The sequence below is a fragment of the Dactylosporangium aurantiacum genome (assembly GCF_000716715.1).
GTDB lineage: Bacteria > Actinomycetota > Actinomycetes > Mycobacteriales > Micromonosporaceae > Dactylosporangium > Dactylosporangium aurantiacum.
This window is the reverse complement of sequence record NZ_JNYJ01000022.1, coordinates 170,718-227,729: the sequence shown is the minus strand read 5'-3', so window position 1 is coordinate 227,729 and position 57,012 is coordinate 170,718. Positions and strand designations below refer to the sequence as shown.

The 57,012-nt window shown below is 73.9% G+C and carries 50 protein-coding genes and 1 pseudogene (1 of these 51 cut by a window edge); 23 read left to right on the top strand and 28 right to left on the bottom strand.

Translation table 11 applies throughout. The annotated features are described in order from the left end of the window. Positions 1-99: 99 nt before the first annotated feature. The 4 genes from OP18_RS25275 to OP18_RS25260 all read left to right on the top strand — a co-directional run bounded on the left by OP18_RS25275 (position 100) and on the right by OP18_RS25260 (position 4,931). Positions 100-648 (top strand): TetR/AcrR family transcriptional regulator, encoded by a 549-nt coding sequence (locus tag OP18_RS25275; RefSeq protein WP_211273661.1) that lies wholly within the window; start codon positions 100-102, stop codon positions 646-648. 52 nt (positions 649-700) lie between these two features. Continuing rightward, on the top strand, positions 701-2,080 hold the full coding sequence (locus OP18_RS25270; RefSeq protein ID WP_052387274.1) for a condensation domain-containing protein: 1,380 nt from the start codon (positions 701-703) through the stop codon (positions 2,078-2,080). Between the two features lie 200 nt (positions 2,081-2,280). Next, positions 2,281-3,612, top strand: coding sequence for an FAD-binding oxidoreductase (locus OP18_RS25265; protein WP_245635514.1), 1,332 nt, complete (start codon positions 2,281-2,283; stop codon positions 3,610-3,612). After that, the gene (locus OP18_RS25260; RefSeq protein ID WP_033361461.1) at positions 3,609-4,931 is read left to right on the top strand and encodes a class I SAM-dependent methyltransferase; all 1,323 of its coding nucleotides are present in this window, start codon (positions 3,609-3,611) and stop codon (positions 4,929-4,931) included. The genes OP18_RS25265 and OP18_RS25260 overlap by 4 nt, the downstream gene beginning before the upstream one ends. A gap of 86 nt (positions 4,932-5,017) precedes the next feature. On the opposite strand, the gene OP18_RS25255 is transcribed toward OP18_RS25260, so the two are convergent. After that, complete coding sequence (locus tag OP18_RS25255) at positions 5,018-7,594, bottom strand: ATP-dependent Clp protease ATP-binding subunit (RefSeq protein ID WP_033361460.1); 2,577 nt, start codon at positions 7,592-7,594, stop codon at positions 5,018-5,020. 437 nt (positions 7,595-8,031) lie between these two features. Between OP18_RS25255 and OP18_RS25250 the strand changes: the two genes are divergently transcribed. Next, complete coding sequence (locus OP18_RS25250) at positions 8,032-9,729, top strand: S1C family serine protease (RefSeq protein WP_156089751.1); 1,698 nt, start codon at positions 8,032-8,034, stop codon at positions 9,727-9,729. A 61-nt stretch (positions 9,730-9,790) separates the two neighbouring features. On the opposite strand, the gene OP18_RS25245 is transcribed toward OP18_RS25250, so the two are convergent. Further along, the gene (locus OP18_RS25245; protein WP_211273660.1) at positions 9,791-10,738 is read right to left on the bottom strand and encodes a hypothetical protein; all 948 of its coding nucleotides are present in this window, start codon (positions 10,736-10,738) and stop codon (positions 9,791-9,793) included. Positions 10,739-10,800: 62 nt separating this feature from the next. Between OP18_RS25245 and OP18_RS25240 the strand changes: the two genes are divergently transcribed. Further along, a complete protein-coding gene (locus OP18_RS25240) occupies positions 10,801-11,424 on the top strand; it encodes a TetR/AcrR family transcriptional regulator (RefSeq protein ID WP_052387272.1) in 624 nt (207 codons plus the stop codon). Positions 11,425-11,448: 24 nt separating this feature from the next. Here OP18_RS25240 and OP18_RS25235 read toward each other — a convergent pair whose 3' ends face one another. Then, the gene (locus tag OP18_RS25235; protein ID WP_033361459.1) at positions 11,449-12,387 is read right to left on the bottom strand and encodes an RNA polymerase subunit sigma-70; all 939 of its coding nucleotides are present in this window, start codon (positions 12,385-12,387) and stop codon (positions 11,449-11,451) included. Next, positions 12,384-13,166, bottom strand: a complete 783-nt coding sequence (locus OP18_RS25230) for an SAM-dependent methyltransferase (protein WP_033361458.1) — start codon at positions 13,164-13,166, stop codon at positions 12,384-12,386. Before OP18_RS25230 ends, OP18_RS25235 begins: the two co-directional genes overlap by 4 nt. Positions 13,167-13,326: 160 nt before the next feature. Between OP18_RS25230 and OP18_RS55485 the strand changes: the two are divergent. Further along, positions 13,327-15,384, top strand: a pseudogene (locus OP18_RS55485) (PAS domain S-box protein); the annotation flags it as partial. Positions 15,385-15,550: 166 nt separating this feature from the next. On the opposite strand, the gene OP18_RS25205 reads toward OP18_RS55485, so the two are convergent. The 3 genes from OP18_RS25205 to OP18_RS25195 form a co-directional block, all read right to left on the bottom strand. Next, positions 15,551-15,958, bottom strand: a complete 408-nt coding sequence (locus tag OP18_RS25205) for a YjdF family protein (protein ID WP_033361453.1) — start codon at positions 15,956-15,958, stop codon at positions 15,551-15,553. 154 nt (positions 15,959-16,112) lie between these two features. After that, a complete protein-coding gene (locus OP18_RS25200) occupies positions 16,113-16,679 on the bottom strand; it encodes a hypothetical protein (RefSeq protein ID WP_033361452.1) in 567 nt (188 codons plus the stop codon). Positions 16,680-16,743: 64 nt separating this feature from the next. After that, positions 16,744-17,982 carry an MFS transporter gene (locus tag OP18_RS25195; RefSeq protein WP_033361451.1) on the bottom strand — a complete coding sequence of 413 codons (1,239 nt, stop codon included), beginning with the start codon at positions 17,980-17,982 and terminating at the stop codon, positions 16,744-16,746. Between the two features lie 42 nt (positions 17,983-18,024). Between OP18_RS25195 and OP18_RS25190 the strand changes: the two genes are divergently transcribed. From OP18_RS25190 to OP18_RS25180, 3 genes are read left to right on the top strand one after another with little or no spacing between them, the layout of a single operon-like run. Next, complete coding sequence (locus OP18_RS25190; protein ID WP_033361450.1) at positions 18,025-19,101, top strand: ROK family transcriptional regulator; 1,077 nt, start codon at positions 18,025-18,027, stop codon at positions 19,099-19,101. Positions 19,102-19,105: 4 nt separating this feature from the next. Beyond that, on the top strand, positions 19,106-20,062 hold the full coding sequence (locus OP18_RS25185; RefSeq protein WP_052387271.1) for a class I SAM-dependent methyltransferase: 957 nt from the start codon (positions 19,106-19,108) through the stop codon (positions 20,060-20,062). Next, a complete protein-coding gene (locus OP18_RS25180; RefSeq protein ID WP_033361449.1) occupies positions 20,062-20,634 on the top strand; it encodes a TetR/AcrR family transcriptional regulator in 573 nt (190 codons plus the stop codon). Before OP18_RS25185 ends, OP18_RS25180 begins: the two co-directional genes overlap by 1 nt. Before the next feature lie 106 nt (positions 20,635-20,740). On the opposite strand, the gene OP18_RS25175 is transcribed toward OP18_RS25180, so the two are convergent. Continuing rightward, positions 20,741-21,730 (bottom strand): EamA family transporter, encoded by a 990-nt coding sequence (locus OP18_RS25175; RefSeq protein WP_033361448.1) that lies wholly within the window; start codon positions 21,728-21,730, stop codon positions 20,741-20,743. 56 nt (positions 21,731-21,786) lie between these two features. Here OP18_RS25175 and OP18_RS25170 point away from each other — a divergent pair, with 56 nt between their 5' ends. Together OP18_RS25170 and OP18_RS52985 are read left to right on the top strand one after the other, a co-directional pair. Continuing rightward, on the top strand, positions 21,787-22,278 hold the full coding sequence (locus tag OP18_RS25170; protein WP_389250615.1) for a MarR family winged helix-turn-helix transcriptional regulator: 492 nt from the start codon (positions 21,787-21,789) through the stop codon (positions 22,276-22,278). Positions 22,279-22,587: 309 nt separating this feature from the next. Continuing rightward, positions 22,588-24,915, top strand: coding sequence for an ATP-binding protein (locus OP18_RS52985; protein WP_052387270.1), 2,328 nt, complete (start codon positions 22,588-22,590; stop codon positions 24,913-24,915). 93 nt (positions 24,916-25,008) lie between these two features. On the opposite strand, the gene OP18_RS25160 is transcribed toward OP18_RS52985, so the two are convergent. Genes OP18_RS25160 through OP18_RS25150 form a run of 3 tightly spaced genes read right to left on the bottom strand, consistent with a single transcriptional unit; the run spans position 25,009 to position 27,481 of the window. Next, positions 25,009-25,875 (bottom strand): aminoglycoside phosphotransferase family protein, encoded by an 867-nt coding sequence (locus tag OP18_RS25160; RefSeq protein ID WP_033361446.1) that lies wholly within the window; start codon positions 25,873-25,875, stop codon positions 25,009-25,011. Then, a complete protein-coding gene (locus OP18_RS25155) occupies positions 25,860-26,795 on the bottom strand; it encodes an alpha/beta hydrolase (protein WP_033361445.1) in 936 nt (311 codons plus the stop codon). Before OP18_RS25155 ends, OP18_RS25160 begins: the two co-directional genes overlap by 16 nt. A 2-nt stretch (positions 26,796-26,797) precedes the next feature. After that, positions 26,798-27,481 (bottom strand): SGNH/GDSL hydrolase family protein, encoded by a 684-nt coding sequence (locus tag OP18_RS25150; RefSeq protein WP_211273659.1) that lies wholly within the window; start codon positions 27,479-27,481, stop codon positions 26,798-26,800. A gap of 80 nt (positions 27,482-27,561) precedes the next feature. On the opposite strand from OP18_RS25150, the gene OP18_RS25145 reads away from it, so the two are divergent. From OP18_RS25145 to OP18_RS52980, 5 genes are read left to right on the top strand one after another with little or no spacing between them, the layout of a single operon-like run. After that, positions 27,562-28,674 carry an alpha-hydroxy acid oxidase gene (locus tag OP18_RS25145; RefSeq protein ID WP_052387269.1) on the top strand — a complete coding sequence of 371 codons (1,113 nt, stop codon included), beginning with the start codon at positions 27,562-27,564 and terminating at the stop codon, positions 28,672-28,674. Further along, a complete protein-coding gene (locus OP18_RS25140; protein WP_033361443.1) occupies positions 28,674-29,951 on the top strand; it encodes an aminotransferase-like domain-containing protein in 1,278 nt (425 codons plus the stop codon). Before OP18_RS25145 ends, OP18_RS25140 begins: the two co-directional genes overlap by 1 nt. Positions 29,952-29,953: 2 nt before the next feature. After that, positions 29,954-30,610, top strand: coding sequence for a 4'-phosphopantetheinyl transferase family protein (locus tag OP18_RS25135; RefSeq protein WP_033361442.1), 657 nt, complete (start codon positions 29,954-29,956; stop codon positions 30,608-30,610). 48 nt (positions 30,611-30,658) lie between these two features. Beyond that, positions 30,659-31,576: a hypothetical protein gene (locus OP18_RS25130; RefSeq protein WP_033361441.1), complete on the top strand. Its 918-nt coding sequence runs from the start codon at positions 30,659-30,661 to the stop codon at positions 31,574-31,576. An 8-nt stretch (positions 31,577-31,584) separates the two neighbouring features. Further along, positions 31,585-33,357, top strand: a complete 1,773-nt coding sequence (locus tag OP18_RS52980; RefSeq protein WP_033361440.1) for a hypothetical protein — start codon at positions 31,585-31,587, stop codon at positions 33,355-33,357. Between the two features lie 138 nt (positions 33,358-33,495). Here OP18_RS52980 and OP18_RS25120 read toward each other — a convergent pair whose 3' ends face one another. From OP18_RS25120 to OP18_RS25045, 16 genes are all read right to left on the bottom strand, one after another. Beyond that, entirely contained in the window at positions 33,496-34,278 is a 783-nt protein-coding gene (locus OP18_RS25120; protein ID WP_052387268.1) for a hypothetical protein, read from the bottom strand. A gap of 2 nt (positions 34,279-34,280) precedes the next feature. Beyond that, positions 34,281-34,568, bottom strand: coding sequence for an acyl carrier protein (locus tag OP18_RS25115; RefSeq protein ID WP_081971072.1), 288 nt, complete (start codon positions 34,566-34,568; stop codon positions 34,281-34,283). A gap of 21 nt (positions 34,569-34,589) precedes the next feature. Continuing rightward, positions 34,590-35,516, bottom strand: a complete 927-nt coding sequence (locus OP18_RS25110) for a 3-oxoacyl-[acyl-carrier-protein] synthase III C-terminal domain-containing protein (RefSeq protein ID WP_033361439.1) — start codon at positions 35,514-35,516, stop codon at positions 34,590-34,592. Beyond that, entirely contained in the window at positions 35,513-36,901 is a 1,389-nt protein-coding gene (locus OP18_RS25105; RefSeq protein ID WP_033361438.1) for a condensation domain-containing protein, read from the bottom strand. The genes OP18_RS25110 and OP18_RS25105 overlap by 4 nt, the downstream gene beginning before the upstream one ends. Then, positions 36,894-38,519 carry a class I adenylate-forming enzyme family protein gene (locus OP18_RS25100; protein WP_033361437.1) on the bottom strand — a complete coding sequence of 542 codons (1,626 nt, stop codon included), beginning with the start codon at positions 38,517-38,519 and terminating at the stop codon, positions 36,894-36,896. The genes OP18_RS25105 and OP18_RS25100 overlap by 8 nt, the downstream gene beginning before the upstream one ends. A 4-nt stretch (positions 38,520-38,523) precedes the next feature. Continuing rightward, entirely contained in the window at positions 38,524-39,516 is a 993-nt protein-coding gene (locus OP18_RS25095; protein ID WP_033361436.1) for an alpha-ketoacid dehydrogenase subunit beta, read from the bottom strand. Further along, the gene (locus OP18_RS25090; protein ID WP_033361435.1) at positions 39,516-40,481 is read right to left on the bottom strand and encodes a thiamine pyrophosphate-dependent dehydrogenase E1 component subunit alpha; all 966 of its coding nucleotides are present in this window, start codon (positions 40,479-40,481) and stop codon (positions 39,516-39,518) included. Before OP18_RS25090 ends, OP18_RS25095 begins: the two co-directional genes overlap by 1 nt. A 32-nt stretch (positions 40,482-40,513) precedes the next feature. After that, the gene (locus OP18_RS25085) at positions 40,514-41,314 is read right to left on the bottom strand and encodes a DUF3050 domain-containing protein (RefSeq protein ID WP_033361434.1); all 801 of its coding nucleotides are present in this window, start codon (positions 41,312-41,314) and stop codon (positions 40,514-40,516) included. Positions 41,315-41,336: 22 nt separating this feature from the next. Next, on the bottom strand, positions 41,337-42,242 hold the full coding sequence (locus OP18_RS25080; protein ID WP_033361529.1) for a phytanoyl-CoA dioxygenase family protein: 906 nt from the start codon (positions 42,240-42,242) through the stop codon (positions 41,337-41,339). Between the two features lie 47 nt (positions 42,243-42,289). Beyond that, positions 42,290-43,381, bottom strand: coding sequence for a 4-hydroxyphenylpyruvate dioxygenase (hppD, locus tag OP18_RS25075; protein WP_033361433.1), 1,092 nt, complete (start codon positions 43,379-43,381; stop codon positions 42,290-42,292). 56 nt (positions 43,382-43,437) lie between these two features. Then, positions 43,438-44,688: a beta-ketoacyl-[acyl-carrier-protein] synthase family protein gene (locus OP18_RS25070; RefSeq protein ID WP_033361432.1), complete on the bottom strand. Its 1,251-nt coding sequence runs from the start codon at positions 44,686-44,688 to the stop codon at positions 43,438-43,440. Beyond that, entirely contained in the window at positions 44,685-45,284 is a 600-nt protein-coding gene (locus OP18_RS25065; RefSeq protein ID WP_245635512.1) for a hypothetical protein, read from the bottom strand. The genes OP18_RS25070 and OP18_RS25065 overlap by 4 nt, the downstream gene beginning before the upstream one ends. An 85-nt stretch (positions 45,285-45,369) precedes the next feature. Then, the gene (locus OP18_RS25060) at positions 45,370-46,530 is read right to left on the bottom strand and encodes a beta-ketoacyl synthase N-terminal-like domain-containing protein (RefSeq protein ID WP_033361527.1); all 1,161 of its coding nucleotides are present in this window, start codon (positions 46,528-46,530) and stop codon (positions 45,370-45,372) included. 8 nt (positions 46,531-46,538) lie between these two features. Further along, positions 46,539-46,742, bottom strand: a complete 204-nt coding sequence (locus OP18_RS25055) for a phosphopantetheine-binding protein (protein WP_052387290.1) — start codon at positions 46,740-46,742, stop codon at positions 46,539-46,541. 38 nt (positions 46,743-46,780) lie between these two features. Beyond that, positions 46,781-47,059: an acyl carrier protein gene (locus OP18_RS25050; protein WP_033361430.1), complete on the bottom strand. Its 279-nt coding sequence runs from the start codon at positions 47,057-47,059 to the stop codon at positions 46,781-46,783. Next, on the bottom strand, positions 47,056-48,582 hold the full coding sequence (locus OP18_RS25045; RefSeq protein ID WP_063745579.1) for a class I adenylate-forming enzyme family protein: 1,527 nt from the start codon (positions 48,580-48,582) through the stop codon (positions 47,056-47,058). The genes OP18_RS25050 and OP18_RS25045 overlap by 4 nt, the downstream gene beginning before the upstream one ends. 686 nt (positions 48,583-49,268) lie before the next feature. Here OP18_RS25045 and OP18_RS25040 point away from each other — a divergent pair. The 5 genes from OP18_RS25040 to OP18_RS25020 all read left to right on the top strand — a co-directional run bounded on the left by OP18_RS25040 (position 49,269) and on the right by OP18_RS25020 (position 53,490). Further along, positions 49,269-50,177, top strand: a complete 909-nt coding sequence (locus tag OP18_RS25040; protein WP_052387267.1) for a methyltransferase domain-containing protein — start codon at positions 49,269-49,271, stop codon at positions 50,175-50,177. A 5-nt stretch (positions 50,178-50,182) separates the two neighbouring features. Beyond that, on the top strand, positions 50,183-50,446 hold the full coding sequence (locus tag OP18_RS25035; protein WP_033361429.1) for a phosphopantetheine-binding protein: 264 nt from the start codon (positions 50,183-50,185) through the stop codon (positions 50,444-50,446). A 118-nt stretch (positions 50,447-50,564) separates the two neighbouring features. Continuing rightward, positions 50,565-51,776 (top strand): glycosyltransferase, encoded by a 1,212-nt coding sequence (locus OP18_RS25030; RefSeq protein WP_052387266.1) that lies wholly within the window; start codon positions 50,565-50,567, stop codon positions 51,774-51,776. Beyond that, the gene (locus OP18_RS25025; protein ID WP_033361428.1) at positions 51,760-52,524 is read left to right on the top strand and encodes an ABC transporter permease; all 765 of its coding nucleotides are present in this window, start codon (positions 51,760-51,762) and stop codon (positions 52,522-52,524) included. Before OP18_RS25030 ends, OP18_RS25025 begins: the two co-directional genes overlap by 17 nt. A gap of 12 nt (positions 52,525-52,536) precedes the next feature. Continuing rightward, a complete protein-coding gene (locus OP18_RS25020) occupies positions 52,537-53,490 on the top strand; it encodes a daunorubicin resistance protein DrrA family ABC transporter ATP-binding protein (RefSeq protein WP_033361427.1) in 954 nt (317 codons plus the stop codon). A gap of 62 nt (positions 53,491-53,552) precedes the next feature. Here the strand turns inward: OP18_RS25020 and OP18_RS25015 are convergent, their stop codons facing one another. Further along, positions 53,553-54,809: a condensation domain-containing protein gene (locus OP18_RS25015; RefSeq protein WP_033361426.1), complete on the bottom strand. Its 1,257-nt coding sequence runs from the start codon at positions 54,807-54,809 to the stop codon at positions 53,553-53,555. Between the two features lie 897 nt (positions 54,810-55,706). Between OP18_RS25015 and OP18_RS25010 the strand changes: the two genes are divergently transcribed. Further along, positions 55,707-57,012, top strand: the 5' portion of a protein-coding gene (locus tag OP18_RS25010) for a condensation domain-containing protein (protein ID WP_033361425.1). Its footprint extends 41 nt past the window's final position; the window shows 1,306 of its 1,347 coding nt (coding positions 1-1,306); the start codon lies at positions 55,707-55,709; its stop codon lies beyond the right edge, outside the window.

Genomic DNA, 57,012 nt, shown 5'->3' with positions numbered 1-57,012 from the left:
TCGGTCCCCCGTATGATCGCAGCGATACGGAACACGTGTTCCGCATGATGGCCGACGATACGGAACAGGTGTTCCGCTTGTCAACGACGGGTGGTGTGCGTGCGAGCCGACGCCGAACGCAACAGGCAGCGGGTCCTCGAGGCGGCCGAGGAGGTGCTGGCCCGCGACGGCGCCGCTGTGTCGATGCGGGCGGTCGCCGAGCGGGCCGGTGTCGGCCTCGGCACCATCTACCGGCACTTCCCGACCCGTGAGGCCCTGCTGCAGGCGATCGTGGTGGACCGGGTGCGCCGCCTGGCCGAGTCCGCCGGGCCGCTGCTGGCCGCCGACGACCCGGCGGCGGCGTTCTTCACGTTCTTCACCCGGGTCGTGGACGTCTCGGCCCGCAAGAAGGCCCTCGCCGACGAGGTGTCCGGCGCCGGGCTGGACCCGAAGGCCGGCCTGGGCGCGGTCGGCGGGCAGCTGCGCGCCGCGATCGAGGCGCTGCTGCGGCGGGCCCAGGCGGCCGGCGGGGTCCGCGCGGACCTCGCGATGCCCGAGCTGCTCGCCCTGCTCGGCGCGGCGTGCCTGGGCGCGGAGCGCAACCAGTGGGACGACGCGCTGCGCGACCGTGCCCTCGGGCTGCTCTTCGACGGGCTGCGCGGCCCATAGTCGGGACGGCCATATATTGACTGTTGTTGATTACGCCGCTTGGATTCCAACGATGACGGAGCGGACGCTGGTCGAGTTCAGCGGCAGCCGGGGCGGGACCTGCGCGCTGAGCTGGGGACAGGTCGCGATCTGGCGGGCCATCCAGCGGATGGTGCCCGACGACGCGGCGCTCAACATGAGCTGGGTGACCGACCTGGAGGGCGAGGGCATCTCCTCCGGCACGCCGCTGTCGCGCATCACCGATACCGTGCGCACCGTCGTGGAGCGCCACGAGTCGCTGCGCACCCGGGTCCGGGCCGACGCCGGCGGCGTGCCGCAGCAGGTGCTCGCCGCCACCGGCACGATCGAGGTGCACGTCGTCGAGGCGACCGCCGCGACCGCCGCCGCCGAGGCGACGGCGTTGCAGGCGCGCCTCACGCAGCCCGCGTACGACTACCCGCACGAGTGGCCGCTGCGCGCCGGTGCGGTGCTGGTCGGCGACGTCGTCACGCACGCCGTGTTCGGCATCTGCCACCTGGTCACCGACCGCGGCGGGCTGACCGCGCTCGTGCGCGACGTCGTGCTGTGCCTGCGCGGCGAGCCGCTCGCCGAGGCCGACGACCGGCAGCCGTACGACCAGGCCCTGCACCAGCGGTCCGAGGCGGGCCGCCGGCAGAGCGGCAAGGCGCTGCGGTACTGGTCGCGGCACCTGCACCGGGTGCCGCTGCGGCGGTTCCCGGACGGCGGGGTGCGCGCCGAGGGTGAGCCGCCGTTCTGGGCCGCCACGCTCAGCTCACCCGCGGGGGACCTCGCCGTCACCCGGCTCGCCGGCCGGGAGCAGGTGAGCACCTCGGCGGTGATCCTCGCCGCGGCCGCCGTGCAGCTGGCCCGGCAGACCGGCGCCCGCGAGGCGGTGCTGCAGGTGATCGTGAGCAACCGGTTCCGCCCCGGGCTCGCCGGATCGGTCGGGCCGGCGTCCCAGGACGGGCTGTGCGTGGTGGACGTGGGCGGGGCGGAACCCTTCCCGGTGGTCGTCCAGCGGGCGATGCGGGCGTCGCTGCAGGCGTACCTGCACGCCCAGTACGACCCGGCGGCCCTCGACGACCTCGTCGCGGCGGTCGGCGCGGCCCGCGGCGGCGAGGTCGACCTCTCCGCGTCGTTCAACGACCGCCGCTTCGACGCGCAGACCCCGGTCGCGGCGGGGGAGGCGGTGACGGCCGCCGCGATCGAGGCGCTGCTGCCCGCGACCCGGCTGCGCTGGGAGCGCGTCGAGCACTACGGCGCGCGCTACTTCCTGCACGTCAACGCGGTCCCCGGCAGCCTGGACCTCACCCTGTTCGCCGACACGTCGGTGCTGCCGGCCGCCGCGGTGGAGGCGCACCTGCGCGGCATCGAGGCCCTGCTGGTCGAGTCGGCCGCCACGGCCGGGACGGCGGCGCCGGTCGCGGTCTGAACGCGCACGCGCCGGACGCTAAGTCAAGTTACCGCCGCGTGCCGTGAGGTTGATCACCAGCTGTTGGTTGATCTTGCCGAATGTGCAAGTTTCAACTCTTGAGCACCTGGAATGTGCAAGGTCACGGGGACCTTCACAGGAAAGGAGGTGATCGAGTGAGACGGATCAACCCTAAGGGGAGACCGGAGCACGAGCGGGCGGTGGCCGCGCTGCGTGCCTCGTACGACGCGGTGCCGGACGGCAGCCCGGTCCGCCTGGCGAAGAAGACATCCAACCTGTTCCGCCCGAGATCCGCGGCCGGACCCGCCGGCCTGGACGTGAGCGGCCTCGACGGCGTCGTCGAGGTCGACCCGCTCGGCCGCACCGCCGACGTGCAGGGCATGTGCACGTACGAGGACCTCGTCGACGCGACCCTGCCGCACGGGCTGATGCCGCTGGTGGTGCCGCAGCTGCGCACCATCACGCTCGGCGGTGCGGTCACCGGCCTCGGCATCGAGGCCACGTCGTGGCGGCACGGGCTGCCGCACGAGTCGGTGATCGAGCTGGACATCCTCACCGGCGCCGGTGAGATCGTGACCGCCCGCCCGGACAACGAGCACGCCGAGCTGTTCGCCGCGTTCCCCAACTCGCTGGGCAGCCTGGGGTACGCCACCCGCCTGCGCATCGAGCTGCAGCCGATCGCCGCCCAGGTCGCGCTGCGCAACATCCGATTCGACGACGTCGAGGACCTCCTGGAGGCCGTCGGTGAGGTGATGCGCACCGGGCGGTGGGAGGGCGAGGACGTCGACGTCATGGACGGCGTCATGTTCCGGCCGCAGGAGTCCTACCTGGTGCTGGGCCGGTTCGGTGGCGCGGGCCCGACCAGTGACTACACCGGCCAGGCGATCTACTACCAGTCGCTGCGGTCCAAGGCGACCGACCGGCTCACCGCCTACGACTACCTGTGGCGGTGGGACACCGACTGGTTCTGGTGCTCGGCCGCGTTCGGCGCGCAGCAGCCCGTCGTGCGCCGGCTGTGGCCGACCCGGCTGCGCCGCAGCGACGTCTACCACCGCATCGTGCGGCTGGAGAACCGGTACGGCTTCGCCGCGCGGGTCGACCGCTGGCGGGGCAACCCGGACCGGGAGCGGGTGGTGCAGGACGTCGAACTGCCCCTGGCGCTGACCGGCAAGTTCCTGCACTGGTTCGCCGAGCACGTGCCGATGGCGCCGATCTGGCTGTGCCCGCTGCGGCTGCGCTCCGGCACGACCTGGCCGCTGTATCCGATGCACGCCGGCGAGCCGTACGTGAACGTCGGCTTCTGGGGCACCGTCCCGATCGTGCCCGGCGCCGCCGACGGTGACGTCAACCGGGCGATCGAAGCCAAGGTGTCCGAGCTCGGCGGCCACAAGTCGCTGTACTCCGACGCGTACTACGACCGGGAGACCTTCGACCGGCTCTACGGTGCCGCCGCGTACCGCGCCGCGAAGGACCGTTACGACCCGCAGCACCGACTGACCGACCTCTACGACAAGGTTGTGGGGCGACGATGACCATCACCAACAAACGTTCCTCGGCGCCGCGGCAGCGGCCGCCGATGCCCACCGTCGCGGACATCGTCCGTGCCGTCACCAACGGCGAGCCCGCCGTGCGCATCACCGCGTACGACGGCAGCGCGGTCGGCCCCGAGACGGCGGCGATCGGCCTGCACGTCGCCTCCGAGCGCGGGCTGTCCTACCTGCTCACCGCCCCCGGCGACCTCGGCATGGCCCGCGCGTACGTGACCGGTGACCTCGAGCTGCGCGGCGTGCACCCGGGCGACCCGTACGAGGCGCTCAAGGTCCTCGGCGACGGCGGCCTGCAGCTGCGGATGCCGTCGCCGGCCGACGCGCTGCGGCTGGTCCGCGGCCTCGGCTGGGAGCGGCTGCGCCCGCCGCCGCCCCCGCCGCAGGAGCACGTGCCCAACTGGAAGCGGACCCTGCAGGGGCTGCGGCACGGCCGCGGCCGCGACGCCGAGGCGATCCACCACCACTACGACGTCTCCAACGCCTTCTACGAGAAGGTCCTCGGGCCGTCGATGACCTACACCTGCGCGGTGTTCCGTTCCCCGAGCGACACCCTCGAGCAGGCCCAGGCCAACAAGTACGACCTGGTCGCCGGCAAGCTCGCGCTCAAGCCCGGCATGCGGCTGCTGGACGTCGGCTGCGGCTGGGGCGGCATGGTCCGGCACGCGGCCCGCGAGTACGGCGTCAAGGCCCTCGGCGTGACCCTGTCCCGCGAGCAGGCCGCGTGGGCGCAGGCGGCGATCGAGCGCGAGGGCCTGTCCCACCTCGCCGAGGTCCGTCACCTGGACTACCGCGACGCGCCGCTGGAGCACTTCGACGCGATCAGCTCCATCGGCCTCACCGAGCACATCGGCCTGCGCAACTACCCGGTGTACTTCAAGACCCTGCGCGACCGGCTCAAGCCCGGCGGGCGGCTGCTCAACCACTGCATCACCCGCTCGGACAACCGCACGTCGCACCGGCCCGGCGCGTTCATCGACCGGTACGTCTTCCCCGACGGCGAGCTGGCCAGCCCGGGCAAGCTCGTCTCCGCCGTGCACGACGCGGCCTTCGAGGTGCAGCACGAGGAGAACCTGCGCGTGCACTACGCGCACACCCTCGCCGGCTGGAACCGTAACCTCGTCGAGCACTGGGACGCCTGCGTCGACGAGGTCGGCATCGGCACCGCCCGCGTGTGGGGGCTCTACATGGCCGGCTCCCGGTACGCCTTCGAGCGCAACCAGATCCAGCTGCACCAGATCCTCGCCACGAAGACCACGCGCCTCGGCGAGTCCTCGTTCCCCCTCCGCCCGGACTGGACCCCGTAACCCCCTGGGACGACACCGGACGCCCCGCCGGCCACCCCCGGCGGGGCGTCCCGCTTTCCGGCCGCGGTGCGGGGCGCGCCCGCGTGTCACCGGATGCCGGCCGCCGCCTTGTCCGCCCCCGCCTCGGTCACGTCGAAGTCCAGCGCGTCGCCCGCGACGTCGACCCGCACCCGCTGCCCGCGTTCGAGCCGCCCGTCCAGCAGCATCTCCGACAGCCGGTTGTCGACCTCCCGCTGGATCGTGCGCCGCATCGGCCGGGCGCCGAACTCAGGCTCGAACCCGTGCTCGGCGATCCAGCGCACCGCGGCGTCGGTGAACTCGACCGTCACGTCCTGCGCGTGCAGGCGGCGCCGGGTCTGCTCCAGCAGCAGCCCGGTGATCTCGGCGAGCTGGTCGGTGGTGAGCTGGGAGAAGATGACGATCTCGTCGATGCGGTTGACGAACTCGGGGCGCAGGTCCTGCCGGAGCCGGCGCAGGATGCGCTCGCGGACCTCACGGTCGTCCGCCTCGGCGGAGGCGTCGGCGGAGGCGTCCGCGGTGAAGCCCAGCGCCTGCCCACCGGCGGTGATCAGCTCCGAACCCAGGTTGCTGGTCATGATCACCACGGTGTTGCGGAAGCTGACGGTGCGGCCCTGGCTGTCGGTGAGCCGCCCGTCGTCCAGCACCTGCAGCAGCAGGTTGAACACGTCCGGGTGGGCCTTCTCGATCTCGTCGAGCAGCACGACGCTGTACGGGCGCCGCCGCACCGCCTCGGTCAGCTGCCCCGCCTCGTCATAGCCGACGTACCCGGGCGGCGCGCCGACCAGCCGGCTGACGGTGTGCCGCTCCTGGAACTCGCTCATGTCCAGCCGGACCATGCGGCTGTCGTCGCCGAACAGGGCCTCGGCGAGCGCCCGGGCCAGTTCCGTCTTGCCCACGCCGGTCGGGCCGAGGAACAGGAAGCTGCCGATCGGCCGGCCGGGGTCGCCCAGCCCGGCCCGGGACCGGCGCACGGCCTGCGCCACCGCCTGCACCGCGTGCTGCTGCCCGATCAGCCGCTCGTGCAGCCGCCCCTCCAGGTTGCTGAGCCGGATCCGCTCCTCCTCGGTCAGCTGGGCGGCCGGGATGCCGGTGGCGCGGGACACCACCTCGGCGATGTCCCCCGGCGTCACCTGGGCCACCGGGGCGGGTCCGGTCACCGCCCGCTCGATCTCGCCGCGCACCTCGGTGATCTGGTCGCGCAGCGCGGTCGCACGCTCGTACTGCTCCTGCGCGACCGCCTGGTCCTTGTCCCGGACCAGCTGCTCCAGCCGCTGCTCGAGGTCGCGGGTGTCGGTGGCCGGGGCGTGCATGCGCAGCTGCACCCGAGCGCCGGCCTGGTCGATGAGGTCGATCGCCTTGTCCGGCAGGAACCGGTCGGTGAGGTACCGGTCGGCCAGCTCCGCCGCCGCCACCAGGCTCTCGTCGGTGAACCGTACGCCGTGATGCGCCTCGTACCGGTCCCGCAGCCCGCGCAGGATCTCCACGGTGTCCGGCACCGACGGCTCGGGGACCAGGATGGGTTGGAAGCGCCGCTCCAGCGCGGCGTCCTTCTCGATGTAGCGGCGGTACTCGTCCAGCGTGGTCGCGCCCATGATGTGCAGCTCGCCGCGGGCGAGCGCGGGCTTGAGCATGTTCGCCGCATCGGCGCCCCCGCCCTCCCCGCCGCCGGTGCCGACCACCGTGTGGATCTCGTCGATGAACAGGACCAGCTCGTCGGAGTGCTCGCGCACCTCGTCGATGACCGCCTTCACCCGCTCCTCGAAGTCGCCCCGGTACCGGGTGCCGGCCACCAGCCCCGTCAGGTCCAGCTGCACCAGGCGCTTGCCGGCCAGCGTGCGCGGCACGTCGCCGTCCACGATGCGCTGGGCGAGCCCCTCCGCGATCGCGGTCTTGCCGACACCGGCCTCACCGATCAGCACCGGGTTGTTCTTGGTACGCCGGGCGAGCACCTCGACGCACTGGTCGATCTCGGTCGCCCGGCCGATGACGGGGTCGACCCGCCCTTCCCGCGCGGACGCGGTGAGGTCACTGCCGTACCGGTCCAGCGTGGGCGTGCTGCCCCGCTGCCCGCCGCCCCGGCTCCCGCCACTCATGCCGGTGCCCGTGCCCGCCGCCGGCTGGTTGACGGCGTCGCGCAGCCCTTCCGGCGTCACCCGCTGCCCGGCCAGCAGCTCACCGCCCGTCGTCTGCGGGTTCAGCGCGAGCGCCACCAGGATGTGCTCCGGCCCGATGTACGACGCGCCGCCCGCCCGGGACAGCTGGTGCGCCTGCAGCAGCACCCGTTTCGTCGCCGGCGTCAGGGTCTGGGTGCCGGTCAGCTGCCGGGACGGCCCGCGCGGCGGCCTCGCCTGCAGCGCCTGCACCAGCGCACCCGGGTCGGCCCCGGCCCTGGCGAGCACCTGGCGCAACGGCTCGCGCTGCAGGATCGCCCAGAGCAGGTGCACCGTGTCCAGGTCCTCCTCCCCGGCGCCGGCCGCGTACCGAGCGGCCTCCACCACCAGGTCGCGCGCCTCCTGGCTCATCAGGCGGCTGAGGTCGATCCGGCCCGCCGACCGCTGGGCCGGCCCGCCGAAGAACCGGGCGATCAGGTCGTCGAACGGGCTCTCCGGCTCCGGCTCACCCGGCCAGTATCCGTACGTCACGCTGGCTCCTCCTCGCAGCGGCCCTCGGCCGCTACCGACCGGTGGGGCGCGCTTCGCAGTGGCCGCCCGGCTCACCCCGGCGGCTGACGCCCGTCGAGGGACGCGGTGCCCCGACAAGGACGTGCACGCTCAGGCGGCAGTTCCCCACCACTCCGCGACGAAACGGCAACTTCCCGCGGCACCCGTCGATGCGCACGCACCCGGGCTCACCCGGCCGCCGCCTCCGCCGTCACGAGCCAGTGCACGTACCACTGCCACCGCCGGGGTCAGGGCCGGCTCCAGCGGCGCGGACCTGGGGCCAGTCGATCAGCACTGGCACAGCGTAGGGTCGGGCACACTGTGTGACGGGCTACGGACCGGGGTGTGGTCTGTGGCTCACGGGGAGTTCCCAGGATAAGTCCAGTTTCGGCGGAGGTGCGCTGTGCAAGGTGGACATCATGAGTGACGAGGACCGCCAGTGGAGCGCACCGCCCACCGCCGCACGACCTGCGACGCCTGGCCAGCCGCCGGGTGGCGAGGGTTCGCCGGGGGCGCAGGGCGCGCCGGGGACCTCTGAGCTTCCGGTGTCGGCGCCCGCCGGGGCGCAGGGCGAGGCCGGTGGGCCGGCGCCGATCTGGGCGCGGCCGGCGGGGGAGCCGCGGCCGGGTGAGAGCTCGACCGCACGGGTGCCGGCCGGGCCGTTCCCGCCCGCGCCGGGTGTACCGGCCTGGCCCGCCGCGCAGCGGACCGGGAGCTTCCCGGCGACGCCCGCGCCCGGCGCCGCCCCGACCGTCGGCATGCCCGGCACCGGCCCGACGACCGCGAACCTGCACGGCCCCACGAACGGCCCCACGAACGGCCCCACGACGGGGGCGCACGGCCCGGCGAACGGCGCGCACGGCCCGACGACCGGCCCGACGACCGGGGCGCCCGGGCTCGGGTCGACCACGGCGGCGTTCCCGGCCGTCACCGCGCCCGGCCAGCCGCCGGTGAGCGGGCAGCCCGGGTACACCGCACAGCACGGCGCCAACGGCCACCCGTACAGCGGACAGCACCACTACAACGGCGGTTACTTCGGCCAGCCCGGGCAGCCCGGCTACCCGCAGCCCGGCTACGGGCCGCAGCCGCAGCCGGTGCGGGGCGGCAGGATCGCCGGGCTGATCGTGGCGGGGGTCGTCATCGCGGTCGTGTCCGCGTTCGGGGGTGGCCTGGTCGCGACGAACTTCGCCGAGCCCGGGGGCGGGCCGACGACGGTCATCACCCGCAACGCCGCGCCGAACCTGGAGCGGTCGTCGGTCGGTGCGGTCGCCGAGAAGGTCCTGCCGAGCGTCGTGGACATCGCGACCGGCGAGGGCGAGGGCTCCGGCGTCATCATGACCGCCGACGGCACCATCATCACCAACAACCACGTGGTCGCCGGCGCGACGAAGCTGACCGTGACGTTCAGCAGCGGCAAGACGGCCAGCGCCACGGTCGTCGGCACGGACCCGGCCGGGGACATCGCGGTCATCAAGGCGCAGAACGTGTCGGGGCTGACCGCGGCGAAGTTCGGCGACAGCGACGCGCTGCGCGTGGGTGACACCGTCCTGGCCGTCGGCAGCCCGCTGGGCCTGCAGGGGTCGGTGACGGCCGGCATCGTCAGCGCGCTGCACCGCACGATCAGCTCGGGGGAGCAGGGCGCGAAGTCGATCGCCGACGCGATCCAGACCGACGCGGCGATCAACCCGGGCAACTCCGGCGGCGCGCTGGTGAACCTGGCCGGCGAGGTCGTCGGCATCAACACCGCGATCCTCACCGCCGGGCAGGACAGCAACGGCAACATCGGCGTCGGGTTCGCCATCTCCGCGAACCGGGCCCGGTCCGCCGCCGACCAGCTGGCGAAGGGCGGGAAGGTCAGCCACCCGTACCTCGGCGTGCAGCTGGGCGACGGCGACAACGGCGCCCTGATCGGCGGGGTCGTGGCATCCGGGCCGGCCGACAAGGCGGGCATCAAGACCGGCGACCTGGTGACGAAGATCGGCAACACGCCGATCAACGGCGCGACCGACCTCATCAACGCGATCCAGGCCGCGAAGGTCGGCGATCAGCTCACGATGACCATCAAGCGCAACGGGGCCGAGCAGCAGGTCACCGTGACGCTGGGTGAGTCCCCCTGACAGCAGGTTTCCCTTTCGCCGCGACGGCCCGCGCTCGCCACAGCGCGGGCCGTCGCGTTGCTCAGGCCCGCCCGGCCCCGAGGGAGCCGATGAGTGAGCCGTACCGCTGGAACGCCGGCTTCGGTGTGTAGTCCGAGCGCACCAGGCCGAACTGGAACATGACGTCCGGGTTGGCGGAGTCCGCGTCGCGCAGCGAGAAGTGCTCGTACGTGGTGATGTGCAGCGGCCCGGAGAGCGCGTCGACGGTGCGCACCACGGTCTCCAGCACGTCGGCCTGGCGCTCGTACGACCGGCCGGGGCCCGTCGCCCAGCCGTGCTCGGTGACGTGGATCGGGGTCGTCGCGGGGATGCCCGCCGCGGCCAGGCTCGTCTCGCGGAAATCGCGCAGCACCGCCGTGACCGCGCCGGCGAAGGCGGCCGCCGGCAGCGGGCGGAAGACGTCGGGGAAGCAGTCGAGGCCGACGTAGCCGAGCGCGCCGGTGAACTCGGCGCCGCCGAGCCGGCCGAGGCCGGTCCAGAACTCCTGCGCCGGGTCGAACACCGGGGTGGCGTTGCAGCCGACGAGCACGTCCAGGCCGAGGCGGTCCACCTCGTCGCGGGCGGCCAGGACGCCCTCCACGATCGCGCGCCGCACGTGCGGGAACCCGCCGTCGCCGCCCGGGCCGTCGTGGTTGGCCTCCTCGCCGACCTGCAGCGTTGCCAGCACGTCGCCGCGGGTGCGGACCAGCCCGCGCAGGAACGCCAGCCAGCCGGTCAGGTCCTCGCCGGGCTCTCGGAAGCAGGCGACGAGGTCGAGCCGCCGGCCGCCGGTGGCGTGCCGGGCCGGGTCCGGTGGTGCCTCCTGGTGGCCGCCGAGGTCGTCGCTGTACTGCACGTAGCCGCGCACGAGGTGCGGCCGCAGCTCGTCGAGCCGCTCGTCGATGCGGGCCGCGTCCTCCGGCGGCCCGGGGGTGGGCACACCGTTCATGTCGGCGCCGAGGCCGCCCGGATAGATCCCGAAGTGCAACATGCGGCCACCGTACGACAAAATTGGTGTCACACCAAATTTGTGGTGACGCTATGATCGGTCGTGTGGCGCTACGGGCGGAGAAGAAGGCGGCGACCAGGACCGCGATCGCGGACGCGGCGCTCGGCCTGTTCCTGGCCAGGGGGTTCGACCGGGTCACGGTCGCGGAGGTGGCCGACGCGGCCCGGGTCTCGGTGAACACCGCCTTCAACTACTTCCCGACGAAGGAGGACCTGTTCTTCGACCGGCAGGACGAGGTCGTGCAGCGCCTCGCCGGGGCGGTCCGCGGCCGCGCGCCGGGGGAGTCGCCGGTGGCCGCGGCGCGGCGGCTGTTCCTCGAGGAGCTCGACCGCGGCGAGCCGACCCTCGGGCTGTCCCCGGACGTCGGCGCGTTCTGGAAGGTCATCGAGGAGTCGCCGGCCCTGCAGGCCCGGGCCCGGCTGCTGGCTCAGCGCGCCGAGGAGGCGCTGGCGGCGGCGCTCGACGGCGGGCGGTGGCAGGCGGCGATGCTCGTCGGGGTCGACCGGGCGCTGCACGCGCTGATCCGCGACCGGATGCGGGCCGGCGCCGACCCCGCCGCCGTGCGCGCGGAGGTGCGGGCCGAGGCCGAGGCCGCGTTCGCCGCCCTGTCCCGGGCCCTCGACGCCGACCCGGCCGAAGCGCCGGAAACCGGCCGCCCGCCCACCTGACACCGGTCAGGCCGTGGAGCGCCGTCAGGCCGTGGGGACGAGGCTCGCCGGCAGGTCGAACAGCGGGAACAGGTCGGCCCGGCCCAGGAACGCCACCGACGACGTGACCAGGGGCCCGCCGGTGAGCAGCAGCAGCGCGAAGGGCCGGCCGTCGCGGTACTGCCCGAACGCCGGCCCGCCGTTGGCCCGCACCTGCAGCAGCACGTCGCCGCGGCAGGCGTCGGAGGCGCGCATGGTCGCGGCGATCGCGTCCCGGCCGGACAGCCACCACGAGAACGGCGGCATCGACATCGTCGCGTCCTCGTGCAGCAGCGACACGAGCGTCTCGACGTCGTGGCTGGTGAATGCCTGGACGTACCGGTCCAGCAGCGCCTGGTCGAGCTCCCCGGCGCCGCGCGGCCGCGGGACCAGGGCGCCGGCCGGCAGGGTGGCGCGGGCGCGCTGCAGCGCGCTGTTCACCGACGCGACCGTCGTGTCCAGCAGTGTCGCAACCTCCGCCGCCGACCAGGCCAGGACCTCGCGCAGGATCAGCACCGCACGCTGCCTCGGCGGCAGCACCTGCAGCGCCGCGACGAACGCCAGCCGGATCGTCTCGCGCTGCACGGCCAGCTCCGCCGGGTCGCCGCCGGCGGGCAGGACCAGCGCGTCGGGGACGGGGCCGACGAACGCCGACTCCGGCAGCGGCGCACCGAAGCCGGCACCGGCGGTGGCGGCGGGCGCCAGGTCGACCGCGAGGGCGCGGCGGCCGGCGGCGCGCAGCGCGTCCAGGCACACGTTCGTGGCGATCGAGAACAGCCAGGTGCGCAGGCTCGCCCGGCGTTCGTCGTACCGGCCGGCGGCGCGCCACGCCCGCAGCATCGTCTCCTGCACCGCGTCCTCGGCGTCGGCGGCGGCGCCCAGCATGCGGTAGCAGTACCCGGTGAGCTCCACCCGGTGCGCGTCGAGGTCCGGCCCGGAGATCACGTCAGGACACCGACCGCGGCCAGGGCGGCGTAGGCGTCGGGGTCCTCGACCGGCGGGTCCCCCGGGTCGGGGCGCCACAGCGGCAGCTGGACCAGCCCCGGGTCGAGCAGCTCCCAGCCGTCGAACAGGGCGAGGATCGCCGCCCGGTCGCGCAGCACCAGCGGCGTGCCGGTGCGCACGTACAGGTTCGCGAGGTCCTCCAGCTGCTCGGCGCGGGACCCGGCGGTGCCGTGCGTGATCGCCAGCAGGCTGCCCTGTGCGGCGGCGTCACGGTACCGGCGCAGGGCCTCGTGCAGGTCCGGTGACTCCGGGATGAAGTGCAGCATCGCGACCAACAATAGGCAGACCGGCTGGTCGAAGTCGACCAGCGCGCGCACCGAGGCGTCGCTCAGGACCCGGTCGGCCTGGTGCAGGTCGGCCTGCAGCACGGCGGTGCGCGGGTCGTCGCCGAGGATCTCCCGGGAGTGGATGACCGCGGTCGGGTCGACGTCGACGTACACGACGCGGGCGTCGGGGTCGGCGGCGCGGGCCGCGTCATGGACGTTGCCCTCCGTCGGGATGCCGGAGCCGATGTCGATGAACTGGCGCACCCCGCGGGAGGCGGCCAGCCGCACCACGCGGCGCAGGAACGCCCGGTTGTCGCGGGCCACCTGCGGCAGGTCCGGCACCAGCGCGTACGCCCGCTCGGCGACCTCCCGGTCGATGGCGAAGTTGTGCGTGCCGCCGAGGAAGTAGTCGTAGATCCGGGCGGCACTGGGGCGGTTCGGGTCGACGCTCATCACACCGCTTTCCGGAACTTGGCAACTGTCCGTTTTTGTAACCCTACTCTGAGTGAAGGCGCAGACGTGCGGGGGCGGTCAGGTGCGGTGGACGGAGACGCTCGCGAGCGGGCTGCTCGAGGTGGCGCCGGACGCGATCGTGATCAGCGACGGCGACGGCATGATCGTGTTCGCCAACGCCGCCGCCCGGGCGATGTTCGACAACGAGGACCTCGTCGGCGCCTCCGTCAACGTGCTCGTGCCGCCGTCGACGCCGTCGATGGCGCAGCGGGTCCGCGCGTACCTGGGCGCCACCCACCCCGACCGGCGGCAGGGGCAGCCGCTGCGGGCGGTCCGCCGCGACGGGACCCTGTTCTCCGTCGAGATCACGCTGTCGGTGGTCGACGGGCACATCGTCGCCGTGCTGCACGACCTCAGCGCCAAGACCGGCGTGGACCGGGCCCGGTCGCTGCTCGCCTCGATCGTGCAGTCCTCGCACGACGCGATCGTCTCCACCGACCTCGACGGGCTCGTGCTGTCCTGGAACCCGGGCGCCGAACGGCTCTACGGCTACACGGCCGGGGAGATGCTCGGCCGGTCGAAGGACATCATCATCCCGCCGGCGCGCCGCTGCGACGAGGCGGAGATCCGGGCGATCGTCGCGGCCGGCGGCCGGGTCGACCCGTACCGGACGATCCGGCTGCGCGCCGACGGCACCGTCTTCACCGTGTCGATGCTCGTGTCGCCCCTGACCGCGCCCGACGGCAGCACGATCGGGGTCACCACCACCACCCGCGACATCAGCGAGCGCGAGCGCGCCGAGGCGCAGATGCAGGCCGTCATCGACGCCGCGCCCGACGCGCTCGTCGGCGTCGCCGAGAACGGCCGGGTCGCGCTGGTGAACACCCAGGCGGAGCGGCTGTTCGGCCACCCGCGCTACGACCTGCTGGACATCCCGGTGGGGCGGCTGCTGCCGGACGGCGCGCAGGCCGAGGGCTGGCCCGGCCCGGCGGCCCGGCACCGCGACGGCACCCTCGTCCCGGTCGACATCACCCGCAGCGTCCTGCGCACCGACGAGGGTGTCATCGAGCTGGCGGGCATCCGCGACGTCACCGAGCGCATCGCGGCCCGTGCGGAGCAGGAGCGGCTGCGCGCCGAGGCGCAGCGGCAGATGGATGAGGTCCGCCTGCAGCGCACCCAGCGGCTGGAGAGCCTCGGCCAGCTCGCCGGCGGCGTCGCGCACGACTTCAACAACCTGCTCGCCGTCATCCTCAACTACGCCGAGTTCATCGTCGAGGACGGCGCCGGCACCCCGTTCGAGGAGGACGCCCGGCAGATCCTGCGGGCCGGGCAGCGCGGCAGCGAGCTCACCCACCAGCTGCTGGCCTTCGCCCGGCGGGAGGTGATCCGGCCGGTGCCGCTGGACGTGAACCGGGTCATCACCGAGGTCGAGCAGATGCTGACCCGGTCCATCGGCGAGCACATCGAGCTCAACACGGCCCTCGCCGAGCGCCTGCCGTCCGTGGTCGCCGACCCGGGCCAGCTCGAGCAGGTGCTCGTCAACCTCGCCGTCAACGCCCGCGACGCGATGCCCGAGGGTGGCCGGCTCACCGTCGACACCGGCACCATCTCCGTCGACGAGGAGCACCCCCTGGCCCGGGAGGGGTTCAAGCCCGGCCGGTACGTGCGGCTGCGCGTCTCCGACACCGGCACCGGCATGCCCCGCGACGTGCAGGACAAGGCGTTCGAGCCGTTCTTCACGACCAAGCCCAGCGGCGCCGGCACCGGCCTGGGCCTGGCCACCGTCTACGGCATCGTCGTGCAGGCGGGCGGCACGGTGAAGCTGTACTCCGAGCCGGGCCTCGGCACGACGATCACGATCCTGCTGCCGGCCTCGGACGCCGAGCCGCAGGCCGCGGACGACGACCGGTGCCCGGAACGCTCCGCCGGCCGCGGCCAGACGGTCCTCGTCGCCGAGGACGAGGAGGCGCTGCGCGAGGTGACGACCCGCATCCTCGGCCGCGGCGGGTACACCGTGCTCGCCGCCTCCGACGGCGCCGACGCGCTGGAGGTCGCGGCCGCCCACGACGGCCCGATCGACCTGCTGCTCAGCGACGTCGTCATGCCCGGGATGCTCGGCCGGGTGCTGGCCGAGCGGCTCCGGCAGGCCCGCCCGGAGACCCGGGTCCTGTTCATGTCCGGCTACGCGCAGCCGGTCCTGACCAGCAACGGCATCCTCGACCCGGGCGTCCATCTGGTGGAGAAGCCGTTCACCGGCGCCGACCTGCTCGCGGCGGTGGCGGAGCAGCTGACGCCGTCGCTCAGTGCCCTTCGTGGCGCGCTCAGTGCCCTTCGTGGCGCGCTCAGTGCCCTTCGTGGCGCGCTCAGTGCCCTTCGTGGCGCGCTCAGTGCCCTTTGTGGCGCGCCCTGGACCTGGCGCGGCGGGCCGCCCGGCGGTGCTCGGCGTGCGCCTCCCGGTCCTGCCGGCTGCGCGCGGCCGACGCCTGCTTGCGCAGCTCCAGCTCCTTGCGCAGCGCCTCCTGCGCGGCGGTGCCGGGCCGGGCCCGCTGCGCCTCACGGGCCAGCCGCTTCGGGTTGCGCGCCGGTGCGGCCGGTTCGGCACCGTCCACGGGCGCGGCCCGCTCGGCCCGGGCGAGCAGCGCGGTGCCGTGGCGCAGCAGGAACTGGTGCAGCTCGGCGTCGGTGGGCTCGGCGCCGAACACGTGCCGGGTCGCGCGGACCCGGCCGTCGTCGTGCAGCTCGAGCACGGCGACCCAGAACGGGTCGTCGAAGAACACGGTCAGTGTGGCCATCGTCGTCTCCTGAATGCGGGCAGCATCGTCCTGCACTGGACGACCGGGCCCGGCGAACGACGGGCGCGGCAGGAGACGGACCGCCGGCGAGCGGCGGCGCCCCGACTACCAACGGGGCAGTGTTTTCGCGCCCCTCGAGCCTACCGGCCGCGGGTCAGCCGTCCAGCAGCCGATCGATGACGTCGTCGGCCGGGTCGTCGCCGGCGTCGCGCGCGGCGGCCTCCACGTCGATCGCCCGGCCGCGGGCCTCGGCGACCGCCCTGGCGTCCCGGCCGCGGTCCAGCAGCCGCGCGTGGCCCGGGGCGAGGCGCAGCAGGATGTCGTCGTCGCTCCAGTCGGCGTTCACGGTCACCAGGCCGTGGTCGTCGCCGGCCATGAACGCGGCGAGCCCGCGGAACACCGTGACCGCCCAGACCAGCGCCGGCAGCCGGAAGTCCGCCCGGGCGGCGACGTCGGCGGCGAGGGAGCCGGTGGCCTCGTCGTACCGCAGCGTCAACTCGTCGTCGCGGGCCAGGTCGCGCAGCACGGTCGCGGCGTCGCCGGCGAGCCACCGGTCGGCCTCGGCGATCGCGGCGGGCAGCTCGTCGGGGTCCGCGCCGGGCAGGCCGGCCCACCGCTCGGGCGTCCAGCCCGCCGCCGGTGCCACCGGCGCGTTCAGGTACGCCCGCAGGCGCGACCGCGCCACCGCGACCGCCGCCGTCACGTACACCGACTCCGACACCACCCACCTCCCGCCGCCGCAGCGTACCGGCGCCGCGGCGGCGGTGCGGCGGCGGTGCGGCGGGTCAGCCGTGCGTGAGGGCCGGTGCGCGGGCCGCGGCGCGGCGGGTGCTGCGGTCGTCCAGGGCGAAGCTCACCGACGCCAGCGCCAGGCCGACCACGCCGAGGGCGACCCCCACCCAGGCCGGTGCCACGTACCCCCACCCGCTCGCGATCACCAGACCGCCGAGGGCGGCGCCGAGGCTGTTGGCGACGTTCATCGCCGACTGGTTGACCGCGGCGCCCATGAGCTGGGCGGTGGGGGCGACGCCGATCAGGCGGGACTGCATGGCGGGGCCGAGGAACAGGCCGGCGGCGCCGAGGAGGAACGCCCCGGCGAACAGGCCCACGGGAGAACCGGAGACGAGCGCGAAGACCACCATGGCGAGGATGAAGCCGACGAAGCCGCCGAGGATGCTGCGGCGCAGGTCGCGGTCGGAGAAGTAACCGCCGGCGGCGTTGCCGACCGTCATGCCGAGGCCGACGGCGACGAGGACCCACGGCACGGTGCCGGTGGACAGGCCGGCGACGTGGGTGGTGACCGGGGCGATGTAGCTGTCGATGGCGAAGAACCCGGCGAAGCCGAGGGCCGCGACGGCCGCGACCAGCCAGACCTGCGGCGCACGGAAGGCGGCCAGCTCGGCGCGCGGCGAGCCGTCGACCGCCGCGGCGACGGCCGGGACGGTGGCGACCACGGCGAGCAGGGTCAGCCCGAACATGAGGGCGATCGCCAGGTACGCGCTGCGCCAGCCCGCGGCCTGGCCGAGCCTGGTGACGGCGGGGACACCGACGAGGTTGGCCGCGGTGAGGCCGCCGAGGACGACGGCGAAGCCCTTGGCGTGGTTGCCGGGGCCCATGATCGCGGCGGCGAGGAGCCCGGCGGCGCCGAAGTAGGCGCCGTGGGGCAGGGCGGCGACGAACCGGGCGGCGAGCACCAGCTCGAACGTCGGCGCGAGCGCGGAGGCGACCGTGCCCACCGCGAACAGCGCGAGCAGGCCGACGACGAGCTGCTTGCGCGGCACGCGGGCGGTGAGCGCGGCGATGGTCGGGGCGCCGACGACCACACCCAGCGCGTAGACCGTGATCATCCAGCCGCCGCGGGCGACGGCCCTGGCGCTGGACTGCTCGTACAGCGACGGCAGCAGGTTGCGGGCGATGTCGGGGAGCAGCCCCATCGCGACGAACTCGGTGAGCCCGATGGCGAAGCCGCCCAGCGACAGGGCGAGCAGCGCCGTCCAGCGCCGGGACGCGGTGAGGTGGTCCATGCCGGACATTTTAGCAACGCTGTTGCGTAATAGGATATGGGCATGGACACGCCCGGCGCTCACCTGGAGCACCTGCGGGACTACAACGAGTCCCTCGTCGTCGCGCTCGCCCGCACCAGGGCCGAGTTCGACCGTGCGGGCGTCGCCGAGGCGACCGGTCTCACGCCGCAGGCCGTGTCGAAGGTCCTCGGCCGCCTCACCGGGCAGGGCCTGGTCGAGGTCTGCGGGGTGCGCCGGCAGGGCGTCGGCAAGCCGGCCAGCATCTACCGCCTGGTGCCCGGCAGCCGGCACGCGGTCGGGATCCACGTGGCCCGCCGGACGCTGCGCACCGTCCTCACCGACCTGGCCGGCACGGTGCTCACCTCGACGGTCACGCCGCTGCCGCCCGACTTCACCCCCGGCCAGCTGCTCGACGCGGTCCGGCGGGACGCCCGGCGCACCGGCGGCGACCCGGTCGGCGTCGGCATCGGCATGGTCGGCCCGCTCGACCACGCCGCCGGCATCGTCCGCGACGCGCACCGGCTGCGCCACTGGCACGACGTGCCGCTGCGGCAGCTCGCCCAGGAGGCGCTGGGGGTGCCCGTACACCTGGACAAGGACGTCACGGCCGGCGTGACCGCGGAGGCGTGGCGGCGCGGGCCCACGTTCCGCGACGGCGCCCTGATCATGGTCGAGTCGGGGATCGGCGCGGGCCTGTGGCTCGGCGGTGCGGCGTACCGCGGCGCGCACACCAACGCCGGCGAGTTCGGCCACACGGTCATGCAGCTCGACGGCCCGCGCTGCGTCTGCGGGCGGTCGGGGTGCCTGGAGATCCTGCACGACACCGCCGTGGCCGCCGGCCGGCTCGACACCGCCGCGCGGGTGCTCGCCACCGGCATCGTCAACCTGCTGCGGACCACCGACGTCAACCACGTCGTGCTCGCCGGCGCCGACCTGCTGCGGCACCCCGAGGTGTACGAGCACGCCACCCGAGCCGAGATCCCCCGCTCGCACTGGCAGGACGTGTCGGTGACCCTCGCCGAGCTGGGCGCCGACGTGATCGCCGCGGGGGCGGCCATGCAGGTGCTCGACGCCGCGTACGGCATCCCTTCAAAAATGGGTGTTCGTTCATTATTCTGACGGCGTGATCGACCGCAGCAGCCGCACCGCCGAGCACGTCGCGCTGTTCCGCGCCCTGGAGACGGTCCGGCCCGGTGGCGGGCTGTTCCGCGACCCGCCCGCCCGCCGGCTGCTGCCCCGCCGGCACCGCACCGTGGTCGCGCTGTGCCGGCTGCCGGGCGTGCACGGCGCGCTCGTGCGCTACATCGACCGGCGCTGGTCCGGCGGTCCGCGCGCCTCCGCCGTGGTGCGCACCCGCCTCATCGACGAATGGCTCGCCGCGGCCCTGACCGGCGGCGCCCGCCAGGTGGTGCTGCTCGGCGCCGGCTTCGACAGCCGCGCCCACCGCACCGCACCCGACGCGACGTGGAGCCGGGACGGGCGTGCGGCGCCGGGCGTGACGTGGTTCGAGGTCGATCACCCGGCGACCCAGGCGACCAAGCGCCGCCGCCTCGGCGGTGCCGCCCGCCCGGGCGTGGTGTTCGTCCCCGCCGACCTCACCGCCGACGACCTCGGCACGGTCCTGCGCGCCGCCGGTTTCGACCCGGCCCGGCGCACCGCCGTGATCTGGGAGGGCGTCACCAACTACCTGGACGCCGCGTCGGTCGACGCCACGCTGCGCGGACTGGTCGCGCTGTGCCCGCCGGGCAGCACCGTCATCGTCACGTACGTCCACCGCGCCGTCCTCGACGGCACCGCCACCTTCGCCGGCGCGGCCGAGTGGCACGACGCCGTGCGCCGCGAGGGGGAGCCGTGGACGTTCGGCCTCGATCCGGCCGAGGTGCCCGCGTACCTGCGCGCCCGGGGGCTGCGGCTGGTGGAGGACCTGTCGACGAGGGCCGCCGCGGAGCGGTTCCTGCCCGCGTCCCGCCGGGCCGAGCCGACCGCCGAGTTCTACCGGGTCGCCCGCGCCGTGGTGGAAGCCCCCGCGGACGGTGGCGCGGCCGTGGACGGTGGTGCGGCCGTGGACGGTGGCCGCTGATGCCGAAGGTCGACGACGCCCACTTCGCCGCCCGCCGCCGCCAGATCCTCGACGCGGCCGCCGCCTGCTTCGCCCGCCAGGGCTTCCACCGCACCTCGGTGCAGGACATCGTCCGCGAGTCGGGGGTCAGCGCCGGCCTCGTCTACCGGTACTTCACCGGCAAGGACGACATGATCGCCGCCATCGTCACCGAACGCCACGAGCAGCGTGAACGCCGCTTCCAGCAGGACCCGTTCGGCACGTACCGCGAGCTGCTGCGCGGCCTCGGCGACCCGGCCGCCCGCGACGCCCTGCGGCTCTCGCTGCAGGTGTGGGCCGAGACGGTCCGCTCCGCGCCGATCCGCGACCTGGTCCGCTCCGGCGTCGACCGGCCCGTGGCCCAGGCCGCCGACCTGCTCGCCGATGCCCCGCTGCCGCCCGGGGTCGACCTGGACTCCCTGGTCAGGGTCTTCATCGCCGTGTACCAGGGCCTGCTGCTGCAGACCGTGCTCGACGACACCCTCGACCACGACCGGCTCGCCGCCACCGCCGAGCACCTGCTCCGCGCGGTCCTCGACCCGCCGCCCACCTGACGCCCGCGCCTGGCCCGCGCCTGGCCCGCGCCTGGCCCGCGCCTGGCCCGCGCCTGGCCCGCCGCGCCACGCCCGCAGCGCCGTCCGCACCTGGCCGGCCGGGGTGCTACCGCCCGGCCGGCACCGGCGGTACAGGAGCCGGCAGCGCCAATGACGGCAGCGTGGAAGCCCGCGCCGCCGGGGCCGGTGACGACGCGCCGGGTGCCGAGGGCGCGGCCTCCACCGGGGTGCGGGTGCCCACCACGACGGCGGCGAGGATGGCGGCGGCCCCCAGCAGCTGGCCGGCCGACAGCGACTGGTCCAGGGCGAGCCAGCCGAGCACGGCCGCCACCACCGGGCTGAGCAGGCTCAACAGGCTGACCCTGGCCGGGGCGAGCGCCGTCACCCCGCGGAACCACACGAAGTACGCGCCGGCCGTGCCGACCACCGACAGGTAGCCGAACCCGGTGACGTTCGTCCAGGTCAGCGCGGGCGGGAGACCCTCCACGGCGAGCATCACCGGGGCGAGGAGCAGCCCGCCGACGGTCAGCTGCCAGCCGGTCAGCGCCAGCAGCGCGGTGCGCCGGTCCGGCAGGCCGGAAGGGGCGCCCCAGCGGCGGCCCAGGACGGTGCCGAGCGACATCGACACCATGCCGGCGGCCGCGGCGGCGAGGCCGATCGGGTCGAGGGCGGCGTCGGAGCGCAGCACCAGCAGGGCGACGCCGGCCAGGCCGGCCGTGCCCGCCGCCAGGACGCGCAGCCCGGGGCGCTGCCCCAGCAGCGCGAACGCCAGCGCCGCCACCACGAACGGACCGAGCGCGCCGAGCACCGCCGCGATGCCGCCGGGCAGCCGGTAGGCCGCGACGAACAGCAGGGCGAAGAACAGGCCGATGTTCAGGAAGCCGAGCACGGCCGCCCGCCACCACCAGGCGCCCGAGGGCAGGGCGCGCCGGCCGGCGAGGGCGGCGACGACCCCGACCAGCAGCAGCCCGGCGGGCAGGGCGCGCAGCGTCCCGGCGAGCAGCGGCCGGCCGTCGGGCAGCAGCTCGGTCGTCACGAGATACGTGGTGCCCCACAGGGCCGGTGCCGCGGCGGTCGCCAGCGCAAGGTTCCTCATGACTAAGTAGCTTAGCACTAAGCTACTTAGATGCAAGATGTGCGAGAATGCGGGACGTGGCAGATGACGTCGACAGGATCGTCGAGCAGTGGCGGCGCGAGCGGCCCGACCTGGAGACCGACGCGATGGCGGTGTTCGGCCGGGTGTACCGGCTGGCCCGCATCGTCGGCGACCGGCAGGAGCGGGTCTACGGCGCGCTGGGCATCAACCGGGGCGAGTTCGACGTGCTCGCCACGCTGCGCCGGGCGGGCGCGCCGTTCCAGCTGTCGCCCAAGGCGCTCGCCGCCTCGCTGATGCTCACGTCCGGCGGCATGACCGGCCGGCTCGACCGCCTGGAGCGGGCCGGGCTGGTGGCCCGCTCGCCCGACCCCGCCGACCGCCGCGGCCTCGTCATCACGCTCACCGGCGCCGGCCGCACCCTCATCGACGAGGCCGTCGCCGTGGGCCTCGCCGCGCAGCGGGAGGTGCTCGAGCGGCTCCCCGAGCCGCGCCGCCGCCAGCTCGCCGCACTGCTGCGCGAGCTGCTGGCCGCCGCCGAGGAGAGCTGACCGCACCCGCCGGACCATCATCCACTGTGGACTCGAATTGGCCGCGCCGGAGAGGTTTGAACCTCCGCCGGGCGAGGCAACCAGAGAAGAGAAGCCCTTCGCCCCCGTACCGCCCTATCGACTGCGGAGGCAAGCGGCGCCACAGACGGCGGGTCCTGGCTCACGAAGCCGGGGCCCGCTGTCGTGCACACGTTGCGTTCGCCGGACTGCCGGCGGTCACGACACCGGTGCCGGGCCGGACCGGCGGATGCGGGGCGTGACCACCACCCGGGGTTGGTGACGAGGCGCAGGATCGGCGAAGATCGCTGCATGCGGAGTCGGTCGGGGGTACTGCTGGCGGTCGTGTCGGGGCTGTTCTCGGTCCTGCTCGCGGTGGCCGTCAACGTCGCCACCGGTGGCACCCTGCCGGACCCGCTGGACGAGGTGGCATGGCTGGCCTGGCCCGCGGTCGGGGTCCTCGGCCTGGCCGGTGCGGGGCTGGCGCTCTGGCAGCAGCCGGCGCCGCCGCCGGGGCCCGGGCCCGCACCAGTGCCGGGGCCGCCGCCCGGGCCGGCCGCGCCGGCCGAGCTGCCCGCGGCGACGCCGCTGTTGGGGCGGGACGCCGAGGTCGCCGAGATCGTGCGGGTGCTCAGCGGCGAGTCGCCGGTGGTGACGCTGGCCGCGGCGCCCGGCACCGGCAAGACGTCGCTGGCGCTCGGCGCCGCGCACGCGCTGCGGCCCCAGTTCCCTGACGGGCAGCTGTTCGCGACGCTGCGCGGCGCGTCGGCGGAGCCGGTCGCGCCGGAGGCGGTGCTGGGCCGGTTCCTGGCCGCGCTCGGTGTGCCCGAGGACGAGCGCCGGGGTGGCACCGAGGAGCTCGCCGCGCGGTTCCGCTCCGCCGTGGCCGACCGGGCCGTGCTGGTGCTGCTCGACGACGCCCGCGACGCCGCGCACGTGGCCGCGCTGCTGCCGGGCGGGGCCCGGTGCGCCACGATCGTCACCAGCCGGCGGCAGCTGACCGGGGTCGCCAACGCGCATGCGGTACCCCTCGCCGCGCTGCCCGAGGACGCCGCCGTCGAGCTGCTCGAACGCGTCGCCGGCGCCGGCACGGTGCGCCGTGACCCCGATGGTGCGCGGGCGCTCGTCGCCGCCTGCGCGGGGCTGCCGCTCGCCGTGCTCATCGTCGCCGGCCGGCTGCGTGCCCGTCCACAGTGGACGCCGTCGGCGCTGGCGGAGCGGCTCGCGGGCGAGCACCGGCGCCTTGACGAGCTGCGCCAGGGCGATCTGGCGGTGCGCTCGACGTTCCAGGCCGCGTACGCCGAACTGTCCGAAGTGGACCGGCTGGTGTTCCGCCGGGCCGGGTCGCACCCGGGGCAGGTGTTCACCCTCGCCGCCGCGGCCGCCCGCGCGGGCGTCGACGAGGCCGCCGCGCGGCAGTCGATGGACCGGCTCGTCGACGCGTTCCTGGTCGAGTCGCCCGGCCCCGACCGGTTCCACCTGCACGACCTGCTGCGGCTGTTCGCCACCGAGACGCTGACCGCGCAGGAGCACGCGGAGACCTCGCAGCGCCTGCTCGACTGGCTGCTGGACCGGCACCGGGCGCGGCCCGCCGGCACGGACGCCGCGGGGCTGCCCGCGGTGCTGGCCGAGGGCGTCGCCACGGGCCGGCACGGTGCCGTGACGGCGCTCGTCGACGCCGTGCAACCGGACGTCACCGACCCGTTCGACCGCGTCGCGATGTGGACGGCCGCCGCGGACGCCGCCGGCGCCGACCGGGTCGGGCGGGCCAGGGCGCTGCGCTGGGTGTCGCACTCGCTGACGATCGCCGGGGAGGTCCAGCGGGCCCTGCCGCCCGCGGACGAGGCCGTCGCCCTCGCCGAGGCCGCCGGCGACCGGTGGGAGACCGCCCAGACGGTGCGCCGGCGCGGCGAGGCGCTGCGGGACCTGCACCGCTTCGCGGAGTCCGAGGCGGCGCTGCTGCGGGCCCTGGACCTGTTCGTCGAGCTGGGCCGCGTCGACGAGGAGGTGGAGGTACGCACCGCGCTGGGCACCCTGTACAACAACTTCCGCCGCCACGAGCTCAGCGTGCCGATGATGGAACGGGCCCGGGAGCTGCTGCCGGCCGACGCGGAGACGGCGCAGGCCGGCTGGGTGCGCCTGGTGCTGGGCCTGGCGTACCGGTTCGCCGGGCGCCGGGCCGAGTCCGACGCGGTCACCGCCGAGGTCGAGGCCGTCGCCGCCCGCGCCGGCGACGACTACCTGCTCGCGTACTACCACCAGGAGCTGGCCTGGACCGCCGAGAGCGACGGCCGCTGGGACGACGCCGAACGCGGCTTCGGCCGGATGCGCACCCTCGCCGAACGCATCGGCAACGGCGCCGCCGTCGGCGGTGCGCTGCTCGGCCTCGGCCTCGTCGCCGAACGCCGCGACGACCTCGGCACGGCCCTGCTGCGGTACCGCGAGGCCGCCGACCGCTACGCCCGCCTCGGCGACCGCGTCCGCGAGGGCGAGGCCCGCCTGCGCGTCGCCGCCGTCCTCAACACCCGGGGCGACGTCGCCGCCGCCGTGGCGGAGCGCGCCACCGCGGACGCCCTCATCGGCGACACCGACTACCCGTGGGGCGATGCCCTGCTGTCCCGCCTCCCCGACGCCCCCTGAACGGGGTGGGTCGAGCGCTGGTCGCGTCGGTCAGGGCGCCCCGACGGTGCCTGTGGCAGGGCACGAGCGCCTGCAGCGCTGCCTGCGGGCCGGTCAAGGACGCAGGAGGTGGGCGACGTCCAGGGCGCGGTCCGGACCGCCGCCGGCGTCGGCGGTCCACACCGAGGACAGGACGGCCTTGACGAAGCCCCAGGCGGCGAGCCGGTCGATCGGCTCGCCGAGGGCCGCGGACAGCTGCCGCAGGCGGGCCGGGACGAGGGCGGTCAGCGCCGGGTCGCGGTCGCCGGGGTCGGGGTTGAACAGGATCGAGCCGGCCTCGTAGCCGGGGTCGCCGACGAGGCCGTGCGGGTCGATGGCCAGCCACGGCTCGCGGGTGCCGCGCAGCACGTTGTCGTGGTGCAGGTCGCCGTGCAGGACCGCCGTACGGGGTGCGGACGCGCACAGGTGGCGCATGACGGCGGCGGCCTCGGCGACCAGGTCGGCGGGGACCGCGCCGCGGTGCCGGTCCAGCGCGCCGACCTGGGACAGGACGGTGGGCAGGCCCGGCACGGGCGGCACGTGCAGCCGGCGCATGAGGTCGGCGAGCACCGCCGTGGCCGCGGCGTCGTCGGTGGCGGCGAGGTCGCGCAGCCGGTCGCCGGGGCTGACCTGCTCCAGCAGCAGGGCGCCGCGGGCCGGGTCGGCGCGCAGCAGGCGGGCGGCGCCGTGGCCGTCGAACGCGGCGAGCGCCGCCGCCTCGGCCGACAGTTCGAAGCCGGCCTTCAGCACCGCGGGGGTGCCGTCGGCGCGGCGCACCGCGGCCACGTAGTGGTACGTGAGGTCGTACGGCGCGCCGAGGGTCAGGCCCCAGTCGGCGGCGAGGCCGGCGAGCAGGTCGGGCAGGTCCGCGAGCCAGCGCTCGCCGGCGGCGCCCCACGTGCCGGCCACGTTGCGCCGCAGGGCGGTCAGGATGTGAACCACGCCCGCAGCTGCGCGGCGGCCTGGGCGAGGGCGACGCGGGCCTCGTCGACCGCGCCGGCCATGGCGAAGAATCCGTGCGCCATGCCGTCGTACCGGGCGAGGGTGACCGGGACGGCGTCGTCGGCGAGGCGCTTGGCGTAGCGCTCGCCCTGGTCGCGCAGCGGGTCGTACTCGGCGGTGATGACCAGCGCCGGGGGCAGGCCCTTGAGCGACTCGGCGCGCAGCGGCGAGGCGAGGGGGTTCTCGGCGTCGTCGGGGTCGATCAGGTAGTGCTTGCGGTACCAGGCGACCGAGTGGTGGTTGAACAGGTACGGGTCGCCGTTGGCCCGCATCGACTCGTCGTCGGCGAGCTGGTCGGTGTTGGGGTAGACGAGGAGCTGGCCGACGAGGGTGAGGTCGCCGGCCTCCCGGGCGATGAGGGTGGTCGCGGCGGCCAGGTTGCCCCCGGCGCTGTCGCCGCCGACGGCGATGCGGTCCGGGTCGGCGCCGAGCTCGGCGGCGTGGTCGGCGACCCAGCGCACCGCGGCGTAGCAGTCCTCGATCGAGGCGGGGAACGGGTGCTCCGGCGCGAGCCGGTAGCCGGGGACGACGACCAGGCAGCCGGCGCTGTTGGCGAGGGTGCGGCAGATGCCGTCGGCGGTGTCGATGGCGCCGAGGACCCAGCCGCCGCCGAAGAAGTAGACCAGCACCGGCAGCGGGCGGTCGCCGGACGGCCGGTACACCCGCACCTGCAGCTCGCCGCCGGGCCCGTCGATCCAGTGGTCGGTGACCTCGTGGACCGGCTCCGGGGTGCCACCGCCGGCCTTGATGGCGGCCAGGTCGGCCTCCCGGGCCGCCTCGAGGGTCATCGCGTACAGCGGGGTGGCCCCGTCGCGCTCGCGCTGGTCGCGCATCGCCTGCAGCTGCGGGTCGAGTGGCATCGTCAGGCTCCCTGGATCTCTCGGGACAGGCGGCGGATCAGCTCCGCCGCGGCGATGGCGTGGCTGCGACCGTTGCCGTGCAGCCCGTCGGCGCCGGTGAGGACGTCACCGGTGGCGATCGCGGGGTGCGTGGCGAGGTCGACGTGGACGGTGCCGAGGGCCTCGGCGAGGGCCGTGGTGCGGCGGCCGAGCAGGGCCATCCGGCGGGAGAACGCCGGGCCGAGCCAGTCCGGCATCCGCGGGTACCGCGGCATGACGAACAGCGACACGGTGACGACCGTGGCGCCGGCGTCCTGCAGCGGGCGGACCAGCGCGGTGAGCGTCGCGTCGACGGCGTCGGCGCGGGCCTCGTAGCCGGGGCGCATCGCGTCGTTGGCGCCGCACACGACGAGCGCGAGGTCGGGCCGGAAGGCCAGCGCCGGGCCGAGCTGGGTGGCGAGGACCTCCGCGGCGCGCAGGTTGCGCCGGCCGAGGTTGCGGTGCGCGAGGCCGGGCCGGTGCCGGGCCAGCTCCACCCGCAGACGGTCGGGGAACGCCAGGGGGTGGTAGCCGTCGACGGGCTCGGTGAGGCCTTCGGCGACGCTGTCGCCGAGGACCGCGAACCGGTGCCAGGGGTGGCCCCGCAGGAGGCGCTCGGCCTCGCCGTCGCCGAGACAGAACGGGTCGGATGTCTCGGCGGTCAGCATGCTATCGATGGGCATATAAGCCTTTCGGCTCATGTCATGGCGTTGCGTGGTCCCGATAGGCTACCGCCTATGGAGCGCCGGTGACACGATCTCAGACCGGGCCGGTTCTGACCGCCTCCGACTACCAGCGTCTCGCCCGTGAGGTCGTCGATCCGGACGTGTGGGACTTCATCGAGGGCGGTGCGGAGTCCGAGCGGACCCTGCGGGCCAACCTCGCCGCGTTCGACCGTTTCCGGCTGCGGCCGCGGGTGCTGACCGACGTGTCCACCGTCGACACCGCGGTGTCGGTGTTCGGCACCCGGTACCGCACACCGGTCGGCGTGGCGCCCACCGCGTACCACCGCCTCGTGGACGACGAGGGTGAGGTCGCCACGGCGCGGGGTGCGGGCGCGGCCGGCGCGCTGTTCGTGGTCAGCGTGTTCGCCAGCCGCACCCTCGAGGACATCGCCGGGGCGGCCGGCAGCGGGCTGTGGCTGCACCTGTACTGGTTCCGCCGCCGCGAGGTGATGGCCGGTCTCGTGGAGCGGGCCGCGGCCGCGGGGTTCGGCGCGCTGGTGCTGACCGTCGACGCCCCCCGCATCGGCCGGCGCTGGCGCGACATGCGCAACGGCTTCGCGATCGGCGGCGACGTCGCCGCGGTGAACATCGACGCGGCGGTCATGGCGCTGACCCACCACAGCGACGAGGGCCGCTCGGCGATCGCCGAGCACGCCGCCGAGTCCTTCGACGCGGCCGTCACCTGGGCCGACCTGGCCTGGCTGCGGCAGCGCACCAGCCTGCCGATCGTGCTCAAGGGCATCCTGACCGCCGAGGACGCGGCCCTGGCCGTGGCGCACGGCGTCGACGGGATCATCGTGTCCAACCACGGCGGCCGCCAGCTCGACGGCGCCGTCGCCAGCCTCGACGCGCTGCCGGAGGTCGTCGACGCGGCCGGTGCGGCCGTGCCGGTGCTGTTCGACGGCGGGGTGCGCCGCGGCACGGACGCCCTCACCGCGCTCGCCCTCGGCGCGCGGATGGTGCTGCTGGGCCGGCCGCCGCTGTGGGGGCTCGCCGCCGGCGGCGCCGACGGCGTCGAGGGGCTGCTGCGCACGACGACCGAGGAGCTGGCGCACGCGATGGCGCTCGCCGGCCGTCCGCGCCTGGCCGACCTGGACCGGTCGGTGGTGCGGGCCCGACCAGGAGATGAGCGGTGATGGTGAAGCTGCACAGGGAAGCCCTGCACGTGTCGGTCTCCGACCCGGTGTCGGCGTCGATGAACTTCCTCAACGAGGTCGCCGGCCGGTTCCCCGACGCGATCTCGCTCGCCGCGGGCCGCCCGTTCGACGAGTTCCACGCCGTCGCCGACATCGACAAGCATCTGCAGGCGTACCTGACGCACCTGCGCGAGCGCGGGCTGAGCGACGTGCAGAGCCGGCCGCTGCTGACCCAGTACGGGCGCACCAACGGCCACATCGGCGGGCTCATCGCCCGGATGCTCGACGTCGACGAGGACATCCGCGTCCCGGACGAGGCGGTCATGGTGACCGCCGGCTGCCAGGAGGCGATGGTGATCGCGCTGCGCGGCCTGTGCGCGGCCCCCGGCGACGTGGTGCTCGCCGCCGAGCCGTGCTACGTCGGGTTCACCGGCGCCGCCCGGATCCTCGGCATCGAGGTGGTGCCGGTGCCGGAGGCGCCGGACGGGCTGCACCCCGAGACGGTCGCCGCGGTGGCCGCCGAGGTCCGGGCGAGCGGGCGCACCCCGAAGGCGCTGTACGTGGTGCCCAACTTCGCCAACCCGTCGGGCGTGTCGCTGCCGGTCCCGACCCGCCGGGCGCTGCTGGACGTGGCCGCGGCGGCGGACCTGCTGATCCTCGAGGACGACCCGTACGGGCTGTTCGGCCTCGACGACGAGCCGCGCCCGACGCTGAAGTCCCTCGACACGGACCAGCGCGTGATCTACCTCGGGTCGTTCGCCAAGTCGTACTTCCCGGGGGTGCGGGTCGGGTTCCTCGTCGCCGACCAGCCGGTCGTGGACGCCTCGGGCCGGCGCACGCTGCTGGCCGAGGAGCTGTCGACGGTGAAGAGCATGCTCACCGTCAACACCTCGGCGCTGTCCCAGGCGGTGGTCGGCGGGATGCTGCTGGACAGCGGGTTCAGCCTGCGCGGCGCCAACCAGGCGAAGATCCGCTTCTACCGGCGCAACCTGCAGACCCTGCTGGCCGCCCTGGAGCGGCACTTCGCCGGCACGCCGGTGCGGTGGAACAGCCCGAGCGGCGGGTTCTTCGTCGTGGTGGACGTGCCGGTCGACGCGTCCGAGGAGCTGCTGGAGGTCTCGGCCCGCGAGCACGGGGTGCTGTGGACCCCGATGCGGTTCTTCTACCTCGGTGGCGGCGGCGACCACGCGATCCGGCTGTCGTGCAGCGCCCTGGAGCCGGCCCGGATCGAGGAGGGCGTGCGCCGCTTCGCGGGCCTGATCGACGCTGCCGCCTGAGCATGGACGCGGTTGAGGTGTGGCTCGCCGACGCGCGGGTCCCCGACGACGCGCTGCCGGCGCTGGCCGTGCTGCTCGACGACGACGAGCGGCGCCGGCACGCCACCATCGTGCACCCCATCGACCGGCGCCGGTTCGTGGTGGCGCACGCGGTCACCCGCCGCCTCGTCGGCGCGGTGCTGGACGCCCCGCCGCACGCGCTGCGGTGGGCGCACAACGCCAACGGCAAGCCGTCGCTGACCGGGCCGTACACCGGCGTCGAGGTGAACCTGTCGCACTCCGGCGACCTCGTCATGGTGGCCGTGTCCCCCCGCCGCCCCGTCGGTGTCGACCTGCAGCGGGTCATGCCGGGCCTGGACTGCGCGGCGATGGCCCGCCGCTTCTACCCGCCCGGCGAGGCCGACCTGGTCACCGGCGACGGCGGCCACGAACGCTTCGCGGCGCTGTGGGCCCGCAAGGAGTCCCTGGTGAAGGCCGCCGGGGCCAGGCTCACCCGGGGGCTGGCGACGCCGGTGGCCGGCCCGGCGCCGGTGGTGGTCCAGCACGACGGGCCGTTCCGGATCGCGGACCTCGCGGCGCCGGAAGGGTTCCGGGCCGCGGTCGCCCTCGCCGGCGAGGAGCCGTTCACGGTGACGCAGCGGGTGCACGGCGCCGCCTGAGATCCGTGACCGGTACGGCAGTTGACCGGGTCTGACACAGTGCGCCGCATGTCCGAGACGATCAACGACCGGGACGCGGCGCGGCGTCTCGCTCGCGAGGGCCGGTGGCAGGACCTGCGCCGGCTGCTGCTCACCTCGGTCGACACCGACACCGGGCCGGTCAACGCCTGGTGCCGGTTCCACGAGACGCACGGCACGATCGAGGACTACCTCGACGACGTCGAGCCGGCCCGGCGCGCCGCCGCCGGGCGGACCGACGCCGCCGTCGAGGCCGGGGAGCCCGCACCCGCGCTGCACGACGAGATCTGGTTCGGGCTGGTCACCGCGAGCCTGCGCGGCCGGCGTACCGCCGTCACACCCGACCTGCTCGAGCTGGCGGTGGCCGACGGCGTCTGGTCGGTGCGCCAAGCCGTGGCTCACCTGCACCGCGACCGCCGGATCCGCCCCGGGCACGGCCAGGACCTGCTCGGCCTGCTGCCGCACGCTCCGGTCGCGGACCGGCCCGAGCTGCTCGCCCTGGCTTCGGCGGCGGTGGCGGGCATACCGGAGCCGTACCGGCGGGTCCATGGCTGGATCGCGCTCCTGCCGCATCTGGCGCCCGGGCAACGCGCCGCCGCGGTCGCCGCCGCGCTCGACGCGGTCCTCGCCTGCCACGACGCGTACCGGGAGGAGGCGCTCGCCGGCATCGTCGCGCACCTCTCGCCCCGGCAGCTGGAGCGGGCCGCGGTCGCCGCCGCGGACAGCCCGTACCCGGACCGCCGCGCGAGGATGCTGGCGCTGCTCGTGCCGCACGCGCCGGACAGGTGGCTGCCCCAGCTGTTCGCGACCGCGCTGGCGAGCACCCATGAGCCGGCGCGGGCCCACCTCCTCGCCGCCCTGGCACCGCGCCTGCCGGCCGGTCCCCGCCGCCGCGCGCTCGCGCCGCCGGCGCGCTGGCCGACCCGTCCGCCCGCGCGCAGCTGCTGACCGCGCTGGTGCCGTACGCGCCGGACGGGACGGGGAGCACCGTCATCGAGCGGGCGCTGGACGCGGCCACCGCCGTCGACGGCCGGCGCGAGCGCACGGCGGCGCTGCTCGACCTCGTCCCGCACCTGCCACCGGACCGGCTCCACCGCTGCCTCGACGCCGTGCTCGACGACCTCGCGGCCGACCCGGAGACCGCCGACCTGGCCCGCCTCGCCCCGTACCTGGCGGACCGGCACTGGCCCGCGGTGATGGCCGTCGCCGCCGCCGGCGGGCGCGAGCGGGGGCAGCTGCTGTGGTCGTTCGTGCCCCATCTGCCACCCGACCAGGTCGAGCCGGCCCTGGCCGTCGCCTCCGGCGGACCGCCCGGGTCCACGGCGATACCCGTGCGCGTCGCGCTGGCCCGGCGCCTGCCCGCCGAGCGGCGAGGCGCCCTGCTCCGCAAGATGCTCGCCGACTCCGCCGTCGTCGTCGGCGACGCCGGCGCCCGCGCCCGGGTCCTCGTCGCGCTCGTGCCGCACCTGCGCACGGACCGGCTCGGCGACGTCCTGCGCGCCGCGACCGCGTTCGGCGACGCGGCCCACCGGGCGCAGGTGCTCGTCGCGCTCGCCCCGCACCTGCCCGTCGCGGCGGCGCCGGCCCTGGACGCCGCCGTCGCCGTCGAGCACCCCGGGACCCGGACCGGGCTGCTGACCCGGCTGGCGCCGGCGCTTCCCCTGGACCTGCTGCGCCGGGCGACCGGCGCGGTCCTGGGCGTCGAGCACGCGCACCTGCGGGTCCCGGCGCTGGGCGCACTGCTGCCGTACCTGCCGGCCGGGGACCGTGCCGCCGTCCTCGGACCGGCCGTCGAGTCGCTCGCCGACATCCGCGTCATGAACGACCACGCGGCCGCGCTCGCCGGGCTCGTGCCGTACCTGCCCGCCGACCTGCTGCACGAGGTGTACACGCGGGCGGCGGCACCGGTGCCGTTCGTCTGGTCGCTCGCCACGCTCGCCCCGCACCTGCCGGACGGGCACCGGCAGCGGGCGGTCGCCGTCGCCCTGGCCGCGGCCACCGCCGGCGACCGCGGCTACGCGCTGCCCGGCGAGCTGCCCGCGCTGCTGCCCCTGCTGTCGGCGGACCAGCTGGAGCAGGCCGTCGCCGCCGCCCTCGCCCTGGACGTCGGCCGCGCGGAGGCGCTCACCGCGCTGCTGCCGTACCTGTCCGGCGACCGGCGCGCCGACGTGCTCGCCCAGGCGCTCGCCGCGGCCGCCTCGACCGGCGACCTGCCCTCCCGGCTCGCCGCGCTGGTGGTCCTGCTGCCGCACCTGCCGGCGGACGAGCGCGACGCCCTCGCCGGCGAGGCCCTGGCGACCGTCGAAGGCGCCACGGTCGACTACAGGCTGGCACGCATGCTGGTGACGCTCGGCCCGGTGCTGTCGCCGGACCGGCTCGACCGTGTCATGGCAGCCGCGGTCGCGCTGCCCTCCGAGCACGACCGCAGGTGGGCGGTGGCCGGGCTCGCGCCGCACCTGCCGCCCGCGCTGGTTGCCCGCTACACCCCCGTGGCGTCCGATGACATCACGATGGCGGCGATGGCGCGGCGGGCGGCCGCCTGTGTCGAGGCGGACCCGGCACAGGCGCCGCTGGCGCTCGCGGTCCTGCGGCGTGCGCTCGCCGCGCCGGACCGCGCGACGGCGCTCGCCGGCCTGGCCGGGCTCGCCCGATTCGTGGGGACGCTCACCGGCGCCGGCGTCGGCCCCTGCCTGGACGCCGTGCTGCAGACGGCCGCCTGGTGGCGCTGAGGACCGTCACCGCCGCGGACCGCGGCCGGTGACGCTGACGCCGCCGGCGACGCCGGCCCGGCGCCGCCCCGGGACCGCGGATGCCGCGTACGGCGGTCTGGTGGCGCGGGCAACTGGTGAACCGCGCCGGTGTCCCGGTCAGCCGAAGGCGGCCACGCACAGGTAGCGCAGCACCGGGTCGTGGTCGGCGACCGCGATCCGCCCGGCGGTGGCCAGGTCGAGCCCCGCGAGGGCCGCCCAGACGCCGGTCATCGGCTGGGCGGGGTCGGCCAGGACGACCCGGTCGGCCTTCACGTCGTCGGCGAACGCGGCGAGGCCGCCGCCGAGCACCACGGTCGAGGCGTCCAGGCCGTCCAGGCCGTCCAGCACCGCGTCGGCGTCGGGGGTCACGGTGACCGAGGTCAGGGCGGCCGCGGCGGACGTGTCCAGGTGCAACGCGACGCCCGCGTGCGCGGCCGGCAGGGTCACCGGCACGCCCGGGTCGTAGGGCAGGTCCGCCTGCTCGACGGCGATGAGCACGGCCCGGGGATGGGTCGCGGCGTACGTGCGCATCAGCGACAGGGCCGTGAACGCGGCGGCCCGGCCCTGGTCGGAGACCGCGAACGACATCGGCTCGCCGGGGCAGACGTGGGTCAGGTACGTGCTGACCGCCCGCCCGGGGGAGATGTCCGGCACGTCGTAGGCGAGCACGAGCAGGTCGACCGGCGAGGACGGCAGGAGCTCCACGGCCATCTCCCCGTAGGACTGCCCCCGCACCGGGTCGAGCGCGCCGGGGGACAGGGTGAGCCCGTGCGGCGCGAGGAGGTCCGTGAGGTACGTCGACAGGCGGGCGGCGTGCCCGGTGTCGGCGGCGAGGGCGGCCGGTTCGGGGAACCGGCGCGACACGGCGCGCCGGAGCCCCCAGCGGTCTTCGACGGGCATGCTCACTCTTCCGGCAGCAGGTTACCGGCGACGTAGTCGGCGAGGCTGCCGACCGTCTCGAAGTTGTCGCGGCCCATGTCCTCGACGCTGATCTCGCGCTCCAGCTTGTCCTCCAGCTCCAGGACCAGCTCCAGGCCGGTGGTGGAGCTCATGCCGAGGTCGTCCATGAGCGTGGTGGTCTCCGAGGCGCCGGTGACCTCCCGCTTCAGCACGCGCGGCAGCAGCTCGCAGATCGTGTCGACGACCTGCTGGCGCAGCTCCGGGTCGATCGTCGTGGTGGTGTCGCTCATGTGGGGCTCCTTCGGGGATGTTCAGTGCTCGAAGACCATGGCGGAGAACGTCGCGCCCCGGCCGGCGCCCGCGGCGGCGACGACGTAGCGGTCGCCGGGGCGCAGCAGCGCGCGGTGCACGGCGGTGCGGTGGTTGAGGAACGCGTCGGCGCAGAAGACGTGGCCGTAGTCGGCGACGTGGTCGAGCAGGACCCGGTCCAGGGGGTAGCCGATCCGCTTGCAGACGCGCTGCCAGGCGACCACGTTCACATTGTGCGGCAGGATCAGGGCGATGTCGTCGAGGCTCAGCCCGGCCCGGGCGACGGCGCTGGTGACGGCCTCGCCGAGGGCGTCGTGGTAGACGCGCTGGAACTCCCCGGCGACCTCCTCCAGCTCGCCGTCGAACTCGCCCCGCAGCCGGGCCACGTAGCTGAGCTGCCGGTCGCGGGGGCCGGTCGCGGCGACGAGGCAGGCGGCGGCGCCCTCGCCGAACATGGACGTCTCCGGCACGAAGCGGGCCTCGCCGGTGAACGCCTTCTCCCCGGTGAGGACCAGGGCGAGCGCGTCCGGCGGCGCGGTGGCCAGCAGCCGGCCGGCGAGGTCCACGGCGAGCAGCCCGGAGGCGCACGCGTGGTGGCCGACGGCGAACGCCTGCGCGTGCCGCAGCCCGAAGGACCGGCACACCTCGTGCAGCGGGTTGTGCGGGTACGGCACGACGCCCGGGAACGTGCGCGCGTACAGCACGTAGCGGATCCGCTCGGTCTGCGCCGTGGTGAGCCGCAGGTCGGCGACGGCGAGGCGCAGCAGCCCGGTGAGCGAGGTGTCCGGCGCCTGCGCCGCGGAGCCGAGCTTGTGGTAGCGCCGGAACACCCGCAGCTGCATCGGGGTCAGGTCGAACTCGTCCGCGAGGGACTCGATCGGGACGCGGCCCGGCGGCACGTGGGTGCCGACGGCGACGAGAGCGGTCACAGGGTCCTCGTTTCCGGTGCGGTGTCCAGTGCCGTGAGCGCCTGGTGGACGGCGATCGTCTCGACCCGCCGGGCGAGGGCCTCCACGCGGGCCGGTGGGGTCCGCCACGTGTCGGTGAACCAGGTCAGCAGGAACCGGCCGGGTTCGTCGTCCACGTCGACGTTCAACGGGTCGTACGGGTCGTCCTGGGCGGCGGTCCAGCGGAACTCGCCGGGCGCGGCCGCACGGACCTGCTCGGCGGTCGGCTTGTCGCCGGGGAACATCTGCCGGCTGACGGTGCGCCGGTCGTTGAGCCAGACCCCGGCGTCCAGGTCCAGGTCGAGCTCGCCGGCGAGGGCGGCGGCGCGCTCGGCGACCGCGGCCGGGTCGTGGTAGGCCCACTTGTAGGCGAGCATCGCCGCGATCCCGGTGCGGCGCATCGCCTCGTCGAACGGCAGGCCGGCGACGTCGGCGACGCAGATGCCGTGCTGGGCGACCATCGCCACGACGTCGCCGAGGCCGCGGCGGAACCGGTTGTCCACCATGGGCCGGATGACGGCGGGGCGCCCGTCGCCGGCCTCCCGGGTCAGGGCGATCGCCAGGAACGTCATCAGCACCTGCGACGTGTCGATGTCGGCGACGACCGACACGGCGTGCGTGGCGTGGTACAGGGCCGCGGAGTGGAACTCGCCGCGGTGGTGGCGGGGCCCGTCGCGCGGGGTGAGCGGGCGCTTCGGCGGCAGCTGCCGCAGCATCCGGTCCCAGTGCCGCAGGGACTTCTCCCGCTGCTGCTGCCCGGCGGGGGAGGCCTGCCAGCGGACCTGTTCCAGGGGCTGCATGCCGGTGGTGGGGCCGGTCTCGGCGCGGGCGGCGACCTCGCGCAGCATGAGCCGGCCACCGACGCCGTCGGTGACCAGGTGGCAGGTGACCGTGGACAGGTACGCCGGCCGGCCGCCGACCCGCACGACGCCCATGCGGACCGGCCATTCGGCGACGAAGTCGTAGTCCAGGGCGCGGTAGTGGGCGTCGACGGCGGCGGTGTACGCCTCGGCGTCGACGCCGTCGGGCACGTCGAACACGTCCAGGCCGATCGTGCCCCAGGCGGCGACCGTCTGCAGCGGGGTGCCGTCGGCGGCGAAGCGCAGCCGGGTGCGGAACGTCGGGTACCGCCGCATCGCCCACCGCAGGTCGGCCACGACGTCCTCGACGGTCGTCCCGGCGGGCAGCGGTGCCCAGCCGCCGATGGGCAGCCAGGAACGCTGGTGGACCATGGTCCGCCAGATCTCCTGCTGCCCCCACGACAGCGGGCCGGTGCCGGCGCCGTCGCCGGAGAACCGGACCGGGATCCGCGTCGTGGCGCGGATCCCGGTGGCGTCGGCGGGTGCCGGCAGGTACGTCTCAGGCATTCGCCATCTCGGCGAGGTGCCGCTGCCGCATGAGGAACTTGCGGACCTTGCCGGTGGGACCGGTGACGATGTTCTCGTCGGGGAACACCACGACCTTGCGCAGGGTCGCCGCGGCGGCCGGGGTGAGCGCGGCGCGGACCGCCTCGGTGTGGTCGGCGTCCGGGTCGGCGCTGCTGTGCAGCGACAGCAGCACGTCGGACACGACGCCGGTGTCGGTCCGCACCGACACGATGGTGCAGTCGCGCACGTCGGGCACGGCGCGCAGGATCTGCTCCTCCGACATGGCGGTGTAGAGCCAGTCGCCGTTGCCGAGGTCGACGGAGTCGACGGCCCGGTCGACGTGGTAGTAGTACCCCTCCTCGTCGCGGAACATCAGGTCGCCGGTGAGGTAGTACCCGTTGAGCCGGTTGCGGTACGTGTTGACGTGGTCGTTCCAGTATCCGGGCGCCAGGGTGGGCGACTTGAGGCCGAAGTGGCCGACCTGCCCGACCGGCACCTCCTCGCCGGTGGCCGTGTCGAGCAGCGCGACGTCGGCGAAGACGTGCGGCACGCCGACGCACCGCCCGTAGCGCTCGGTGTCGGGCCGGTGGGTGATGTGGAAGGCGGAGTGGCCCATCTCGGTGGAGCCGAGCCCGTCGACGAAGCTGGAGCCCTTGACCCGCTTGACGCCCTCGCGGGTCACGACGTTGCGGCTGCCGACGTTGACGAGGTTGCGGATGTGCGGCTCGTGCGCGCAGTCACCGGTGTTGAACCACAGCGCGACGGAGTCCATGTCGTGCTGCTCGAGGTCGAAGCGGGCCAGCTCCGCCCAGGTGACGGCGAAGCCGAACACGCCGGTCGGCTTCCACTGCTCGATGGCGTCCAGCACCGCGCCGCCGTCGTCCTGCCGGGACAGGAACAGCAGCTCGGATCGGTTGCTCAGGGCGTGGTTGATGGTCATGATGCCGGCCGCGTGCGGGGCCGGCAGGGCACTGAGGATCCGCTCGGTGCCCTGGGCCCGCGGGCCGCTCAGCCGGATCTTGCGGGTGGCGTGGAACAGGCTGGCGTGCGAGTGCACGACGGCGGTCGGCATGCGGGTGGTGCCGGAGGAGTGGGTGATGGCGATCGGGTCGTCGGCGTGCAGCTTGAACGGCGCCGGTGCCAGCGCCGGGTCGCCGGTGCCGGTGTCGGCGGCGTCCAGCACGGGGATGCCGACGTCGTGCCCGGCGAGCCGTTCGACGTGCGCGGCGTCGGTGATGAGCGCGGTCGCGCGCAGCTTCGCGATGTACTGGACGGCGATGTCGCCGGGGATGTTCGGGTTCATCAGCGCGGGGATCGCGCCGAGCCAGACCAGGCCCATCCAGTTCAGGAAGCAGTCGGCGGAGCTGGTCACGTAGATGGCGACCGGGTCGCGGCGGGTGATGCCGTACGCGTGCAGCCACGCCGCCCGGGCCGCGGCCCGCTCCCGCAGCTCGCCGAGGGTGAGGCCCTGCCAGGCGGGGAAGCCGTCGACGGGGACGTCGAACGCGATGCCGGGACCGTCCAGGTCCGCGCCGTGCTCGATGAGCTTGTGCAGGACGTTGCCCGCTCCGACGTCGGGGTCGGCGGCGAGCGCCGCCCGGATGCTCGTGGACGCCATGGGTCTACTCCTCGGTCTGCGTGGAAAATGAGGTCTTCGCGACCTGCTCGATCGCGGTGCGCAGCTGCGCGCGGGTCGGCTGCAGCGCCAGGTCCAGCTCGCGGGCGAAGGGCAGCACCGCGCCGTCCGGGCGGGTGATCCGTTTCGGCGGCGCGACCAGGCGCATCTGCTCGGCGGCGGTGGCCAGGATCTCCCCGCCGATGCCGCAGGAGCGGTTGGAGTCGTCGACGACGACGAGCCGGCCGGTGCGCTCCAGGGAGGCGGCGAGCCCGGCCCAGTCGAACGGGTGCAGCGTGCGCGGGTCGAACACCTCGACCGACACCGTCCCGGCGAGCTCCTCGGCGACGGCGAGGGCGTCGTGCACGAGGTGGCCGACGGCGACGACCGTCACGTCGTCGCCGGGGCGGTGCACCCGGCCGACGCCGAGCGGCACCGGGGCGAGGGTGGCGAAGTCGACGTTGTCGCGGACGCCGACCGCGCCCGCCGGCGCGAACACGATGACGGGGTCGTCGTCGCGGATCGCGGTCAGCAGCAGGCCGTAGGCGTCGGCGGGGGTCGCGGGCACGACGGTCTTCACGCCGACGTGGGCGAAGAGGCTGTACGGGTGGTCGGAGTGCTGCCCGGCCCAGCCGCCGCGGGAGCCGGAGCTCGGCAGCAGGTAGGTGACCGGGACGTTGACCTGGCCGCCGGTCATCAGCGAGAACTTGTGCGCCTGGTTGGCGATCTGCTCGAACGCCAGGAACAGCAGCGCCGGGATCTGGAACTCGATGACGGGGCGCTGCCCGGCCATCGCCGCGCCGGTGGCGAAGCTGGTGAACGCCTGCTCCGAGATCGGCATGTCGACGACCCGTTCGGGACCGAACTTCTTGAGCAGGCCGGTGGTCACGTTGCTGACCGCGACGCCGACGTCCTCGCCGAAGACGCAGACGCTCGGGTCGGCGTCCATCTCGGTGCTGAGGGCCCGGTTCAGCGCCTTGAGATACGACAGGATCGGCATCAGGAGACTCCCGCCCTGGCCCGCAGGCCGTCCGCGTACAGATGGTCCAGCGCGCCGGCCGGGTCGGGCAGCGGGCTGTCGACGGCGAACCGGACCGCCTCGTCGAGCAGCGCCTCGATCTCGGCGTCGATGCGCTCGCGGTCCGCGGCCGGGATGCGGGAGCCCTGCAGCTCGACCGGGTCGCGGCGCATGCCGAGCGCGACCTCCTCGTCGGTGCGGTACCGCGGCCGCGCGGCGTGCTCCCAGGTGTGGTGGGCGTCGAACCGGTAGGCGACGCATTCGATGAACGACGGGCCGCCGCCGGCCCGGGCCCGCTCGACGGCCTCCCGCGCGGCGGCGAGGACCGCCTCCGGGTCACTGCCATCCACAGTGGACGCCGGGATGCCGAACGCCTCGGCGCGGCCGGTGATCGATCCGGCCACCGCCTGCTCGACCCGGGTGGTGGTGGCGAAGCCGTTGTTCTCGCAGACGAGCACCACCGGCACCTTCCACAGCGAGGCGAGGTTCATCGTCTCCAGCACCACGCCCTGGCTGACGGCGCCGTCACCGAAGTAGGTGACGGCCACCGTGTCCTTGCCGGCCCGGCGGGCCGCCCACGCGGCGCCGGTGGCGATCGGCACGGCGGCGCCGACGATGGCGTTGGCGCCGAGGATGCCGAGGCTGAAGTCGGCGGCGTGCATGGAGCCGCCGCGGCCGGCGTTGAGGCCGGTGGCCCGGCCCGTCAGCTCGGCGAGCATCCGGGCGGGGTCCGCGCCCTTGGCCAGGACGTGCCCGTGGCCGCGGTGCGTGCTGGTGATGACGTCGCCGGGGCGCAGCGCGCCGCAGGTACCGGCCGCGATCGCCTCCTGCCCCAGGTACGGGTGGATCCCACCGACGATCGTGCCGTCGCGCACCAGTTCGATCGCGCGTTGCTCGAACCGGCGGATGAGGCGGACCGTCCGGTACAGCCCGGCGGCGTCAGTCACGTGCTACTCCCTTTTGACGGGCCTGTCAGGCCTCAGGCCGCGAGGACCTTCTCGTCGATCTTGGCGAGGATCCCGCTCCAGAGCTTGGCGCGGGCGGCGAGGGCGAGGTTGATGGTCTCCACGCACTCGTTCCACTTGTTCTCGTCGTCGCCGCACAGGTCGGTGACCATCTGCATGGCCATCGGCGTGTGGAACTCGCCGTCGACCTCGATGTGCCGCTCCAGGTAGTCGACGAACGTGCTGAGCTGCCCGCCCTGCTCGTTGACCTTCACGACCTGCTGGAACATGTCCGGGATCAGGTCCTCCCGGCCGAAGGCGAACGCGGCGGCCTGGCAGTGGATCGGCGCGGTGTCGATGAGGTGCCAGGTCAGCCCGACGAACTCGGCGGACGCCTCGGGCACCCCCGCGGCGGCCATCGCGGCCGGCACCGGGGTCCTGTCGCGCAGCAGCGAGATGAACGCGTCGATGACGGTGGTGTCGGCGCCGGCCTCCTGCATGCCGAGCAGGTACAGCTCGAAGTGGCTGATGAAGCCGCCGCGCAGCTCGTCGCTCTCCTCGACCAGCACGATGTCGTTGATGAGCCGCCGGCTGCCGGTCGGCCCGGTCGGGATCCACGGCACCTCGACGCAGGTGAGGTTGCGCTGCAGCGACTTCAGTAACGACATGAAGTCCCACACGGCGAAGACGTGGTGCTCCAGGAAGGTCTGGATCGCCGGCAGGCTGTCCAGGCGGGCGTAGATGGGGTGGGACACGACCTCGCTGCGGGCGTCGGCGATCAGCGCCTCCAGCCGATCGATGCCCGGGTGTCGCTGACCCCAGTCGTAACGGGACATGTGAGCCTCCTGAAGGGTTTGGTTAGGGCGTACGCCACAACACGGGGCAGTACTCGGGATCGGAGTAGTCGGGACGGCCGTCGTCGGTGCGCCGCACCAGCACGTCGTGGTTGTAGGTCACGACGTCTCCCGTGCTGAGCTCGAACCGGCGGTACTCGTTCGCACCGTCCTGCAGGTGGAAGGAGACCGCGCGGCGGGGGTTCGCACTGCGGTTGGGGCCGCTGCCGTGGTACGTGCGGCAGTGGTGGAAGCTCATGTGCCCCTTGGGGATGATCATCGGGATCTTGACGACCTCGACGTTGTTGTACGCGGCGTTCTCCGCGAGCATGACCTCCAGGTCGTCGCGGTTGCGCTCGGCGAAGTGCTTCGTGGTCGTGTCGTCGGCGAGGATCTCCTCCCACAGGTGGGATCCGTCGACCATGGTGATGGTGCCCATCTCCTCGCCGCAGTCGTGGAAGGGGATGAACGCCGTGAGCATGTTCTCCGACGTGCACGACGACCAGTAGTGCCGGTCGAAGTGCCACGGCACCACGTTGCTCGGCTCGCCGACGATCGGCGGCTTGTAGATGAGCGTGGACTGGAACACACGGATCTCGTCGGCCTTCGCCAGCCGGGCGGCGACCGCGCCGACGAGCGGCTTGCGCAGGATCCGCGCGATCGGGTCGCTCTCGTAGTGCACGTAGTCGTGGTGGCGCTGCACGTCGCCGTGCGACGGCTCCCAGTACGCCAGCCGCGGCGGGCGCACCGGCAGCGTGCGGGAGCGCTCGCCGGCGTAGAAGCGCTCGCTGGCCTCGACGAGCTGGTCGATCTCGTCGTCGGTGAACAGCTTCCGCGACAGGTACCAGCCGTGCCGGGCGTAGTGCTCGACGTCGTCGTCGGACGGCAGCAGCGCCAGCTCGTCGTCGGACAGCGAGAAGGTTTCGGTCATCGAGATGGTCAAGGATCGTGTCCTTTCAACAGTCGTACGTGCGGGGTTCAGCTGCGCAGGCCGTCTGTGGTGTCGCGCACCGCGGCGAGCTCGCGTTCCTTCGCGGCGTACAGCGCCGGGATGTTGCTCGTGCCGAAGGTCCGGGCACCGTGCCGGTCGATGAGCTCCAGGAAGTACGTCCGGCGGATGTGCGTCGACTTGGCGAAGATCTGGTACATCTGGCCCCAGTGGTCCCGGTCGACGAGGATGCCCAGCGGACGCAGCTTCTCCACGGGCACGTCGACCTCGCCCAGCCGCGCCTCGAGCATGTCGTAGTAGCTGGCCGGGGTCTGCGCGAACTCGACACCCTTGGCGCTGTAGGCGCGCACCGCGGTCACGATGTCGTGGGTGCTGTAGGCGATGTGCTGCACGCCGGCGCCCTCGTGCCAGGACAGGAAGTCGTCGATCTGGCCGGCGCGGCGGCTCAGGTCCGGCTGGATCAGCGTGAACGTGACGCCGCCCGACGGGCTCTGCACCACCTTCGACTGCATGCCCTGCTCGCCGACCTCGATGTACTCCTGGAAGATCATGCCGAACCCGAAGACCCGTTCGTAGTAGCGCACCGTCTCGTCGAGCTCGCCGGCCTGCAGGCAGATCGCGGCGTGGTCGATGGTGTGCAGCAGGTCCGCGTCGGTCGGCGCGGGCCGGGCGGGCTCGTCGATCGCCCCGGGCAGGAACCGTTCGCCGCCGGGGACGCGCTGGACCAGGCGGTGGGTCACGTCGCCGAAGCCGGACACCTCGGCGGTGATGACCGTGGTGCCCTCGTGCGCGAAGCGCTGCGGCGGCTGGATCGCGGTGGCCCCGGCGGCGACCGCCTCGTCGAACGCGACCTGCACGTCGGCGCAGCCGAACGCGATGACCGCGACCCCGTCGCCGTGCTGGGCGACGTAGCGGCTCGCACGGTGCCCGCCGCTGAGGCCGGAGGTGAGCAGGATCCGGATGTCGCGCTGTCCCAGCAGCACGCTGCGCTGACCCGGGAGGCCGGTCTCCGGGCCGCCCTGCCCGTAGACGTGGAAGCCGTACGTGGCGCACAGCTGGTGCGCCGCCTGGCGCGCGTCGCCGACGAACATTTCGATGTGGTCGGTGTCGAGGATCTCCATTGCCTGCTTCCCTTTCGGGTGATCGGTCGTTCCCAGGTGGCTGCGACGAGCGGGCGTCACGCCGTGCGTGTCCACGAGGACTCCGGCCGGCCGAAGATCAGGCTCACGTTGTGGCCGCCGAAGCCGAAGGAGTTGGACAGGACATGGGTCACCTCCGCGGGACGGGGTTCGCGGAGGTGGTCCAGGTCGCAGGCGGGATCGGGCTCGTCCAGGTTGTGTGTCGGCGGAAGCAGCCCGCGGAGCATGGCGTGGACCGACACCGCGGCCTCCACCACCCCCGAGGCGCCGAGCATGTGGCCGGTCACGCCCTTGGTGGAGCTGACCGGCGGGGCCCCGGCACCGAACACCGCGCGGATCGCGGTCGACTCGGCCACGTCGCCGAGCTTGGTACTGGTCCCGTGCGCGTTGACGTAGCCGACGTCGCCGGGCTCGATCCCGGCGTCGGCGATGGCCCGGCTCATGCAGGCGGCGGCGGCCGACCCGTCGGGGCGCGGGGTGGTCGGGTGGTGGGCGTCGTTGGTGGCGCCCCAGCCGACGAGGTCGGCGTAGCGTCGGGCGCGGCGGGCCTCGGCGTGCTCGGCGCGCTCGACGACGAACACCCCGGCGCCCTCGCCGAGGACGAGCCCGTTGCGGCGGCGGTCGAACGGGCGGCTGGCGGCGGTCGGGTCGTCCCAGCCGCGGGCGAGCGCCCGGGCGTTGCCGAACGTGTCCGCGAGGGTCGGGAACAGCGGGGCCTCGCTGCACCCGGCCACGACGACGTCGGCCTCGCCGGCGCGCAGCAGGCGCACCGCCTCGCCGATGGACTGGGCGCCGGCCGCGCAGGCGGTGCCGATGGAGGAGCTGTACCCCTGGATGCCGTGGCGCATCGCGACCCGGGCCGCGCCCATGTTCGGCAGCATGCCGGGCAGCAGGTAGGGGCTCACGCCGAGGCGGCCCTTCTGCGAGCGCAGCACCGCCTGCGCGTCCAGGGTCGCCAGGCCGCCGGTGCCGGACAGGATGATGGCGATGCGGTACGGGTCGACGTCGCGGCCGACCTCGATGCCGGCGTCGGCGAGGGCCTGTTCGGCGGCGGCCATCGCCATGACGATGTACCGGTCGACGACCCGCGTCTCCGGCGCCGGCAGCACCGACGTCGGGTCGATCGCGGGCGCGAAGGCGGCGACGTCCACCGACCCGGCGAGGGGATGGTCGGCGCCGGGGCGGACCAGCCCGGAGCGCCCGTCGCACATGGCGTCGAAGACCTCGGCGCCGGTGCTGCCGACCGGGGTGACGAGCCCGATCCCGGTGATGGCGACGGACCTGGTCATGATGCCCCTCTTTCGGTCACGAGCACGGCGGCGGCGGTGTCGTGGCTGGTTCCGGTGACGGCCTCCGGCACGGTGGCCTGTTCGAGCAGGACGAGGAGGACCTCGCCGGCGTCGCCGTCGGCGAGCAGGAGCCGGGCCACGCTGAGCCCGGCGTCGGTGCTGTCCACGCACACGACCGGCCCGGTGAGCTGCCATCTGGCCGCGACGTGCCCGGCGACGGCGTTCGGCACCGACTGGAAGAAGAACAGCGGCCCGACCCGGCCGCCGGTGTCGACGGCCCCGGCGACGTGCGCCGCGCTGGCCACGTCGCCGAGGGCGGTGACGAGCACGATCGCGGTGACCGCCGGTGGAGCGCTCTCCGCACGGCGCTGGAGGCAGCGCCCGGCGGTGGCCGCGACGAGAGGGTTGAACGACGAGTGCACGAACCCGGCGAGCTTCGGCAGCTCCTCGTCGCCCGGCTCCGGCCAGTCCGCGGCGGCGAGGACCGCCAGGCCGGCCCGCGTGGCGAGCGCGGTCAGCGGCGGGATCTCCTCGACGAACAGCTCCGCGGTGCCGAGCCCCTGTGGCTCATTCGGTTCCAGCAGTAATCCGCTCATGCCGGCACCTGCGCTGCGCTCCGGCGCCGGCCTGAGCTCCACCCTGAGCCCATGATTCGTGGCTCCTCGCTGCGCTGCGGGCCGCTCATGCTGATCCCACCAGCAGCGCGGTGTTGGCCCCGCCGAACGCGGCGTTCAACGTCAGTGCGTATGACGGCGTGGCGGCGGTGAAGCCGTCCAGCACCAGGTGCAGCGGGCAGTGCTCGTCCGCGGCGAGGAACCCGGCGTTGACCGGCAGCCGGCCGGTGCGCAGCGCGTGCAGGGTGACGATCAGCTCCAGGACGCCGGAGGCCTCCAGGGCCTGGCCGTGCAGCGACTTCGTCGACGACACCGGCACCGTCGCGGCGTGCTCGCCGAGCGCGATCCGCAGCGCCGCGGCCTCCGCGACGTCGCTCTGCGCGGTGCCCGAGCCGTGTGCGTTGACGTACCCGAGCGCCTCTGGCCCGATCCCGGCCCGCCGCAGCGCGGCGGTGACCGCCCGGGCCAGCCCGGCGCCCTCCGGGTGTGGTTGGCACGGGTGGTACGCGTCGCCGGCGCGGCCCCAGCCGGCCAGCCGGGCGAGCGCCGGGACACCCCGGTCCCGGGCCGCGGCGGCGGACTCCACGACGACCGCGCCGACCCCGTCGCCGAGGAGCAGCCCGCGCCGCCCTTCGCTGAACGGGCGGACCTGTCCGTCAGTGGACAGTGCACGGCCCGCGTCGAAGAGGGAGAACTGATCAGCGTCCACGAGGTACCCACCGGCCACGACCACGCGGTCGAGCTCGCCGCGGGCGATCGCCGCGGCGGCGTCGGCGACCGCGGTGCTCGCCGCGACGCACGCCGAGGTGTATGCCCGGATTCCCGCTCCCAGCGGCAGGTCCGTGGCGAGCCCGGTGGTGGCGGCGAGCGCGGCGGTGAACGCCGTGCTGCTGTGCCGGCGGCGGTCGGCCTCGGCGACCCGGGCCAGCGCCGGGTCACCGTGCAGGGCCAGGAACAGCGGTGCGCCGGACCGTTCGGCGGCGCTGAGCTTGGCCTCGTCGCAGGCCTCGTCGACCACGCGGACGAGCTCGTCGGTGAGGGCGGGGGAGCCGGGCACGGCCGCGGCCACCCCGACCCGCCGTGCCGTCACGTCGAAGCGGTCCACCGGCCGGAACGCCGGCGCGCCCGCGTCCAGGCCGTCGGCCAGGGCGGTCATGCCCCGGCCGAACGCGCTGAGCACGGCCGCACCGGTCAGCACCACGTCACCCGGACCGCGCCGAACGGCCATGGTGGTGGTCATCGTGAACCCGTCTCGACCTTCAGTTCCTGAAGGACCTCGAGCGTCCCGCTCACCGTCGACATCCGGGCGAGGGCTTCGTCGTCGAGGTCGAGCGGCACGCCGTAGTGCTGTTCGAGCTGGTGGACGAGCCACGCGAGCTCCAGCGAGTCGATCCCCTCGGCGACGTCAGCCGGCGTGCGGTCGCCGTACGTGGCGAGCATGGCCAGGACGTCGTCGCGGGTTGGTGCAGTGGCCACGTTCAGCTGCCCGCCGTGGCCGCGGCGGAGCGGCGCTCGGCGACCGCGGCGATGAACTCGCCGACGGTCATCCCGGCCAGCTTCTCCGCCTCGTCGTCGTCGAAGCGGACACCGAAGCGGTCCTCGACGCGCACCGCCAGCTCGGCGAGCGACAGCGACTCGAGGTCGGCGCCGGCCGGGCCGAGCGCGGTGTCGTCGTCGACGTCCTCGACGCTGTAGTTCATCTCGGTCAACGAGTCCAGCAGGAACTGGCGAATTTCCTGATTCGTCGTGTCGTTCATCGCGAGTGGTTCCCTTCCTTCACGGGTGCCGGCGCGACCGGGTCGGTCGCGCCATCGGTCACGTCTTGCCCCGCCCGCTGCGCCGGGATCGCCACCTGGGGCGCCGCCGGGGTCGCGGGCGCCGGCGCGGCGGCGAGCAGCGCGGCGCGGTCCCGGACGAGCTTGCCGGTGGCGGTGCGCGGCAGCTGCTCCACGACCTTCAGCACGCGCGGCCGCTTGAACCCGGCGAGCCGTTCGGCGAGGCGGTCCTGGAGCTGTGCCGCGGTGTGGCCGTCGCGCAGCATCACGTACGCCTCGATGGCCTTGTCGAAGGTCACGACGGCGCCGGCGACGCCGGGCAGCGCGGCGAGCGTGTGCTCGACCTCGGTCAGGTCGACCTTCAGGCCGCCGACGGAGACCTGCGAGTCACGCCGGCCGTGGATGCGCACGCGGCCGGTGGCCTCATCGACGCTGCCGGCGTCCTTGGTGTGCAGCCAGCCGTCGGCCCAGCGGGCCGGGTCGACGAGGCCGAGGTACGGCGACGCGGGCAGCGACACGAGCAGCTCGCCGGCTTCCTCGCGGACGGTGAGGCCGGGTGCGGGGGTGAGAGAAGGGCGGTGTTCGCCGAACAGGTCGGTGGCGATGACCCCGACCTCGGTCATCCCGTACATGTTGCCGAGCCGGATGCCGTACCGGTCGACGAAACCGCTGTAGACCTCGGCGCGGACGAGCTCGCCGCCGGTGGTCATGCCGGTCAGCTGGGGCAGGCTGGGCGGAGCCTGCACGGAGGAGAGCAGCTCGATGTGGAAGGGGACGCCGAGCAGCGTGGTCGGCTCGGGTCCGGCGGCGACCGTGGACAGGATGCCGTCGGCGGTCATCCGCGCCGGCACCACGAGCTGAGCGCCGGCGTGCAGGCCGTAGAGCAGGCCGCCGACCAGACCGAGCACGTGCACCATGGACGCGAGCGAGACGATCCGCTCGCCGGCCTGCGGCACACCGGCGCCGATCTTCACGTACCGCTCGATCTCCTCGACGAGGTTCGCCGCGGTGCGGGCGATGACCTTCGACGGGCCGGTCGAGCCGGAGCTGAGCTGGATGAGCGCGTGCGCGGTGTCGGCGGGCCGTCCGGGGTAGGTGGCGACGCGCTCCTCGATCTCGACGAAGCCGCGCAGCGGCCCGCCGGTCACGTGCTTGGCGGAGACCACGACCTGCGGCGCCAGCCGCTGCAGGGCGTTGTCCACCTCGAAGGCGGTGAGGCGGTGGTCCAGCAGGGCCGCGCGGGCACCGAGGCGCCAGGCGGCGAGCAGGTTGGTCACGAACGCGAGCGACGGGGCGAGGCACAGGGCGACCGACCCGCCGGGGCCGAGACCCGCGGCGGCGAGCACGGACTGTTTGGCGGCGATCATCCGGCGCAGCTCGGCACGGGTGACGGGGGCCTCGAAGACCAGGGCGACCTGGTCGGCGGGGCCGGACAGCAGCACCTCGTCGACCCACGACGGGTCGATCGCCGGGATCGGCTGGGTCTCGAGTGCGACGTCGGTCACCCGGAACCCCTTCCTACGCGCGCGGCTGCTCCGCTGATCGACGGCCCTCGTTGGCCGGCGAGCAGCGTGTGCAACCCCCGAATGAACACACTGGCGAACGTCGGGCGGCCTGCGGCCACCGGCGCGAATCACGCCCGGACACAATGCGCAGGAAATAGTCGGCCCGACTAGCCATAGACCTTACGCAATCAAAGCGGTTTTACAAGAGTGCACAACCCGACGGTGCCGCTGTTTGTCCGTTCTGCCACCCCTACGACCGCTAAGAATCGTTTGCTTCGATACGTTCAGCATTCCCGGACGAATTGCGAGAAGCCGAGGTCACGGCCGGTTGGGGGGACATCAGACGAATGGCAAATGGGACGATACTGGTCGCTAGGCGACGCACCGGACGCAACTGGTGCTTACCCTGAGAACGCTCTCCTCACGCCCATTGCCGGGCCCTACGGTGCGCAACCGCCACGATTGACCCCGGTCGACGTCGCTTCGGGCCGATATACCGTTTCGCCATGTATGGCGGCATGATGAGCGTCGGGCTGCGCGATCTCCGACACTGCAGGCCGGGGCCGGTGAAGAGCCATGTAACGTGCATTGACAAGCGTCGGCGCGTCGCCCATACAATGGCCGGGCTCCGTGCGTCCTAACCGGACGCGCCCATAGCTGGTGATCCCATTCGGAGATTTGCGACTGTGAAAGCAAATGCCAGTTCCGCATACCCGTCCGCACCGGCCGGGCCCGGACTGAACGCCGCCGTCGAGCGGTATTACGACACCACCCTGGACCTCTACGAGGACCTGTGGGGCCAGCACGTGCACCACGGCTTCTGGGACGCCGGTGAGCGCCCCGGCAACGACGAGGACCGGCACGCCGCGACCGACCGTCTCGTGCGTGAGCTGGTCGCCTTCGCCGGTCTGCCGGCCGGCGCCCGGGTCCTGGACGTGGGCTGCGGTATCGGCGGGCCGGCGATGTACCTGGCCGGGCCGCTCGGCTGCACCGTCGAGGGTGTCACCCTCAGCGCCGCGCAGGCCGCCCGTGCCAACGAGAAGGCCGCTGAGCTGGGCCTCGCCGAACGCACCAGGTTCCGCCAGTGCGACTTCATGGCCAACGACTACCCGGACGCGTCCTTCGACGTGGTCTGGGCCGTTGAAAGTCTCATGCACATCGCGGACCGGGCGGCGTTCTTCGCCGAGGTGCGGCGGGTGCTGAAGCCGGGCGGCATCGTCGCGATCGCCACCTGGTCGGTCCGCGACGGAGAGCTCACCGCGCAGGAGTCCCGGGTGGTCGACCAGATCCTGCGCCATCAGGTGATGCCCAGCTTCTCCTCGCTGGAGGAGCACGAGCGGCTCGCCGCCGCGGCCGGGTTCACCGACATCGCGATCGTCGACTGGAGCGCCAACGTCGCCAACTCCTGGGAGCCCGGGTTCGCCCAGGTCAAGGAGCTGGACAACGGCCGGTCGATGATGCGTGACCTGGCCCGCGACCGGGGTGTGGACGTGCTCGGCTTCTTCTACGCCGGGCCGCTGATGCTCAAGGGCTTCGAGACCGGCGCGGTGACCTACGGGGCCGTGCGCGCCACGAAGCCGGCGGCAGGGGACTGATCGTCGTGGCCGCGGCGCCGCACCAGGAGATCGTGGAGCTGCTGCGCCAGGTCACCGGCGAGGACGAGACCTGGGCGGCCGGCGTGACGCCGTCGACCCGGGTGGACACCGACCTGTTCATCGACAGTCTCGAGGTCGTCGCCCTGAGCACCAGGATGCGGGAGCTGTACGGGGTCGACCTCGCCGCGCACATCGCCGGGCTGGACCTGCCGGAGCTGATCGAGCTCACCGTCGCCGACCTGGCGGAGCTGGCCGGGGGCGGTGCATGAGCAGGCCGCAGCGCAGCGGAGGTGCCGGCATGAGCGGCCCGGAGCGCAGCGGAGGGCTGCGAATCATGGGCTCAGGGTGGGGCTCAGGCCGGCGCCGGAGCGCAGCGGAGGTGCCGGCATGAGCAGGTTTCTGTTCCTGTCGCTGCCGCTGACCGGGCACGTGAACCCGATGGTCGCGGTGGCGAAGGTGCTGCTGGCGCGCGGGCACGAGGTGCTGTGGGCGGGGTCGGAGTCCTTCCTGCGCCCCCTGGCCGGACCCGACGCGGTGATCCACCCGATCCCGCTGCGCGCCCACCGTGGCCAGGCGGAACGGGGCCTGGACGCCACCCGCTCGCGGTGGGAGGGCTACATCCTGCCGCACACGAAGCACACCCGCAAAGGCGTCGAGGCGGCCGTCGAGGCGTTCCGGCCGGACCTGCTCGTCGTCGACCAGCACGCCATCGCCGGCCCGATCGTGGCGCACCGCTTCGGCCTGCCGTGGGTCACCGTCGCGTCCAGCGCGATGGAGCTGACCAGGCCGTTCGCCCGCGGGCTGCCGAAGGTCGAGGCGTGGATCCAGCAGCGGATGCGCACCGCGTGGAGCGCCGCCGGGCACGACGGTGAGCCGCCGTGGGACCTGCGCTTCTCCCCGCACCTGCTGATCAGCTTCCTCGGCGAGGACCTGCTGGACGACCCGTCGCAGCTGCCGGCGAACACCCTGGTGGTCGGCCCGTCCCTCGCGGAGCGGGCGCCGGACCCGGACTTCCCGTTCGACTGGCTCGACCCGGCGCGCAGGCACGTCCTGGTGACCATGGGCACGCTCAACATGGACCAGGCCGCGCACTTCTACCCGCGGATGCTCGAGGCGATCGCGCCGCTCGGCGAGCAGCTGCAGGCGGTCGTCGTCGCGCCGCAGGGCACGATCACCGGCGAGCCGGGGCACGTGCTGGTCCGCCGGCCGGTGCCGGTGCTGGACCTGCTGCCGCACCTGGACGCGGTGGTCAGCCACGGCGGCGCCAACACCGTCAACGAGTCCCTGGTGCACGGCGTGCCGCTGCTCGTCGCCCCGATCAAGGGTGACCAGGCGCTGATGGCCTCGGCGGTGGCGCGGGCCGGCGCCGGGCTGCGGGTCTCGATCGACCACAGCCGGCCCGCCGCGCTGCGGGCCGCGCTGCTCGACCTGCTCGACGACCCCCGCTACGCCGAGGCGGCGCGCGCGACCGGCAAGCGACTGCTCGCGGGCGGCGGCGCCGATGCCGCCGCGACGGCACTGATCCAGCTGGCATCCGCCGGCACCCCATCGCAACGTACGACGTCTGAAAGCGAGCAAGCGCGTGAAACTCCTGCGTGACACCTGGTTGATCTTCCAGCGGCACATGCTGCTGATGCTGCGGTCGCCGCTGTGGGTCGTCCTCGGCGTGGCCCAGCCGGCGGTCTACCTGATCCTCTTCGCGCCGCTACTCAAGCCGGCGCTCGCCTCGGTCGGCGCGGACTCGATGAGCGACGCGTACAAGATCTACGTGCCCGGCATGCTCGTCGCCCTGGCGCTCGCCGGTGGTCTCTACGTCGGCTTCGGCCTGCTCGGCGACCTCGCCAACGGGGTCATCGAACGGTCCCGGGTGACCACGGTCAGCCGGGTCGCGCTGCTGCTGGGCCGCTCGCTGCGCGACGTCGTCACCGTCGTCGTGCAGTCGATCATCATCACGATCCTGTCGCTGCCGTTCGGCGTGTTCGTCAACATCGGCAGCCTGCTGCTCGGCTACGCGATCCTGGCGCTGTGCGCGCTGTCCTCGGCGTCGATCTCCTACGGCATCGCGATCCGGGTCGCCAACCCCAGTGTCCTCGGCCAGGTCGTCAACAACATCGCCCAGCCGCTGATGCTGCTGTCCGGCACGCTGCTGCCGCTCGCGCTCGCGCCGCTGTGGCTGCGTACCGTGGCCGACTTCAACCCCTTCAACTGGGCCGCCAAGGGGCTGCGGGCGCTGTTCATCGGCAACACCAGCGACCCGGCCATCTGGCAGAGCATCGTCATCGCCGCCGGTCTCATGGTGGTCGCCGTGATCTGGTCGGCCCGCACATTCTCGCGTTCGGTCCGGTAAGGGAGCAGGATCATGATCAAGATCAAGGGACTGAAGAAGATCTACAAGTCGGGCCGCGGCAAGAAGGCGACCAGCGTCGAGGCGGTCAAGGGCATCGACCTGGACGTCGCGCAGGGCGAGATCTTCGGGTTCCTCGGCCCGAACGGCGCGGGCAAGACCACCACGCTGCGGATGCTCGCCACCCTGCTCTCCGTCGACGACGGCGAGGCGACGATCGCCGGGGCGAACCTGCGTACCGAGCCCGAGGCGGTGCGCCGGGCGATCGGCTTCGTGGCGCAGGGCGGCGGCACCACCGACGACGTGACCGGCCGCGAGGAGATCGTGCTGCAGGCGCGCATGTACGGCATCAGCAAGGCCGAGGCGGAGCAGCGCGCGGAGGCGGCCCTCGCCGCGTTCGACCTGACCGAGTACGCCGACCGCAAGTGCAAGACGTACTCCGGTGGCCAGCGCCGCCGCGTCGACATCGCGATGGGCGTCATCCACCAGCCGCAGGTGCTGTTCCTGGACGAGCCGACGTCGGGCCTGGACCCGCAGAGCCGCGCGCACATGTGGGACGAGATCCGCCGGCTGCGCGCCGAGGGCATGACCGTCTTCATCACCACGCACTACCTCGACGAGGCCGACGCCCTCTGCGACCGCATCGCGATCATCGACCACGGCGAGATCGTCGCGGAGGGTACCCCGGCCGACCTCAAGCGCGAGATCTCCGGCGACGTGGTCACGGTCGTCGTCGCCGAGGACGCCGAACGCGCCGGTGAGCTGCTGGGCAAGGAGGAGTTCGCCAACGGCGTCGAGGTCCGCGAGGACAATGAGCTGCGGCTCAACGTCGATGCCGGCGACTCGGCCATCCCGCAGATCATGCGGGTGCTGGAGGGCGCGGGGATCAAGCTGGAGACGATCGAGCTGCACCGCCCGACGCTCGACGACGTCTTCCTCACCAAGACCGGCCGTTCCCTGCGCGACTGATCCGGCAGGGCACCGCGACGACGGAGGGCGCGACCCGCGCGGGTCGCGCCCTCCAGCGGGTCTCAGAGCCGCTCGCCGCCGAGCGTCTCGGCGAGGCAGGCCTGCATGGTGGTCAGCATGGTGGTCAGCGAGTCGCGGTCGAAGCCGGCCCGGTTGACCCGGAACATCAGGTTGAGCGAGGTCAGGCCGCGCACGATCAGGTAGAAGCCGGGGCCGGTGGTGCGGCCGTGCTCGAACCAGTCGATCTTCGGCGGGCGCAGCTGGTCCTGCGACGGGAAGCCGGGCGGCGCGAGCATCGGGTTGTAGTAGAAGCCGCGGTCCACGGGCGGGTCGAGGCGGGCGTGCTCGTCGCGGATCTGCCAGATCGCGTCCGGCGAGCACACGCCGTTCTTCAGCGCGTTGAACGCCTTCCAGTGCACCTTGGGCAGGATCGCCGCGAACGGCTCGTCCTCCTCCAGGTCCAGCAGCAGCGGTGCCCACTGGTTGAGGCTGGTGACGACCCGGGCGTGCTGCTCGTCGAACCGGTTGGCCGACATCGGGAACAGCAGCACCTCGCGCTCGCCGGTGGCGGCCTGGATGCCGCGATAGTAGGCGGCGAGGATCAGGCTGGCCAGGGTGACGTCGTGCTTGGCCATCGCCTCGTGCGCCAGCGGCATCGGGATGCCGGTCTGCAGCACGGCGCCGAGCGGCGTGAGCTCGCCGGTCTCCGGGCGGTGCGGCGCGGCGGCCATGGTGCGCCGCCAGTAGCGCTCGGCGTTGCGCAGCCGGGCGCTGCCCTCGCCCTGCTGGTTGAGGGCCAGCTCGAGCGGGCCGGGGGCGGGCGGCAGGTCCGTGCCGCCGAGGATGGTCTCGAAGTCCTCGCGGAGCACGACGGACGCGACGCCGTCGGCGGCCATGTGGTTGACCACGACGAGGACCTGCCGGGGCACGCCCGCGTCGAGCAGGATCCAGGCCCGCCAGGGCAGCTCGCGGAGCGCGTCGATGCCGCGGCGGATCTCCTCGGCGTCCTTCGCCTCGCGGTCGGCGACGTCCGCGGTGCCCTGCCTGACCTGGGCGAGGACCTCCTCGGCGGTGTGCGCGGCGATCCGCTGGCGGGGGAAGCCCTCGTCGTCGACGACGTACGTGGTGCGCATCGAGGCGTGCCGCACGGCGACGGCGCCGAGCGCGGACCAGACCTGCTCCTCGCTCCAGGTGCCCTCGGGGAGGTCCCAGACGAAGGAGAGGTTGGCCTCCCACAGCCGGTCGGGTGGGAACCGTTCGATGTCGCGCCAGACGGACAGCTGTCCGACGGTGGCCGGATACGTCTCGTCGCCGGACAAGGTGCGCCTCCAGGGTGCTGCTCGGTGCGGTGGTCTTCGGTGCGGCTCATGGGGGAGTACGGCAGCCCGTCCGGCAAGCGGGCGGCACCCATGCCCGTCGGGTGCCGCCCCGCCCGTGCGGACACGGGCTGCCCTACTCATTCGGTGGTGCGTGCTTCAGGCGGTGCGGCCGAAATCAACGGCTGGACACGACCCGGCTGGACACGACCCGGCTGGAGACGACGCGGCTGGACACGACGCGGCTGGAGACAACGCGCATGAAGTTTCACCTCCTCATATCGTTTGGCACATCACAGTGCGATATGGAATGGCGGGCCGCATCGCATCCGTCGCCTTCACGACGAATGCGCTCCGGCCCGCTGTGGTCATTCTGAACGACCGAAGTCTATGACCGCCAGAAGCATCACCCCGCGTGTGGATCGTGTCAACCGCGCACCTAACGACTTAGGAATTTTTCAATGCCATTCGCATTTCTACGGCGCATCCCCGGAAATCGGACATAACGATCGTTAAAATTCGGACCTTCGGGCATTGATTGGATGAGATCAATATTCGCCTCTTTCGTCAGGTAGAAGACAGCCGATAGGCTTCGGCGCAGTGCTTGCAGGGTGGGCCCGCGCGATCATCCGGGTCCGAACAGGTCGGGATCCGGACAAGACGCAGGTGGTCCCTTTCGAGCACATTCACTCACCAGGCAAGGGAGGTGCGAAATGAAGTCTGCTCAGCTGCGTGGTAGCAACGCTCAGCTCCGGAGTGTCAACGCTCAGCTCCGGAACGCCCGGCTCTAGTTCTGTCGCGGCGGCCGGCCGGCACGGCGCAGGCGTCGCCGGCCGGCCGCCACCCGGTCGCAGGCCCTTCAAGCCTGCGCGTACACCGACGATCACGAGGCGAGAGGTCATGGCGGAGACTGCGACGGTGCAGCGCGTCCCGGTGCACTTCAAGGGTGAAGGATCGGGCGTCGAGGAATTGACCTGGGGCCAATGGGCCGCGTGGAGATCCATGGAACTCGGCGGTGGCCGGGTCGACTGGGCCGGCGGCACGATGCCACTGGTCGACGGCCAGACGATCGAGCAGATCGTCATGGAGCTCGCGTTTCTGATGAGCCGGCACCAGTCGCTGCGGACCCGCTACCGGCTCGGCGAGGACGGCCTGCCCCGGCAGGTCCTGTCCGAATCCGGCGAGCTGCTCATCGAGATCGTCGAGGCCGGGACGGAGGACCCGGCCGAGGTCGCCGACGCCCTCGACGTCGCCCTGCAGGAGGCGCCGTTCGACAACGCCGAGGACTGGCCGGTGCGTGCGGCGGTCGTGTGCCGCGACGGGACCCCGGTGTGGTTCGTCGTGCTGTACTCCCACATGGCCATCGACGCCTACGGCATCGAGGCGCTCATCGCCGACATGGCCAACCTGGACCGGGCCACCGGCGAGCACCTCGCCCCGGTCGCCGGCATCCAGCCCGCGGACCTGGCCCGCCAGCAGCGCGCCGGCGCGGCGAAGCGGCAGCACAACGCCTCGCTGCGGCACTGGGAGAAGCAGCTGCGCGAGATCGCGCCGGACCGCTTCCCGCCGGTGGCCGACCCGCCGTCGCCGCGGTACTGGGAGGCGACCTACACCTCACCCGCCGCCTACCTCGCCCTCGGCGTGATCGCCGAGCGGACCAAGGCGCACAGCAGCACGATCCTGCTCGCCGCGTACGTGCTCATGCTGGCCCGGGTCTCGGGCTACTCCACCACCGTGGTGCGGATGCTGGTGAGCAACCGCTTCCGGCCCGGCTTCAAGGAGTCGGTCGCCGGCCTGGCGCAGAGCGCCCTGTGCGTGGTCGACACCGCGGACGTCAGTTTCGACGAGCTGATCGCGCGGGTCTGGAAGACCCAGCTGACCGCCGGCCTGCACGCCTACTACGACCCCCGCGGCCTGTGGGACATGATCGCCCGGGTCGGCGAGGAGCGCGGCGCCACCCTGGACCTGCAGTCCTACTTCAACGACCGGCGCCGTTCGCTGGCCTCGGCGGAGGTGCTGCCGCAGGCCGGCCCGCAGGACATCACCGAGGCGCTGCCGAAGAGCCGGCTGCGCTGGGGACGTGGCTCCGACGATCCCGGCGCCACGGTTTTCTTCCTGATCAACCCGGTGCCGGACACGGTCGACATCACGCTGCGCGTCGACACCCGGTGGGTCGCCCCGGACGATCTGGTGGCGATCCTGCGGG

Bases quoted from the DNA above. Each gene is read 5' to 3' on its own strand.
- OP18_RS25030 (WP_052387266.1), top strand. From the start codon at position 50,565: ATGAGCAGGTTTCTGTTCCTGTCGCTGCCGCTGACCGGGCACGTGAAC.
- OP18_RS25120 (WP_052387268.1), bottom strand. From the start codon at position 34,278: ATGCCCGTCGAAGACCGCTGGGGGCTCCGGCGCGCCGTGTCGCGCCGG.
- OP18_RS25245 (WP_211273660.1), bottom strand. From the start codon at position 10,738: ATGTTGCACTTCGGGATCTATCCGGGCGGCCTCGGCGCCGACATGAAC.
- OP18_RS25205 (WP_033361453.1), bottom strand. From the start codon at position 15,958: ATGGCCACACTGACCGTGTTCTTCGACGACCCGTTCTGGGTCGCCGTG.
- OP18_RS25070 (WP_033361432.1), bottom strand. From the start codon at position 44,688: ATGACCAGGTCCGTCGCCATCACCGGGATCGGGCTCGTCACCCCGGTC.
- hppD (WP_033361433.1), bottom strand. From the start codon at position 43,381: ATGGAGATCCTCGACACCGACCACATCGAAATGTTCGTCGGCGACGCG.
- OP18_RS25230 (WP_033361458.1), bottom strand. From the start codon at position 13,166: ATGAGCGTCGACCCGAACCGCCCCAGTGCCGCCCGGATCTACGACTAC.
- OP18_RS25080 (WP_033361529.1), bottom strand. From the start codon at position 42,242: ATGACCGAAACCTTCTCGCTGTCCGACGACGAGCTGGCGCTGCTGCCG.
- OP18_RS25085 (WP_033361434.1), bottom strand. From the start codon at position 41,314: ATGTCCCGTTACGACTGGGGTCAGCGACACCCGGGCATCGATCGGCTG.
- OP18_RS25060 (WP_033361527.1), bottom strand. From the start codon at position 46,530: ATGGCCGTTCGGCGCGGTCCGGGTGACGTGGTGCTGACCGGTGCGGCC.
- OP18_RS25260 (WP_033361461.1), top strand. From the start codon at position 3,609: ATGACCATCACCAACAAACGTTCCTCGGCGCCGCGGCAGCGGCCGCCG.
- OP18_RS25250 (WP_156089751.1), top strand. From the start codon at position 8,032: ATGAGTGACGAGGACCGCCAGTGGAGCGCACCGCCCACCGCCGCACGA.
- OP18_RS25175 (WP_033361448.1), bottom strand. From the start codon at position 21,730: ATGAGGAACCTTGCGCTGGCGACCGCCGCGGCACCGGCCCTGTGGGGC.
- OP18_RS25140 (WP_033361443.1), top strand. From the start codon at position 28,674: ATGGTGAAGCTGCACAGGGAAGCCCTGCACGTGTCGGTCTCCGACCCG.
- OP18_RS25130 (WP_033361441.1), top strand. From the start codon at position 30,659: ATGTCCGAGACGATCAACGACCGGGACGCGGCGCGGCGTCTCGCTCGC.
- OP18_RS25135 (WP_033361442.1), top strand. From the start codon at position 29,954: ATGGACGCGGTTGAGGTGTGGCTCGCCGACGCGCGGGTCCCCGACGAC.
- OP18_RS25020 (WP_033361427.1), top strand. From the start codon at position 52,537: ATGATCAAGATCAAGGGACTGAAGAAGATCTACAAGTCGGGCCGCGGC.
- OP18_RS25105 (WP_033361438.1), bottom strand. From the start codon at position 36,901: ATGCCTGAGACGTACCTGCCGGCACCCGCCGACGCCACCGGGATCCGC.
- OP18_RS25055 (WP_052387290.1), bottom strand. From the start codon at position 46,742: ATGCTCGCCACGTACGGCGACCGCACGCCGGCTGACGTCGCCGAGGGG.
- OP18_RS25270 (WP_052387274.1), top strand. From the start codon at position 701: ATGACGGAGCGGACGCTGGTCGAGTTCAGCGGCAGCCGGGGCGGGACC.
- OP18_RS25050 (WP_033361430.1), bottom strand. From the start codon at position 47,059: ATGAACGACACGACGAATCAGGAAATTCGCCAGTTCCTGCTGGACTCG.
- OP18_RS25150 (WP_211273659.1), bottom strand. From the start codon at position 27,481: ATGCTGACCGCCGAGACATCCGACCCGTTCTGTCTCGGCGACGGCGAG.
- OP18_RS25190 (WP_033361450.1), top strand. From the start codon at position 18,025: ATGGACACGCCCGGCGCTCACCTGGAGCACCTGCGGGACTACAACGAG.
- OP18_RS25195 (WP_033361451.1), bottom strand. From the start codon at position 17,982: ATGGACCACCTCACCGCGTCCCGGCGCTGGACGGCGCTGCTCGCCCTG.
- OP18_RS25115 (WP_081971072.1), bottom strand. From the start codon at position 34,568: ATGAGCGACACCACCACGACGATCGACCCGGAGCTGCGCCAGCAGGTC.
- OP18_RS52985 (WP_052387270.1), top strand. From the start codon at position 22,588: ATGCGGAGTCGGTCGGGGGTACTGCTGGCGGTCGTGTCGGGGCTGTTC.
- OP18_RS25155 (WP_033361445.1), bottom strand. From the start codon at position 26,795: ATGCCACTCGACCCGCAGCTGCAGGCGATGCGCGACCAGCGCGAGCGC.
- OP18_RS25180 (WP_033361449.1), top strand. From the start codon at position 20,062: ATGCCGAAGGTCGACGACGCCCACTTCGCCGCCCGCCGCCGCCAGATC.
- OP18_RS25095 (WP_033361436.1), bottom strand. From the start codon at position 39,516: ATGCCGATCCTGTCGTATCTCAAGGCGCTGAACCGGGCCCTCAGCACC.
- OP18_RS25100 (WP_033361437.1), bottom strand. From the start codon at position 38,519: ATGGCGTCCACGAGCATCCGGGCGGCGCTCGCCGCCGACCCCGACGTC.
- OP18_RS25065 (WP_245635512.1), bottom strand. From the start codon at position 45,284: ATGAGCGGATTACTGCTGGAACCGAATGAGCCACAGGGGCTCGGCACC.